This is a genomic window from Micromonospora sp. NPDC005203, from assembly GCF_042872705.1.
In the GTDB taxonomy this organism is placed as follows: domain Bacteria; phylum Actinomycetota; class Actinomycetes; order Mycobacteriales; family Micromonosporaceae; genus Micromonospora.
Genome location: NZ_JBIAKV010000002.1, coordinates 384173 through 440867 on the forward strand (window position 1 = coordinate 384173; position 56695 = coordinate 440867).

Genomic DNA, 56695 nt, shown 5'->3' on the forward strand with positions numbered 1-56695 from the left:
CCTCCAGCACGGTGATCCGGTCGCGCATCTCGGCCACCCCGGTCAGCATGGCCTTGGCGAAACTAGCCTGTAGCAGGGCGCATCCTCGGACCACGATCGGCAGGGTGATCAGGAAGAACACCCCGATCGCGGTGTTCAGGCCGATGCGGGCGGTGGTCGAGTCGCCGAGGCCGAGCAGTTGGGCGAGATCCTGGTCACCCTCACCGCTGGCGCGGGGCAGGGCCCAGTCGTAGACCCAGTACAGCGAGCCGGCGATCGCTCCGGCCCACCAGATGACGGCGACCATGAAGGTGCCGGCCGCCGCGATGAGCCGCAGGATGCCATGCGCCAGGTCGAGCCAGGACTGGGCGTCCCGCATCGGCACGAAGATCCGCCGCCAGGCGTTCGCGCCCGGCTCGGGCAGCCGGTAGTGCGGCCGGATCCGGGGCTGCCGGAGCACCGCGGGCAGCCGTAGCCGTTCGATGTCGGCCAGCCCGCGGGCGGCGTACAGGGTGCCGCTGAGGATCGGCAGACCGATCACCGTGACTACCAGGCCGATGCCGACCGCGGTGCCGACGATGAGGACGACGAAACTGGCCACCGCCAGAGGCAGACCGAGCAGCACGTAGCCGGAGTCGACGAAGAGTTGGCGGGGAATGCTCGGTGCCAGCGTCGGCGGGTCGCTGGTGGCGGCAACGGCGGTCATGGGAGAAGGCTAGGCATTCCGACCTCCGGTCCCCATCCCGAAGCCCTGCCTCTCCCCCGTAGTGCTGCCCCTACCAGCTGCGGAACGGCCCGGTGAGGCTCAGCGCGGGATTGGTCAGAGAAGTCGGTATTGAGCAATAATTCCCCGGGCGGCGCGGACGAAAGTCGCTAAATCGATCTTGCGGAATGGAGCTGTTGGTGGAGTCGCGGCACGCAGCGACAAGATCGCGATTTGTGCACGTCTTCACAAGCGCCTACTCTGTGACTCCGACGCGCCCTGCTAGCACAGCCGGCAACCTCGGTCGCCAGCGGGAGTCCATAAGCGGCCGACCAGCGGAGTTGGCCGAGGATCGCACCGCACGGAGTCTCATGAGTCAGCACCGTCACCCAGGCGCGCCCGGCCGCGCCGGTGCCGTACCAGCGCTCCCGGATCTGCCCGAGGCCACCGTCGCTCGGCTCCCGGAATATCTGCGCGCGCTGCACAACCTCGCCGACACCGGGCACGAGACGGTCTCCAGCGAGGAGCTGTCCGCAGCCGCCGGCGTCAACTCCGCCAAGCTTCGCAAGGACCTCTCGCACCTCGGTTCGTACGGCACCCGGGGCGTCGGCTACGACGTCACGCTGCTGATCGAGCAGATCGAGAATGTGCTCGGCCTCACCCAACGCCGGGCGGTCGCCCTGGTTGGCGTGGGTAATCTCGGTCACGCTCTGGCCGGTTACGACGGCTTCGCCGGCCGGGGCTTCCGGATCGCCGCACTTCTCGACGCCGATCCCTCCCGGGTCGGCGAGGAGATCAATGGCCTGGTGGTCCGACATGTCGACGATCTGGCGACGGTCGCCGCGGAGGAATCCCTCGCGATCGGCGTGATCGCCACCCCGGCCGCAGCCGCCCAGCAGGTCGCCGACCAGCTGGTCGCCGTCGGCGTGACGAGCATCCTCAACTTCGCGCCGTGCGTACTCTCGGTTCCGGAGGGGGTCGACGTGCGCAAGGTCGATCTCGCCATCGAGCTGCAGATTCTGTCCTTCCACGAGCACCGCAAGGCGTCGCTGACCGCGCTGCCCGCCACCGGCGGGTCCGCTCTCACGGCCCTGCCCGGCGGGTTCGCGGCCACCGACAACCAGGAGGCGATCGGCACGTGAAGCTGCTCGTCGTCGGCGCGTCCTATCGGACCGCCCCGGTCGCCACGCTGGAACAACTGGCCGTGCCTCCCGCCGACCTCACCCGCACCCTGGACCGCCTGGTCGCCCAGCCCTACGTGGCCGAGGCGGTGATCGTCTCCACCTGCAACCGGGTGGAGGTCTACGCCGCCGTGTCCGGTTTCCACGGTGGGCTCGGCGACGTGTGCGCCGTCCTGGCAGAGCAGGCCGGCACCTCGCCGGCGGCGCTCGCCAGCCACCTGTACGTGCACTACGACACCGCTGCCGTGGAGCACGTCTTCCGGGTCGCCAGTGGTCTGGACTCGATGGTGGTCGGCGAGGCGCAGATCCTCGGCCAGTTGCGTGACGCGTACCACTGGGCCACCGGCGCCGACTCGGCCGGCCGCCTGCTGCACGAGCTGATGCAGCAGGCCCTGCGGGTCGGCAAGCGCGCCCACGCCGAGACCGGCATCGACCGTGCCGGCCAGAGCGTCGTCACCGCCGCGCTCGAGCTGGCCGCCGGGCACCTCGACGGCGACCTCGCCGGCCACCCGGCCCTGGTGGTCGGTGCCGGCGCGATGGGCTCACTCGGGGTGGCCACGCTGTCCCGGCGGGGCGCCGGCCCGCTCACCGTCAGCAACCGGGGCGCCGACCGGGCCGTCCGGCTCGCCGAGTCGTACGGGGCGAGTGCCGCGCCGATGACCGAGCTGGCCGACACCCTCTCCACAGTGGACATCGTAGTGGCCGCCACCGCGTCCACCGAACCGGTCCTCACCCGGGCGGTGGTCAGCGCGGCGCTCGCCGAACGGGACCCGGTCCGGGGTCCGCTGGTCCTGCTCGACCTTGCCGTCCCGCGTGACGTCGAGGACGGTGTCGCCGAGCTGTCCGGCGTCGAGGTGATCGACATCGACCGGATGGCGGCGCTGCTCGCCGACGGTCCGGCCGCCGCGGACGCCGCCGCCGTCGAACGGATCGTGCGGGGCGAGGTGGAGAGCTTCCTCACCTGGCTGCGCGGTGCCGACGTGGCGCCCACCGTGGCCGCGCTGCGCGGCCGGGCCGACGACGTGGTCACCGCCGAGCTGCGCCGACTCGCCCAACGTCGCCCCGACCTCGGCGACGACCTGCGCGCCGAGGTCGCCCGCACCGTGCACCGGGTCGTGCAGCGGCTGCTGCACCAGCCCACCGTCAAGGTCCGCCAGTTGGCCGCGGAGCCCGGCGGCGACCAGTACGCGGCCCTGCTGCGCGAGCTGTTCGACCTCGAGGTGCCGCAGACCTCTCCGGTGGACACCGTCCCGGACGTGCTGACCCCCGACCTCGGTATGGCGCTGCCCGGTGTCGACCCGGTGTCCGGGGCCGACGCCACCGAGCCCACCCCACCCACCGGAGGTGCGCGATGACCGCCCCCCTACGCCTCGGCACGCGCGGCAGCGCCCTGGCGATGGCCCAGTCCGGCCAGGTCGCCAAGGCGGTGACCGCCGCCACCGGCCGCCCGGTCGAGCTGGTTGAGGTGGTCACCGCGGGTGATCGCTCCAACGCGCCGGTGCACCGGCTCGGCGTCGGGGTGTTCGTCTCCGCGCTGCGCGACGCGCTGACCGCCGGGACGATCGACTTCGCGGTGCACTCCTACAAGGACCTGCCCACGGCTGTCGCCCCCGGGCTGCACATCGCCGCGGTGCCGGCCCGACTGGACCCGCGCGACGCGCTGATCGCCCAGGGCGGCCGGACGCTCGCCGAACTACCGCCCGGGGCCACCGTGGGCACCGGCGCGCTGCGCCGGATCGCCCAACTGAACGCGCTCGGCCTCCAACTGGAGGTCACCCCGATCCGCGGCAACATCGACACCCGCCTGGCGCGGGTGGTCGGCCCCGAGGCCGACCTCGACGCCGTCGTCCTGGCCCGGGCCGGGTTGGCCCGGATCGGTCGGGCCGACGAGATCACCGAGACGTTGGATCCGATGCTGATGCTGCCCGCCCCCGCCCAGGGAGCGCTGGCCGTGGAGTGCCGGGTCGACGACCAGAACCTGGTCGAGTTGCTCGCGGTGCTCGACCACGCACCGTCGCGAGCCGCGGTCACCGCGGAACGCGCGTTTCTGGCAACCCTGGAGGCTGGGTGCAGCGCACCCGTCGCCGCCTACGCGGAACTCGCCGAGGGCGATACCGGCGATGAGATCTACCTGCGCGGGGCGGTGATCAGCCCGGACGGCACTCGTGACCTCCGGCTGTCCCGCACCGGAACGCCCGCCGACGCGACGGAGATCGGTAAGGCACTCGCCGCCGAACTCCTCGACCTCGGCGCCGACTCGATCCTCGGCCACGATGGACACACCGGCCCGGGGACCCAGCAATTTGGGAGCACAGAATGACCCGCACCCGTAAGCCCGTCGGCCGTATCGCGTTCGTCGGGGCTGGCCCCGGTGACCCAGGGCTGCTGACCCGTCGGGCCCACGACGCCCTGGTCGACGCTGACCAGGTGATCTACGACCGGGGAGTCCCGGAGTCGTTGCTCGCCGTCGTTCGCGCCGAGGCCTCCGACGATGCCGAGTTCACCCCCGCCGAAGGCGCGCCGGGGGACGTGGCGAAGGTGCTGATCTCCGCGGCCCGATCCGGGTTGAACGCGGTGCACCTGGTCGCCGGCGACCCGTTCGGCCACGACTCGGTGGTGAAGGAGGTGCAGGCGGTGGCCCGCACCGCCGCCCACTTCGAGGTGGTGCCCGGTGTCGGCCAGGCCGAGGGTGTGGCCACCTACGCGGGAGTTCCGCTGCCCGGTGTGCGTACCGCCGCCGACGTCGAGGACGTCACCGCACTGGACTTCGAGGCGCTGGCCGCGGCCGTCGGCCGGGGTTCGCTCGCGCTGGCCGTGGACGCCGGTGACCTCGCCGCCGTCCGGGACGGGCTGCTCTCCGCCGGGGTCGACGGCACCACCGGCGTCGGGGTGACCGGCGACGGCACCGGCGAGACCCAGTACACGACCACGTCGACCGTGGACAGCTTCGTGGCTGCCGCGCTCGGCTTCACCGGCCGGGTGGTGCTCACCGTCGGTGTCGGGGTGGGTCAGCGTGACAAGCTGAGCTGGTGGGAGAACCGCCCGCTGTACGGCTGGAAGGTGCTCGTACCCCGGACCAAGGAGCAGGCTGGCGCGATGAGCGCCCGGCTGCGCGCGTACGGGGCGATCCCGTGTGAGGTGCCGACCATCGCGGTCGAGCCGCCGCGTACTCCGGCGCAGATGGAGCGGGCGGTCAAGGGCCTGGTCGACGGCCGGTACGCCTGGGTGATCTTCACCTCGGTGAACGCGGTCCGCGCGGTCTGGGAGAAGTTCGCCGAGCACGGCCTGGACGCCCGGCACTTCGGCGGCGTCAAGATCGCCTGCATCGGTGAGGCCACGGCGGACGCGGTGCGCGCGTTCGGTATCCAGCCGGAGCTGATCCCCGGCGGGGATCAGTCCTCCGAGGGGCTGCTCGCCGAGTTCTCCCCGCACGACGAGATCCTCGACCCGGTGGGCCGGGTGCTGCTGCCGCGTGCCGACATCGCCACCGAGACGCTCGCCGCCGGGCTCACCGAGCGCGGCTGGGAGGTCGACGACGTGACCGCGTACCGGACGGTGCGGGCCGCGCCGCCGCCCGCCGAGATCCGGGACGCGATCAAGTCGGGCGGGTTCGACGCGGTCTTGTTCACGTCATCCTCCACCGTGCGGAACCTGGTCGGTATCGCCGGCAAGCCGCACGCGCGTACCGTGGTTGCGGTTATTGGGCCCAAGACGGCGGAGACCGCGACGGAGTTCGGCCTGCGGGTCGACGTTCAGCCGCCGCACGCCTCGGTGCCCGACCTGGTGGAGGCGCTTGCCGCCTACGCCGTCGAGCTGCGCGAGAAGCTGGCCGCCATGCCGGCCAAGCAGCGCCGCGGCTCGAAGGTGCAGGGCCCGACCGCTCTGCGCTTCCGGTAGTCGTTCGAGGAGGCCTGCCATGTCGTACCCCGAGATCCGGCCCCGCCGGCTGCGCCGCAACCCGGCGATCCGCCGGCTGGTGTCCGAGACCCGGGTCGACCCGGCCGAGCTGGTCGTGCCGATGTTCGTCAAGGAGGGGCTGAGCGAGCCCCGTGCCATCTCCTCGCTCCCGGGGGTGCTCCAGCACTCCCGGGACTCGCTGCGCAAGGCGGCGGCCGAGGCGGTCCAGGCCGGCGTCGGCGGGATCATGCTCTTCGGCGTGCCGGAACGGCGGGACCCGACCGGCTCCGGCGGCATCGACCCGAACGGCATCCTCAACGTCGCCATCCGCGACGTGGTGGCCGAGGTGGGCGACGCCGCGGTGGTGATGAGCGACCTGTGCCTGGACGAGTTCACCTCGCACGGGCACTGCGGGCTGCTCACCGCGGACGGTGCGGTCGACAACGACTCCACCCTGGCCGCGTACGCCGAGATGGCGGTGGCCCAGGCCGCCGCCGGGGTCGGCATGGTCGGGCCGTCCGGGATGATGGACGGCCAGGTCGGCGTGGTCCGCAAGGCGCTCGACGCCGCCGGGCACCAGGACGTGGCCGTGCTGGCGTACGCCGCGAAGTACGCCTCGGCGTTCTACGGCCCGTTCCGCGAGGCGGTGGAGTCGGCGCTGGAGGGCGACCGGCGCACCTACCAGCAGGACCCGGCCAATCTGCGGGAGTCCCTGCGCGAGGTGGCGCTCGACGTCGCCGAGGGCGCCGACCTGGTGATGATCAAGCCGGCGCTGCCCTACCTCGACGTGGTGGCGGCGGTACGGGCCGCGGTGGACGTCCCGGTCGCCGCCTACCAGGTCTCCGGCGAGTACGCGATGGTCGAGGCGGCCGCCGCGAACGGCTGGATCGACCGGGAGCGGGTGATGCTGGAGACGCTCACCTCGATCAAGCGGGCCGGTGCGCAGGTCATCCTCACCTACTGGGCTGTCGAGGCCGCCGGCCTGCTGCGCCAGCGCTACTGAGGCGGGCCGCCTACGGCGCGATCACGGGCTGCCCGCGGCGCGATCACGCTGAGGCGGGGAAATGGTGGCCTCCTCAGCAGGAGAGGCCACCATTTCCAGGATCGAGCGCGATCATCGGCGTGTTCTGCCGATCAGGGCAGTTGTCCCAGTCGATCGACGACGGCCAGCCGGGTGACGGCGGTGCTCGTGTACGGCGACTCCTTGCCATCCCGCACCGTGAGTTGGCGAGTGCCGAGGTAGACGTGGGTCTCCCGGTCGAAGATCAGGTCGACGTGGGCGGCGAACACGCCGGGAGTCCGCAGCGCCACGCCCCGTCGGCCGGCGGCGTCGCGCACCTCGCCGGGCAACACCCTCGCCCCCGGCACTCGGGCCATCGCCTGGAACAGCGCGCCGAGCGACTGCGGCGGCACGTAGCCCTCCAGCAGCCACATCCCGTCGCCGAAGATCGTGGTCGGGTCGTTCCGGATGGCCTCCAGGTCCGCGCCGGCGGGTAGATCCAGGGGGATCGGGTGATCCCGCAGGTGCTGTGCCATCTGCTCCGGCTCGGTGGGCAGGCCCCGGAAATAGCCGGGCGGCGGCGGCAGGTGCGAGATGTTGTCGGTTCGCCACTCGTCCGGGCGGCTCTCCAACCGCCGCCGCTGCTGCCAGGTCGGATCGTCGCCGACCGGCACCCAGCGTTGGAGCCGCTCATCGACGTACGGGCCGGCCGCTGGCTTCTCCCGGGAGGTCAGCCGCAGTTCGATGAAAAGGAACTGGCCGGGACGCGCCACCAGGTCGGGCTGCTGCCGGGCCGTGTCCGCGGCCTCGGTCAGGATCTCGGCCGCGCTCGCCGTCGGTGGGGCGTCGCCGACCGTCTGGGTAACCAGTCCGACGGCGGTCAGCAGGACGACAAGCCCACCGACCCCGGCCAGCCGCCAGCCCGGCGTAGGCCACCGTGCGCCCCGTGTCGCACGGACGGTCGTCGGGGCCGCGTCGGCGGCGGGGGCGCTTTCGGTGGTTCGGGCGCCGAGGTGTTCCTTCAGTTCGGCGAGAAGCCGTGCCTCGAAGTTGCCCAGTTGCGGGGTTCTGCTCATGGTGACCTTCCCTCCGGTCAGACGAGCGCGGATTCGGACTGTGCGAGAGCGAGGCGTACTGCCCGGCGGGCCCGATGCACGCGGACCCGCGCGGCGACCGGGGAGATCCCGAGCGCGCCGGCCGCGTCCGTCAGGGACAGGCCGTCGACGGCGACGAGTTCGAGCAGGGCGCGCGTGTGCTCCGGCAGACCGCCGAGAGCGCGATAGGTACGGCGTGCCAGCGACTCCGCGTCGATGCGCTCCTCGATCCGGGCGATGTCGTCGGCGTCCAACAGCCGTCGTCCCGCCACGAGACCGCTGGCCCGCAGATGACGGGTAGCCCGGCGGTGTTCGGCCGCGATGACGTTGCGGGCCACCCCGAAGAGCCAGGCCAGCTCGTTTCCGCGCTCCGGCTGAAAACCGGCCGCGGAGTCGATCACCGCCAGGAACACCTCGGCCGTGAGGTCGGCGGCGGTGTGCGGGTCATCGACGCGGCGGGCGACGAACCGCCCGATCGTCTCGACGTGTCGGCGGTAGAACCGCTCGAACGCCGCGGGGTCCGTACCGATGGCGGCTAGGTCGTCCCCGCCTGGGCTCGGGCTACTCACAGGCCGTCCTCTCGTTGGCCGTCCTTACACCCCTTCCTTGGTTCGGCGGTGATACGGCGTTACATCCGCGAGCGCCGCCAGCATTGTTGGGAGCCGCGGGTGAGCCGGGCCGCGAGGTAGTCGCGGAGGTCTGATACCCCGTGCGGAGTAGGCCCCCGCCTCTGGCCCTACGTCCGCCACCGGCCCCGCCGGAACCCGCCGACCCTCGGGGTCATCCACAGGTTTACCCACAGGGATTGGTGGGGGGACCGCTACGGGCTGGCCCGGCCTCCGGAGACCTACCATCGCAGCTCCGCCGATCGGGAGGCGCGACGGCGGCGCAGCCAGTGGGAGGTGCGAGTGGCGCAGCGCCGCAACGTCCCGTCCCCGCCAATAGTCCAGAAGTACTACTGACCTCCCGCGTTGATTTGACGGGCGGACGAGGAGCGGCCCGCCGCCCGGGGGAAACCCGGACGGCGGGCCGCTGACGGCACCTGGCGGATCAGTCGTCGTCGGTGATCGTACCGACCGCGAGCGGGTCGGCCAGCCGCAGGCCGGGCACGCCGGCCACCAGCAGTGTCAGCTTCTCGTCCGACTCCCGCCTCCGGTCGCCGCGCACGGTCACCGGGAACGCCACCGACGTCTGCCCGGCGGCCAACACCTTGCACCCGGCGTACGGGTCGAAGTCCGAACCCGACTGCGCGGTCAGGCCGACGGTGGTGGCACAGAGCAGCACCGGCTGGGACAACGGCCGGGACACGGTCGCGGTGAAGGTGAGCTGCCGGGTGCCCTGGTTGCCCTCGACCACCGTCGTGTCGGCGACGGTCAGCGAGGCACGGGACCGGAATCGGGCCACCTGCGGGTCGTGGTCACTGGAACCCCGCGACCCGTCGCCGGCGAACTCCGCCGGCCAGTCGGCGTTGACGTGCGCCGCCCGCACCTGCACCAGGTCGCCGTAGAACGCGTCGTTGACGAACAGGTGGTCGAGGGTCTGCGCGTGTCCCTCGAAGCTGTACGAGTACGCCGACGCCGGCACCTCCGCGACCAGGTTGTCCCACAGGTTGTGCAGACCCGCCTCGTACAGCGGCGCGAGCTGGTCAGACGGCGTGGGCTGCTCGCCGGTGGGGGGCCCGAAGGGCAACGGATCGTCCGGGCGGGGGAAGACGTTCAGGTCCCCGCCGTAGACCACCCGGGCGCTCTGGTCGGCCGCCTCGATCGCGGTGACGATCGCCGCGCCGTAGCGAGCCTGCTCCCGCCGCTGCCCCACCCGGCTGTCCGGGCCGGAGGAGTAGTGGTTGCTGAGCGCGTACAGGGTGAACCGCTCGGTCGAACCGGGCGACGTCGCCACGCTGAACCTGCCGAGCTGAGGGGCGCGGGTGAAGACGTTGGTGCCGTCCCGACCGGTCGAGGTGTCCACATCCGCCGGCAGCACCGCGTTGAGGGCCTTCGGGTTCTGCACGTCGGCGTTGGCCGGCAGGCCGGCAGCGCGGTACTGGACGGACGGTGCCGAGCCCAGCAGCGGGTCGTGGGCCGTCGCAGCCGTCAGCGACAACCGGTCGGTGCGGTACAGGAACGCTGCGGTGATCCCACGGGCGTCCGCGCCGGTCCGGTCATAGGCCGCGGCGTACGCCGGTCCGCCGGCCGCCGCCACCACGAGCGCCAACTCCTGGATGCTGTCCGGAGCGCCGTCCGCGTTGTTGGTGTCGCCGCAGTTCAGCACCGCACCGGAGACCGTGCAGATGTCCTGGTCCTCGGCCTCCTGCACCAGGATCAGGTCCGGTGCGTGCAGGTCGTTGACGATCTGGTCGGCGAGCGCGGCCAGTTGCTGGCGGTACTCTGCCTCGCTGCCCGGCACGTAGTCGAACGGCGGGTCGACACCTGGGCAGCCGGCGTTACCGGTGAAGTCACAGCCGTCGAACGGGTCGTCGCGGTAGTCGTACAGGTTTTCCACGTTGTAGGTGGCGACGGCCACCTCCTGCGACCGGTCGGCCGGCTTCGGCGGGTTGTTCTTCGACGGGTCGGCCCCGGCGGCGAACTCCGCCCGCTCGACCTGGACGCCGTACTTCTCGAACGAGTAGTAGACCCCGCCCACCGCGTCCGCCCGCAGCGTGTCGAAGGTGTGCGCCGGCGAGAGCAGCGCGGCGCTGTCCCCGGCGGTGGCCTTCACGCCCATGCTGCCGAGCAGCGTCCGCTGACCGTTTCCGTCGTCGAAGCGGCGGGTCGGGTCGTTGTCCAGCGGGTGCGAGTCCCGGAAGACCCGCCGGGAGTACGGGTCGGCACGGTCCAGCAGCGGGTCGTCGCGGTCGACCACCCACAGCTCCGCGTCGGCCGTGGAGGAGAAGACGTCCCGGCCGCTCACCGCGCCGCTGCCCGCGCGAACCCGCATCCGGGAGCCCTCGTGCCGCTCCCAGAAGCGCTGCGCGTCGGTCAGCACGACCGGCGGCACCGCGTCGGCCACCTCGACCGCCGTGTCCACGACCAGCCCGCCGCCGATCCGGCGGACCAGCGACGCGCCGGAGAGCTGGGTGAAGGTGTAGTACTCCGACACCCGGGCCCGCAGCACGACCTCGTCGCCGACCGTCGGCACGTAACCGCCGATCAGCGAGGTGAACGCGCCCATGAACACGAAGATGCCGTCGGAGCTGGTCGGGTCGCCGTCGGTGTCGCCGGTACGGCTCTGCAGGAAGAAGCCGTGCTGCTCCGCGCCGGCCGACGTGCGGGCCAGGGTCAACTGGGTGATGACGCCGCGTACGTCGTACAGCGTGCTGCTCGTGCCGTTGCCGCTCGCCGGTGCGAGCGGCGACCGGTCGGCGGGGCCGGACTCGGTGTCGGTGGTCGGGCCCTGCACCTCACCGACGGTCAGCTCCCGGGTCACCTGCACGGCCAACGCGCAGCTCGCGGTGCCACCGTCCGCGTCGGTCGCGGTGAGGGTGACGGTGTACGCCCCGGCGGTCAGGTCGGCGCTCACGTCGATCGTGGCACGGGCGGTGCCGCCGACGCCCCCGGCGGGAGTGAACGCGGTGCGGGTGATCGAGCCGGCGGACGGGGTCGGGCTGACCGAGGTCACCGCCAGGTCGACGATCGTGTCATCGGGGTCGGTGGCGGTGACCTCCCGGCTCGCCGCGGTGCCCGCGCTGGTGACCAGCGGGCCGCCGCAGGTCAGTGTGGCCGGGACGTCGACCGGGCCGCCGCCGTCCACGGTGTGCGCGCCGACGCCGTCGAAGGTGTCCACCGGGAAGCCGGCCCACTGGGTCGCGGGGTCGAACGCGTCGGTCGGGTCGGTGTCGCCGCTGGTCACGGTCGGCAGCCGGCGCAGGGTGTCGTCCGCGGTGCTGGTGGCGCCCGCACCCCACTCGGTGCCCGGGTCGACGCCCACCTGCCCGATCGAGTCGAGTACGGTGGCGCCCCGGAGCAGCACGACCGCGTCGTCACCGTTGAACAGACTGGCCCCGGTGGTCTGGTCGGCCTGGGCGAGGATGGCGGCCCCGGCCGCCGCGCTGGCGAACACGAACACGTCACCGGCAGCCACGTTCCCGGTCAACGCGATCGTGGTGGCCGTGGTGGAGCCGTTGAAGTAGAGCTGGAGTCGATAGCCGCCGGCGGCGAGGTCGACAGGGGCGCCGGTGCCGTTGAACAGCTCGATCGCCTTGTTGTTCGACGAACCCTCGACGTACTCCGAGATGAACAGATCGGTGGGCGCGGCGCTGGCCGCGGTGGGTGCGACGCCGAGCGCCGTGATGGTCACGGCGGCGGTGGCGGTCGCGAGCGCGGCGATTGAGCGGCGCGGGCGCATAGGGCCTCCACGATGGGTGGATGGGGGTCAACGCACGTTAAGGTGCGCGGTGGTCCACCGTCCATCCCCCAGTGGACAGTTGCGTGAATTCCCTCAGCGTGGCGGGTCGAGCCGGTGCACCAGCTCGGCGACGTCGACGCTGTATTCGCACCAGTCGCGGTCCGGTTGGTAGCCCAGCTCGGCGTTGACCTTCAGCATCGCCTCGTTGGCCTGCGCGTTCCAGGTCTGCACCTCGATCAGCTCCGGCTCGGCGGAGCGCAGCTCCAACAGCATCCGGGCCTTGATCGCCCGGTCGATGCCGTAGCCCCGGTGGTCCTGCGCGACGATCGTGTCGTACTGGTCGGCGCGGGTGGGATGCTGGGCGGGCACCACCACCTCGGTCAGGCCGGCCACCTCGCCGCTCTGCTCGTGTCGGGCGAGCACGATGTACGGTTTCATGCCCCGCCGGTGCAGGGTGTCGAGGCTGTCGCGCAGCCGCTCCGGCTCGTAGGAGCTGGGGCGCAGCTCACCGTCGTCGACGTCGCGCACCTCGGCCTTCGCCCGCGCGTACGCCTCGATCAGGTCGTCCGGTGGCCCACCGGGGAAGAACTCCAGGTGGTAGCCCGCCGCAATGCCGGTGGCCATCTGCGTCAGCCCGGCCCAGTCGACCGCGGTGAGGTCGAGCACGCTGCGCGTCTCCACGTACTCCCGGGTGAAGCCGAGCGACTCGTAGAACCCGACCGCGGGCGTGTCGCCCACCACCTCGACCCCGATCGAACGGAAGCCCTCCTGGTAGACCCGGCGGGCAGCACGCAACACCAGGTCACGACCGAGACCGCTGCGCCGCACCGACGGGTGCACCAGCACCTCGAGCACGCCGATGTCACCGAGGAGCAGCACGTGCACCTGGCCGAGCACCGCGCCCGGGTCGCCGGGGTCGGTCGCCTCGGCCTGGGCGATCCAGGAGATCCGCCGCTCGCCGGGCATCACCTCGGCGAGGTATTCGCGCAACGAGGTCTCCCGCCACGGCGGATCCTGCGGCAGGTCGGCCGCCAGCACCGCGTTCAGCGTGACCAGCAGCGACGCGATCTCGGCGGACGACGCGGTCCTCGGGTCCCACTCGCGCACCATCACCCGTCTAGCTTGCCGCTAACAGAGGCCGGGGGGAAGTGTCCAGTTCTCCAACGTATCGAGACGATCACGTCACGGGCGGCTGGCCCGTCCGTACCTGTTGGCGGTGTCGTAGACGTCCTGGGCGTACCGCCGTACATCGTTGTAGGACAGGATCGCGTTCCACCAGTCGCCCGGGATGCTCAGGTTCCGACCACCCTTGCAGAGGTAGTTACCCGCCGCCAGGGCCGCGTCGTCCAGGTCGTGCGGGTCCTTGACCCCGTCATTGTCGGCGTCCGCGCCGATCTCCTGCCAGGTGGTCGGGATGAACTGCATCGGCCCGATCGCCCGGTCGAGGGTCAGGTCCCCGTCGAGCACCCCACGGTCGGTGTCGATGATCCGCATCCGGCCGCCGTTGCCGTCCAACGGCAGTCCGATGATCTTCGGTAGCGCCTTGCCGTCCTGCCCCAACCGCGCGCCGTTGGCCGACCCGTGCCCCGATTCGACCTGCCCGATCGCGGCCAGCGTGGTCCAGCTCAGCGCGCAACTGCGGTTCGTCTGCGCGATCATCAGCTCGGCGTAGCCGTACGCCTGCATGGCGACGGCCGGGATATTCACCTTGGCGCCGACCTGTTGAGCCCAGCCAGCCAGGGCGTCCGACGGCCGCCCGCCGATGCCGGGTCCGCCGGTCGGCAGTCCGCCGGTGGGCAGTCCGCCGGTGGGCAGTCCGCCGGTGGGCAGTCCGCCGGTGGGCAGTCCGCCGGTCGGCAGTCCGCCGGTGGGTAGTCCACCGCTCGGCAGTCCACCGCTCGGCAGTCCGCCACCCGGTGGGCCACCCCCGGGCACCGGGCCGGTGGGCAGGCGGGCGGGCACCCCCGGCGGGACGGTGGGCGTGCCGGAGGCGTCGGCCGCGACCGGGCGGGGTGCGCGGATCGTGGCCGGCACGAGCAGGGCGCCCGCCGCCGCGGTCGCGGCCACCAGCGCCAGCAGGAAGAGGCCGGGCAGGGTGAGCCGGCCACTCGGTCGGCGAGCCCAGGCCCGGGTCGCACGGGCGGCCGAGGCTGCCACCTGGCGCGGCGGCAGCCGTACCGCGTGCGCGAACGGCACCCGCCGTCGCCGGGCGGCGCCGGACGCCGGCACGGCGGGAATTTCGTCCACACTGGTCTTCGCCAGATCCGCGGTGACCTTGGTGACGGGCTTCGTCCCGCCAGCGGACACACCGGTCTTCGTGTCGTCGGCCGGCGCACCGGTCTTCGTGTCGTCTGTCGACTTGTCGGCACTCGGCCCGGTGGCGGACTGCGGCGCGCCCGGAGCAGTGGCGCTGCCGGTCGCCTTCGCGTCTCCGGTCGCCTGGTCTCCGACCTTCGGGCTCTCGGTCTTCGGGCCGTCGGTCTTCGGGTCTTCGGTCTTCGGGCTTTCGGTCTTCGGGCTCTCGATCCGGGGGGCCGCTGCCCGCGTGTCAGCGCTGTCGTCGGCGACCGGATCGGGTTCGACCGTCTCTTTCGCGCCGGCGCCGGCCGCGCCCGGCCCGGACCTGAGGACGTCGGTCGGGCTGGACGACGTGGCGTCGGTCGGCCTGGCCGAGGGGGGATCGGTAGGTCCGGAGGTGGTGGCAGGTGTGGCCGGCGTACTCGCGGTCCGGCCGCTCAGCCAGGGCCGGCGGGGACGGGGCACCGTGCGTACCGGGTCGGGCGCGGCCCCCGAGCCTTCGAGTGGCCCGTCCAACGGCGCGGCCGGTCGTAACGGTTGCACACGCGTGTCGTCCTCGCCGTCCACCACCCGTCGAGTATCACCCATCCCCCGCCGGACGTCAGTTCCCGTACCCTGGGCGCATGCCCCGGTACGAGTTCCGTTGCCGCGCCTGCGGCGACACTTTCGAGGTCAACCGTCCGATGGTGGCTGCCGCTGACCCGGCCGCCTGCCCGCAGGGACACACCGACACGGTGAAGCTGCTCTCCGCGGTCGCGGTCACCGGTCGGGGTGGGGCTGTCGGTGGCGCCCCGGCGTCCGCCGGTGGTGGGTGCTGCGGAGGCGCCTGCGGCTGCTGATCGGACCAATTCCCCGCCACCTGGTGGGCTGGGCTTGCCGTGACCGGGTCCGAGTGGCACTTTGAGGCGGCATCTGCCCGACCGTTCTCACGATGCGTTACCGCTCGGACTCAGGCAGCATGAACCCGACGTCACGGGCGGAGGTTCCACGCATGTCGCCACGGATCCAGCTCCCGAGCGGTTGGGTGACCTTCGTGTTCACCGATATCGAGGGCTCGACCCGGCTGGCCCAGTTGCTCGGCCCCGACTACCGCCCGGTGCTCGCCGAGCACCGACGGCTGTTGCGCCGGACGCTGGCCAGCACGGGCGGCGCGGAGTTGTTGACCGAGGGCGACTCGTTCTTCCTGGCCTTCGAGGACGCGGCAGCGGCGCTGACCGCCTGCCTGACCGCCCAGCGGGCGCTGTCCAACCACGACTGGCCGACCGCCGAAGCCGCACCCCGGGTGCGGATGGGCCTGCACACCGGTTACGCCGAGCCGCGCGACGGCGACTACGCCAGCCCCGAGGTGCACCGGGCCGCCCGGGTGGCCGCCGCGGCGCACGGCGGGCAGGTGCTCTGTTCGGCGCCCACCGCCCGTCGGGCCGAGCCGTTGCCGCCCGGTGCGACCCTGCTCGACCTCGGCCTGCACCGGCTGCGCGGCTTCGACGACCGGGAGCGGCTCTTCCAACTGGTCGCGCCGGGCCTGGAGCGGCAGTTCCCGCGTCCCCGCACCGCCGACGCGGTGGCGCACAATCTGCCTACCCAGGTGACGTCGTTCGTCGGTCGGCAGACCGAGCGCGTCGAGTTGGGCCTGCTGGTGAAGCAGTACCGCCTGATCACGGTGCTCGGCGCGGGCGGGGCGGGCAAGACCCGACTCGCGGTGGAGCTGGCCAGTGGGGTCGTCGAGGCGTACCCGGACGGGGTGTGGTTCGTCGACATCGCCGCGGTGACCGACCCGGGGTTGGTGGCGTTCGCGATCGCCGCGGTGCTCGGCCTGCGACCCGAGCCGGGCCGGCCGATGCTGGACACCCTTGTCGAGTACGCGGCCGGCCGCCGCATGCTTGTCGTCCTGGACACCTGTGACACCCAGCCGGCCGCCTGTGCGGAGGTGATCGCGCGTTTGTTGTCCGGCGGTGGTGGCGTACGGGTGCTGGCGACCAGCCGGGAGTCGTTCAGCCTGCCGGGTGAGGTGGTGTGGCGGATCCCGCCGCTCTCGGTCGACCCGCGCGCGGACGGTGCGGAGAGCGATGCGGTGGCGCTCCTGCTGGACCGTACGGCGGCGGCGCGCGGCGGCCGGCGGCCGGACCCGGCCGAGTCGGCCGATCTCCGTCGGGTGGTGCAGCGGCTGGACGGGTTACCGCTCGCCATCGAGCTGGCCGCCGCTCGGCTGCGGGTGCTCTCGGTGGGCCAGCTCGCGGAACGCCTCGACGACGTTCTCGGCACTCTGGACGCCGGTCGGGAGGACCCGGATCCGCCACCGGTGGAGCGCGGCTGGTCCGGCAACCAGCAGGACACGGTGGACCTGGTCGCCGCGGCGTCCGGGGCGTCCCCACCCACCGCGGCGAGCAGGGCGGTGCAGCGGTCGGCCACGGAACGGCACCTGACGATGCAGGCCACCGTCACCTGGTCGTACCGGACGCTCGGGCCTCGGGCCGCCCGCCTGCTGCGGTGGCTGTCGGTCTTCGCCGGGCCGGTGGACCTGGCGACGGTGGAGTGGCTGCTGGGCGACGACCCGCTGGATCCACTGTCGGTGCTGGTGGACAAATCGATGGTGTTGGCCGAGCCGCGGGCCACCGGCAGCACCTACCGGATGCTCGACCCGATCCGGGCGTACGCGGCGCGGCGGCTGGCCGAGGCGGGTGAGGAGCGGGCCGCCCGGAATCGGCATGTGGCCTGGTCGGCCCATGCGGTGGACCGGGCACACCTGGGTCAGGACGGCCGCCCGGTGACGCTGTCGCTGTACGCCCTCGACCCGTTGGCCGGGGAGGTACGCGCAGCGTTGCGGTGGTGCGCCACGGGCGGTAGCGCCCGGGCCGGGCTCGGTCTGGCCGGTGGGCTGGACCAGTGGTGGCTTGAGCGGGGCCTGGCCCGGGAGGGGCGGCTGTGGCTGTTCCGGTTGTACGGGCGGATCGCCGAGACGGGTGAGCGGATCCCGGAGGCGGAGCTGGCGGCGGTTTACCACATGCATTCGTTGCACGCCGGCGCGGACGGTGAGTTCGCCGAGGAGTTGCGCTACTCCCAGCGGGCGGAGGCGGCCGCCCGACAGGCCGCTGATGCCGGGCTGTTGGCCCGGGTGCTCGCCGGCCGGGCCGCGCCGTTGGTGGACATGGGGCAGTTCGTCGAGGCCGAGCGGGTATGCCGGGAGGTCATCGACTGGGCGCACGGGCAGGACGTGGTCGGCGAGGCGCTGTTGGCGGTGTTCAGCCTGGCTGAGCTGCTCTGGCGGCGGGGCGCCCTGGGGGAGGCGGCGGATCTGCTGGGGGCGGTGCGTCCGGTGGAGGCGGCCCGCCCGGTGGAACGGGGTCGGCGGTCGGTGGACATGCTGCTCGGGATGGTCGCGTTGGCCCGGGGCGATGTGATCGCCGCGCACGAGCACCTGCTGGTGGCACTGCGTTCGCGGATGGGCCACGGCTACCACGGTCGGGCGTGTGACACGTTGAACGCGGTCGCGGTGCGCTGCGCGATCGGCGGGGACCGGTTGACCGCGGCTCGTCTGTTCGGGGCGGCGCAGGCGACTCGGGCGAGCATGCGCGCGACTCCGGGCATCTACGGCGGCTACTGGGCCGAACAGCAGGCCGAACTACGCGCGCAGCTGGGTGACGCGGTGTTCGACGACGCGTACGGCGAGGGTGCCGAGTTGGGGCTGGACGAGGCCGCTGCGCTGGCACTGGACGTGGAACACCCGGACCTGGCGGCCGATTCGACCCGCTTCAGCACTGGCCTGTCCCAGCCCACCCCCCGCCGCCCCGCCGACCCCGACCGCCACCCAGCGACCCGCACCGAACGCGCCTAACCCAGACCCACCCCCACCCCGCCCTGCTCCCGCCCCGCCGTGGTCGATCATGAGGTTATTGCTGCGACCCCGATCGGACGGACAAATAACTCCATGATCAACGGACGGGAACGGGAACGGGGACGGAGGGCGTAGGGCGCAGGGCGGAGGGAGCGGACGAGGGCGGGGCGGGGCCGGGGGTGTGGGGGTGTGGGTTAGGCGCGGGCGGCGGCTTCGGCTTCGGCCTTCATTTGGGCGGCGCGGTCGATGTCGGCCTGCTGGACGGCTGCTACCGAGCCGAAGGTCTTGACCGCCTGGTAGTAGGTCCAGGCCAGGCTGTAGCAGGCCGGTCGGACGACCGTGTTGTACGTGGTGCAGACGCGCTTCAGGTCCGCGTAGAAGGCGCTGTCCAGTCGGGGCTTGTTGGCGGGGAACTGGCTGACCGCCTTGTAGTTGCGGTAGCCGAAGTCGTGCCGGTAGCAGCTCAGGCTGAAGGTGAACCCGAGCGGGTTGTCTGGGCTGGACGAGCAGTAGTCGGTGGACCAGGTGAAGTTGTACTCGGCCCAGGGTGCCCGGTTGACCCGGGCGCTGTTCCAGGAGTTGTAGCTGGAGGCGCTGGTCTGCGTCCAACTGGACAGCACGGACAGCTTCTGGGCGGGGGTGACGGCGGCGGCGGGGGAGGCGATGGCGAGGGTGGCGAGCAGCGCGAGCGCGCCCGAGGCGAACAGGGTGGCGAGACGTCGGGGCACTTGTTACCTCCGCGGGGGTGGGCGGGTGGGACGGCAAGTTACCGGTGGGTCACCGGATGTCGACAAGTTTCGATCAACTGATCAACTGCTCGGTATGTGCCTCGCCAACAATTGGTGACAGGGGTTCAAACAGACGAATGCCCCGGCCGCTCGGGGGCGACCGGGGCATTCCGGGGAATGGGTCAGCGCCGGACGAATGCCGGCGGGCTGGCCGGGCTCTCGTTGGCCGACCGGTCCAGCGCGGTCAGCTGGTAGGTGTAGTGCTCACCGGGCACGGCTGAGGTGTCCAACCAGGACTGGGTGCCGCCGGGTGTGGCGCGGACGGTGTCGACCAGGTGCGCGGCGTCCGCCGTGCCGCACCGACCGGGCAGGGTGGTGCCGTCGAACCGGTAGATCGCGTACGAGGTGGCGGTGCCGAGTGGCCGGACACCGTCGGCCGGCTGACGCCAGGTCAGCCGTACCCCGTCGGCCTGTCGGACCGCCTTGGTGACCACCGGGAAGAGCAGCGGCCTGGCCGGCAGGTGCGGCATGGCCGGCACCAGCGCGGGCCGGGAGTAGTGCTCGGCGGCGTAGAGGTCGGTGGCGCCGAGCCGGTTGGCCCGCACCTGGACGGCCGAGAAGTGCACGTTGCCCTGCACCTCCGGATGCGACCGGTTGAGCGTCAGGTGGTCGGACAACTCACGCGGGTTCTGCCAGTACGGTCCGTACGCGGGGTCGCCGCTCTTGTAGTCGGCCTGACCGATGTAGAGCTGCACGCGGGTGCCGCGCACCGTCTCGGCCCACCACGGGACGAGTCGCGCGTAGTCGGCGGCCGGGTACTGGCCGATGTACCAGTAGAGCTGCGGCACCACGTAGTCGATCCACTCCTGCTTGATCCAGGTGCGGGTGTCGGCGGAGATGATGTCGTACGACTGGCTGCCGGTGGTGTCCGAGCCGAGCGGGTCGGCGGCCTTGTTGCGCCAGATGCCGAACGGGCTGACGCCGAACCTCACCCACGGCTTCGCCGTCTTGATCTTGCCGTGCATCTCCTGGATCAGCAGGTTGATGTTGTCCCGCCGCCAGTCCGCCCGGTCGGTGAAGCCCCGGTTGTGCGCGGCGAAGGTGGCGTCGTCGGGCACCTGGTAGGTGCCACTGGGGTAGGGGTAGAAGTAGTCGTCGAAGTGGACGCCGTCGATGTCGTACCGCTCGACCGCGTCCATCATCGCGGTCTGCACGAATTCGCGTACCTCGGGAATGCCGGGGTTGTAGTAGAGCCGGCTGCCGGCCGCGCCGGCCGGCGGGTAGGCGAAGGTCCAGTCCGGGTGCTGCCGCGCCGGGTGGCCGGGCGCGAGTTGGGTGAGGTCGGCGCCGGCGCCGCCGGGGGCCGGCATGGAGACGCGGTACGGGTTGAACCAGGCGTGGAACTCCAGGTTGCGCTTGTGTGACTCGTCGACGAGGAAGGCCAGCGGGTCCCAGCCCGGGTCCTGCCCGCGGGTGCCGGTCAGGTACTCCGACCACGGCTCGTACGGCGAGGGCCAGAGCGCGTCGGCGGTGGGCCGGACCTGCACCACGACGGCGTTGTGGTGCAGCCGCTGGGCGAGGTCGAGCAGTTCCCGATATTCGGCCTGTTGGGTGGCGACCCGGTCGGGGCTGGTCTGGGACGCCTTGCTGGGCCAGTCGATGTTGACGACCGACGAGATCCACATGGCCCGGAACTGGCGCTTCGGCGTGGCCGGGTCGGTGACGCAGGTGGTGGTGAGAGTGGCGGCATCGGTCGCGGCGCTCGCGGGGGTGGCGATGACGGTCGTCCCGAGCAGGGCTGCGACCAGCCCGGCGACTCCGAGTCGGGTGGCTCTCATGCGGTGTGTCCCTTCGTTGGGGCTCCCGGATGGTTCGCGGCGCGCGGCAAGATTCGCCGTGGATGTCCGCGTTGCTGGTAGAAAATTTTCACAATTTGGCAAGCGCCGCAAGGGTTCGTGGTTGACCAATCGCGCCGCTGGGTAGCAACGGCGGTCACCGGCCGCCACGGAGGTGGTCGCACGGTGGGAGGGGTGACCGCGTGTCCGTGCTGCGCACCAAACCAATCAAGGACGTGATAGCCCAAGGGGAGGCCGACGGCAGTGACGGCACGCTCGGCCTGAAGAGACGGCTCGGCGCGCTCGACCTCACCGGCTTCGGCATCGGCATCGTGATCGGCACCGGCATCTTCACCCTGACCGGCATCGAAGCCCGGGACAGTGCCGGACCGGGCGTGGTGATCTCCTTCGCCATCGCCGGCGTGGTCGCCCTGCTCGCCGCCCTCTGCTACGCCGAGTTGGCCTCCAGCGTGCCGACCGCGGGCAGCGCCTACACCTACGCGTACGCCACGATGGGCGAGATCGTCGCCTGGATCATCGGCTGGGACCTGCTGCTGGAGTTCGCGCTCGGCGCGGCCGTGGTGGCCCGAGGTTGGTCCGGCTACCTCGCGGAGCTGCTCGACCTGCCGACCCGATGGTTCGGCGAGGAGGGCAGCACGGTGAACGTCGGCGCCATCGCCGTCGTGCTGATCCTCGGCATCGTGGCGATCGTCGGCATCCGGGAATCGTCCCGGATCACCAACCTGCTGGTGCTGGTCAAGGTCGCCATCTGCGTCTTCGTGGTGGTGGCCGGCCTCTTCTTCGTCAAGGCCGCGAACCTCAGCCCGTTCATCCCACCGGCCGAGCCCGCCGGGAGCGGCGACGACGGCATCAAGCAACCGGTCACGCAGGCGCTCTTCGGGCTGGAGCCGTCCGTCTTCGGCTTTGTCGGGGTGCTCAGCGCCGCCGCCGTGGTCTTCTTCGCGTACACCGGCTTCGAGGCCGTCGCCAACCTGGGCGAGGAGACGAAGAAGCCCAAGCGGGACCTCACCCTGGGTCTGCTCGGCACGCTGCTGATCTCCACGGTGCTCTACATCGGTGTCTCGCTGGTGCTGGTCGGGATGGTGCCGTACTCCGAGATCGACCGGGGCGCCCCGATCGCGTCGGCGTTCGAGTCGGTCGGCGCGGGCTGGGCGGCCGTGCTGGTCTCCATCGCCGCGGTCGCCGGCCTGACCAGCGTCATCCTGGTCGACCTGGTCGCGATGGGCCGGATCGGCTTCGCGATCGCGCGGGACGGGCTGATCCCGCCGTCGATCGCGAAGGTGCACCCGCGCTGGGGCACCCCGTACCGGATCTCCGCGATCATGACGGTGGCGGTCGCGCTGCTGGCCGGCTTCCTGCCGCTGTCCGCGCTGGCCGACCTGGTCAGCATCGGCGCGCTCTGCGCGTTCGTACTGGTGTCGATCGCGGTGCCGATCCTGCGTCGCAAGCGCCCGGACCTGGAGCGGCCGTTCCGGGTGCCGTTCTCCCCGGTGCTGCCGATCGTCTCCGCGCTGGCCTGCTTCTACCTGATGCTCAACCTGTCGGTGGAGACCTGGCTTCGGTTCCTGGCCTGGATGCTGCTCGGCGCGCTGATCTACTTCGGTTACGGCTACCGCCGCAACCGGCTGGCCCAGCACGAACCGGCGGTCGCCCCGGCGCCGCGCGAGCCGAGCGCCTGACCGAGGTGCGGAGGGGCCGGGCGGCCCCTCCGCACAATCAGCTCAGGGACGGGCTTGCGGCGTGGCGGTCGGACCCTTGACCACGGGCCTGCCGTCGACCCAGGTCACCTCGTCGAGCCAGACCTGCCGACCGGGGTCGGTGCTGCCCTCCTGGCCGGGCGGCCAGGCGTGGTACAGCAGCCAGGTCCGGCCGTCCTTGACGACCATCGAGGCGTGACCGGGACCCGAGGCGGCCTCGGCGCTCTTCAGGATCGGGTTCTCGGCGGCCTTCACACACGGGCCGGTCGGGCTCTCGCAGACCGCGTAGCCCTCCGCGTACTCGGCCCGGTCGTAGGCGTTGGCGGCGAAGAAGAGCAGCAGCCGACCGTCCTGGCGGTGGAAGAACGGCCCCTCGATCAGGGTGCCCTCCCACGCCTCGGTCTGCTTCAGCAGCTTCGTCGGCTCACCGACGAGGGTCAGACCGTCGTCGGCGAGGCGCTGCGACCAGAGCCAGGTGTCCACCCCCACCGCGTTGCCGTCGTTCTTCCACAGCAACCACAGGCTGCCGTCGGTGTCCCGGAACGGGCTGGCGTCGATCGCCCCGCCCAGGTCGGCCTGGCAGATCAGCGGGCCGGCCGCGTCGTCGGAGTACGGCCCCTGCGGCGCGCTGGCCACCGCCCGTCCGACGCACTGCCGGCCCGACTCCCGGCCGGCGACGGTGTAGTAGAGCGCGAACACCTCCGGCGCCAACTGGATGACCTCCGGCGCCCAGGTCTTGCCGGCGTCCGCCCAGTCCGGCAGCGTCGGCAGCGCGTCCCCGGCCCCGGCCCAGTCGACCAGGTCCGTCGAGGTGAGCACCGGGACGTTGCGGCCGCCGGAGTTGGTGTGGAACAGGTACCAGGTGTCGCCCACCTGGATCGCCTGCGGATCCGGGGCGTCGGTCTTCACGACCGGGTTGGTGAACATGCCGGGGTCGCTCCCGCTGCTCGTGGTGGGGGTGGGTTCGGTGCCGTGGGCGCAGCCCGTAACGAGCAGCGCGGCGGCGAGAACGATCGCCGCCGCGCCACATCGCCGGTTGGTCGTGCGCGTCATCCCTTCAGACCGCTGCGGGAGACGCCCTGGATGATGTGCCGCTGAGCGAGCACGAAGAGGATCAGCACCGGCAGGCTGGCCAGCACCGCACCCGCCATGATCACCGGGTAGTCGGTGACGTACGAGCCCTGGAGCAGGCCCAGGCCCGGCGGCAGAGTGAGCTTCTCCGGGCTGAACAGCACGAAGATCGGCCAGAGGAAATCGTTCCAGTTGGTGAGGAACGACAGCACGGCCAGGGTGGCCAGGGCCGGCTTGGACAGCGGCAGCACCACCTTGTAGAAGATCTGCCACTGGTTGGCGCCGTCCAGCGTGGCGGCCTCCTCCAGCTCGTTCGGCAGGGAGAGGAAGAACTGCCGCAGGAAGAAGACCCCGAACGCGCTGGCCGCGCCGGGCACGACCACCACGGCGAGGGTGTCGATCCAGTTGAGCTGGTCGACGATCAGGAAGTTCGGAATGATCAACGAGGTCGGCGGGATGAACAGCGTCCCGACGATCAGGGCGAAGGTCACCCCACGCCCCCGGAACTTCAGCCGGGCCAGGGCGTACGCGGCCATCGAGGCGGTCACCAGCACCAGCAGCGAGTGCAGCGTGGCGGCCACCATGCTGTTGAGGAACCACCGCAGCACCGGGTTCGCCGAGTTTTTGAGGATCTGCTCGTAGCCGTAACCCGCGAGCGGATTCGGCAGCCAACTCGGCGGGATCTCCTGGGCGGCCGTGTAGGTCTTCAGCGAGGTGATGACCATCCACACCAGCGGAACCAGGAAGACCAGGGTCAGCGCGACCAGGATGGCGTAGAGCCCGACCCGGCGCGGCCCCGATCCGGAGCCGTTGGTGGTCGGCGTGGGCGTCGTCATGGCGATCCCCTCAGTCTTCCTTGTAGCGGAAGAGGCGGAAGTTGGCGATGCTCACGACCGCCAGCAGCAGGGCGAACACGATGCTCATCGCGGCGGCGCGACCAGCGTTGTTGTTGCGCAGGCCCTCCTCGACGATGAACCACACCACCGTGCGGGTCTCCGTGCCGGGCGTCCCCTGGGTGATCAGGAACGACTGGCCGAACATGTTCGCCGAGGCCAGCACGGTCGTCGTGATCACGAAGAGCAGCACCGGACGCAACCCGGGCAGGGTGACGTTGCGGAACCGCTGCCACGCGCTGGCCCCGTCCATCCGGGCCGCCTCGTACAACTCCGGGGAGATGTCCTGCAACCCGGCCAGGTAGATCACCGCGTTGAAGCCGGAGGTCCACCACACGGTCACGCCGACCAGCGAGATCCACGCCCACGGCATGTTCGTCACCCAGGGCGTGTCCGACGGCAACCCGACCACGCCGAGGAGCCGGTTGACCAGGCCCAGGTTGGCGTCGAGCAGGAACCGCCAGAGCAGGCCGATCACCGCGACACCCAGCACGTACGGCGCGAAGTAGACCGCCCGGAAGAACGTCCGGCCCGGGAAGGAGCGGTTGAGCAGCAGGGCCAACCCCAGCGGTACGACCACCAGCAGCGGCACCGACAGCACCGTGAAGATCGCGGTGGCGCGGATGCTCTGCCACCAGTCGCCGTACACGGCGGAGTCGCTGGAGAAGAGCTGCCTGTAGTTGTCCAACCCGACGAACGGCCGGTTGGGCAGCTGGAAGTCCCACTGGTGCACGCTCAGCCAGAGGCCGAGGATGATCGGCAACAGGCCGAAGACCCCGAACAGGACCAGGTAGGGGGCAAGGAACAGGTATGGCGTCGCCCGTCTGGTCCGACCCGCCGAAGCGGTCCGGCGGGCTTCGTTGGCCGCCGGGGGCGGCGCGTCACCGCGCGCCGCCCCGACCTCGATCACGTCCGCCACTGGTTATCAGCTCCCGTACTTCTTGCGGTTTTCCTCGAGCTGCTTGTTGGCCTTGGCCACACCCTCGTCGAGCGCCTGCTTGGGCGACTTCTTGCCGAGCGCGGCCACGTTGAACGAGTCGTAGAAGGTCTTGATGACCTCGCCGAGGCCCGGGGTCGCCGGCGGGAACGCCGCGTACTCCAGCTCGGGGGCGAGTGCCGAGATCTCCGGCAGCGCCTTGAAGTCGGCGCTCTCCCGGACGTCCTTACGGGCCGGGATCTGGCCGCCCTTGGCCCAGTCCAGCGAGTGCTGGCTCAGCCAGTTGATGAAGACCTTCGCGCCGGAGACCTTGTTGGCGTTGTTCGCCCGCTGCTTCACGATCGTGAAGTTGTGCGAGTTGGCCCAGGCTGCCGGCTTGCTGCCGAGCTGGGGGAGCGGGGCGACGCCCCACTGCACCTCGGGGCTCTTCAACAGATCGTTGATCTGCCAGATGCCGTTGAAGGTGAAGGCGTTCTTGCCGCTCTTGAACGCCAGGTACTCGGCGTCCTGCCCGACGTTGGCCGGCGAGTGGCCCTGCTTGACCATGTCGACCAGCCAGGTGCACGCCTCGACCGCCGGGTCGGAGTTGAACGTGGCCTTGGTCACCTCGGCGTCGAAGAGGCTGCCACCCCACTGGTTGAGCAGGGAGTAGAACGTCATGCCGCCGGTGAACTGGAACGGGCTGAGCCAGAAGCCCTGCACGCCCGACTTCTTGAACTCGGCGAGCGCCGCCGTGAAGTCGTCCTTGGTGGTGGGCGGCTTGTTCGGGTCCAGACCGGCCTTCTGCATGACGGCCTTGTTGTAGTAGAAGCCCAGCGGGTGCATGTCCAGTGGGATGCCGTACCGCTTGTTGTTGTAGAGCCCGCCCTGCCACACGGTGGGCGCGAAGTCCGCCTCGGAGAGCTCCAGGTTCTTGGCCACGTCGTCCAACTCGCTGATCACGCCGCGGGCGGCGAAGGTGGCGAGCTGGTCCATGTGCATGACCGCGATGTCCGGGCCGTTGCCGCTGGAGGCCGCACCGGGGAGCTTGTTGTAGTAGTCCTCCCACTGGTACGTGGCCACCGACACCGCGATGTTCTGGTGCTCGGTGTTGAACTGGTTGACGAGCGCCTTGAAGATGTCCCCGTCGCCGCCGGTGAAGCCGTTCCACAGCTTCAGGTCCACCTTGGGGCCGGTGTATTCCTTGCCGCCGTTGCCGGCGGCCGGCCCGGAGGCGTTGTCATCGCCGCCGCCGCAACCCGCGAGGGTCAGCGAGGCCGCGGTGCCGAGTCCGAGACCGAGGCCGAGCAGGCGCCGCCGGCTCATGTCGTTCTGGATCATGCTTTATCTCTCCTTGAGGGGGGACGGTATGAATTGTGCCCGCTCAGCCAGGTGCGACAGCTAGGCGCCGGCCGGGCCGAAGCGGAGCACGCTCCAGGACACGGCGGGCAGGAGCACGGTGCACCGGCCGCCGTCGGGGGTGGGGATCGGTAGGTTCCGAGGCGTCACCCGGTCGGGCTCGGCCTCGGTGTTCGTCGCTGACGGGTCAGAGCCGGCAGCGATGCACTCGAACGACAGACCAGACATACCCGGCATGCCGCGCAGGTCGATCTCCAGCGGGAGATCGGTGGAGTCCCGGTTGACCGCGAACACGGTCAGCTCACCGGTCTCCTCGTCGTGCACGGCGACGGTGTCGAGCACCGGCACGTCCCCGTACTTCTTCGTGTCGTAGCGCGGCGACACCGGCTCGGTACGCAGCACGGTGCCCCGCGCATAGCGGGCGGTCAGCGCGAACGGGTGGAAGATGCTCTGCCGCCACGCCGGGCCCCCGGTGCGGGTTCGGATCGGCGCGATCACGTTCGCCAGCTGGGCCTGCGCGGCGACCCCGACCCGGTCGGCGTGCCGGAGCAGAGTGATCAGCAGGTCGCCGACGACCACGGCGTCGACGGCGGTGAAGGTGTCCTCGATCAGCGCCGGGGCCTCGACCCAGCCGCGCCGGTCCAGGTCGGCCTGGAGGCGGGACTCGTACCAGACGTTCCACTCGTCGAAGGAGATCTTCAGCTTGCGCCTGTGCCGCTGCCTGGCGGCCACGTGGTCGGCGGTTGCGACGACCTCGGTGATGAAGTTGTCCATGTCGACGGCCGAGGCCAGGATGCTTGCCTGGTCGCCGTCGGACGGGTCGTAGTAGGTGTGCGCCGAGATGTAGTCGACGTGTTCGTAGGTGTGCTCCAGCACCGTCGCCTCCCACGAGGCGAAGGTGGGCATCCGCCGGTTGGAGCTGCCGCAGGCGATCAGGCTGATCGACGGGTCGATCATCTTCATCGCGCGGGCGGCCTCGGCGGCGACGCGTCCGTATTCGTCGGCGGTCTTGTGGCCGACCTGCCACGGGCCGTCCATCTCGTTGCCGAGGCACCACAACCGCACCCCGTACGGATCCTCGGCGCCGTGCTTGCGCCGCAGGTCGGAGAGCTCCGTGCCACCCGGGTGGTTGGTGTACTCCAGCAGGTCCAGGGCCTCCTGCACCCCGCGGGTGCCAAGGTTGACCGCCATCATCGGCTCGACACCGGCCTCGGCGGCCCAGGTCATGAACTCGTCCAACCCGAACGCGTTGGTCTCGATCGTCTTCCAGGCCAGGTCGAGCCGGCGCGGCCGGTTGCCGACCGGGCCGACCCCGTCCTCCCAGCGGTAGCCGGAGACGAAGTTGCCGCCCGGGTAGCGGACCACCGAGACGCCCAACTCGCGGGTCAGGTCCAGCACGTCGCGGCGCAGGCCACGGTTGTCGGCGCTGGGGTGGCCGGGCTCGTAGATGCCGCCGTAGACGCACCGCCCCATGTGCTCGACGAAGGAGCCGAAGAGGCGTCGGTCGGCCGGGCCGATGGAGAAGGCCGGATCGACCGTCAGCTGCGCGGTCCGCAAGGGGGTGCCACCTTTCCTCGTGCCGTTGCCCGGGTGAGCGCAGTCACCGTTCACCCGGTGTCCACCGTTTCTACAACGTTGTAGGCAACGTTGTAAAGAGCAGGTGACAAGGTAGGGTGCGCTGGGTTACCTCGGGGAGGTTGCGGAGTGCGACACAGACTCAAGGACGTGGCCGAACGGGCCGGGGTGTCGGTGAAGACCGTCTCCAACGTCGTCAACGGCTACCTGCACGTTCGGCCGGACACCCGTGCCCGCGTCGAGGAGGCCATCGCCGAACTCAACTACCGGCCCAACCTCTCGGCCCGCCACCTGCGCAAGGGCCGCACCGGCGTGATCGCGCTGGCGGTCCCGGAACTGGACATCCCGTACTTCGCCGAGTTGGCCCGCTACGTGGTCACCGCCGCCGCCGCGTACGGCTGGACGGTGCTCATCGACCAGACCGGCGGTCGACGCGAACAGGAACGGGTGGTCGCCTCCGGCATCACCGACCACCTGATCGACGGGCTCATCTTCAGCCCGTTGGCACTCACCGCCGAGGATCTGGCCGGCCTGGACGGCACCCCCATGGTGCTGCTCGGTGAGCGGGTCGAGCACGGCCCCGCGGATCGCGTGGTGATCGACAACGTGACCGCCGCCCGGCAGATCACCGAGCACCTGATCCAACTCGGCCACCGCCGGATCGCGGCCATCGGCTCCCAGCGCACGGACGAGGGCGCGAGCGCCCGGCTGCGCCTGGCCGGCTACGCCGACGCGCTGCGCGCCGCCGGGTTCGACTACGACGAAACCCTGGTGGCGCCCGCGTCGGCCTGGCATCGCGCCGACGGCGCGGCCGCCATGCGGGGCCTGCTCACCTCCGGCGTACGCCCCGACGCCGTCTTCTGCTTCAACGACACGCTCGCCCTGGGTGCCCTGCGCGCTCTGCACGAGGCCGGCCTGCGGGTGCCCGAGGACGTGGCGGTGGTCGGCTTCGACGACATCGAGGACGGCAGGTTCTCCATCCCCACGCTCAGCACCGTCGCCCCCGACAAGGAGCGGATCGCCGAACTGGCAGTCGAACTGCTGGCCAACCGGCTGGACGGCGACCGCGCCGCCCCGACGAGAGAGGTCTCCGCCCCCTACCGCCTGGAACTCCGCGAATCCACCCGAACCCCCTAAAGGCCCTCTCCTACTGCCACTCCCTCCCTCCCTCCTCCTCCCTCCTCCTTCCCTCCTCCTCCTCCCTTTCCGCGTTGATCATGGAGTTTTTGTCATCTATGTCGGCGTGTCGCCGCGATAACCTCATGATCAACCAGGGGGCTGGTGGGGTGGGTTGGGCGCGGGTGGGCTGGTGGGTTAGTCGAAGAAGCGGGCCAGGTGGGACTTTGCTGCGGTTTCGGCCTTCGGGGGTAGGGGGGTCAGGTCGGCGAAGATCGAGGCGCCGTCGCAGCCGGCGTGCAGGGGATACCAGCGGGGGGTGCCGGGTGGCCGGCCCTGGCAGATCCCCTTGAACGTCTGGACGTCCATCAGCCGGACGTGAGTCGGGTCGGCCACCGCGTTCACGTGCCCCCACCAGGGGCTCATCACGTGCAGCACGCCGCCTGGACGGAGTACCCGGTGGCACTCGTCCACCAGCGGCAGGAAGTCGATCAGGTGCTCCAGGATGTGCACCGCGAAGAGGACATCCACCGAATCGTCGGCAAGCGGTAGCGAGCCGGACAGGTCCGCGACCGCGTTCACCCCCGGCGCCGGGTAGATGTCCAGACCCAGGTTGGTTGACCACTGCTTGGTCGGACCGCACCCGAGGTCCACCACGACCGGTGCCCGCCCGCCGACGCCGACCCGGCACCAGACGCCGTAGACGCCGGCCAGCCGCCCCACCAGGTCCCGCACCAGCCGCAGCTCGGCGGGCTCGGCCACGTCCCCGGTGAGGTGGGCCACCCCCCGGTCGAATCGCACCTCGACCGCCAGGCCACGCAGCCGTTCGTCGTGCCGAGCCTGGTCCGCCCATGCCTGGGCGAGGGAATCATCGATCGCCCGCAGCCGGTCGGCCGAGGGTGGAGTCTGTGCCAAAGCGACCATGCGGGCCACCTCCCGCCGCGCGATACCCGCAATCGCGCCCGCTATGCCCGGCTCGTCCGCGTCGTCGCCCCCTCCGGCGCGGCTGGCCATGGGCGTGTCGCAGGTTGCGGGGCAGAACGGCAATCATCTTGATGCCACACAGGCATCAAGATGACTCAGAGGCATCAGGCGCAAAGGAGGCACGTCGTCACGTGCCGAACCGCGACCGGTCAGATCGGCTCCTGCGAACACGCGGCAGGCCAGGTCGCCTCGCCGCAGGCCGGCGGTCGGCCTGCGAGAGCCTTTTGCCCCACGCCGACGGGCCGTGCCGGGCACTGGGCCGTGCCGGGCACTGGGCCGCGCCGGGCACTGGGCCGCGCCGGGCCGGTCGGGTCAGCCCGATAGGGTCCGACGGCCCCCGCGCACCCGCTGGCGGGGTTGCGGGGCGGCGGGTTTCGGCCGCTTCAGGTGGTAGCGGTGCAACTCGTGGTGGCCGGGCAGGGACGGGTCCTCGCTCATCGCAACCAACTCCCAGCCCTGGTCACCGGCCCGGTTCAGGTGGGCCAGCGAGGTGTCGCCGTAGGGCGTCACGTCGACCATGGAGCCGTCCGGGCCGTACCAGACGAAGACGACCTCCCAACCGAGGTCGTTGCTCGCCGCCTGGCGGCGGCGGACCAGCAGGGCGTACTCCCACTTGAGCATGGCGTCATTCTCACCCCGCGCGGCCGCGCGGGCACGGATCAATCCTCGGCGATCCGCCCGCCGTCCACCCGGAGCCGACGGTTGGTCTCGATGGCGGCCAACATTCGCCGGTCGTGCGTGACGAGCAGCAACGTTCCGGGATAGGTGGCCAGCGCCGACTCAAGCTGCTCGATGGCGGGCAGGTCCAGGTGGTTGGTGGGCTCGTCGAGCACCAGCAGGTTGACCCCGCGGCCCTGGAGCAGCGCCAGCGCCGCCCGGGTCCGCTCACCGGGGGACAGGGTGGCCGCCGGTCGTGGCACGTGCGCCGACCGGAGCCCGAACTTGGCCAGCAGGGTCCGCGCGTCCGCCGGCGACATGTGCGGTACGGCCGCGTGGAACGCGTCGATCAACGGCGCGTCACCGAGGAACAGCCCTCGTGCCTGGTCGACCTCACCCACCACCACCCCGGGTCCGAGCGAGGCGGTGCCCGCGTCCAACGGCAGCCGCCCGAGCAGCGCGGCCAGCAGGGTGGACTTGCCCGAGCCATTCGCCCCGGTCACCGCCACCCGGTCCGCCCAGTCGATCTGGAGGTCGATCGGGCCGAGGGTGAACCCTCCCCGGCGTACCACCGCAGAGCGCAGCGTGGCCACGACGGCGCCGGCGCGGGGCGCGGCGGCGATCTCCATCCGCAGCTCCCACTCCTTGCGGGGCTCCTCGACCACGTCAAGCCGTTCGATCAACCGATCGGTCTGCTTGGCCTTGGCGGCCTGCTTCTCGCTCGCCTCGGCGCGGAACTTGCGGCCGATCTTGTCGTTGTCGGTGGCCTTGCGCCGGGCGTTCTTCACGCCCTTCTCCATCCACCCGCGCTGGGTGCGAGCCCGAGCCTCCAACCCGGCCTTGGTGTCGGCGTACTCCTCGAAGTCCGCCCGGGCGTGCCGGCGGGCCACCTCGCGCTCCTCCAGGTAGGCCGCGTAGCCGCCGCCGTAGTGGTTGACCTGCTGCTGCGCCAGGTCCAGCTCCAGCACCCGGGTCACCGTGCGGAGGAGGAACTCCCGGTCGTGGCTGACCAGCACCGTGCCCGCCCGCAGCCCGGTGACGAACTCCTCCAACCGCTCCAGACCGGCCAGGTCCAGGTCGTTCGTCGGCTCGTCGAGCAGGAACACGTCGTACCGGCTGAGCAGCAACGACGCGAGCCCGGCGCGGGCCGCCTGGCCGCCGGAGAGCCCGGTCGTCGGGTGGTCCAGGTCGACCGCGAGCCCCAGGTCCGCGCTCACCTGCTCGGCGCGTTCGTCCAGATCCGCACCGCCGAGGGCGAGCCAGCGCTCCAGCGCGTCGCCGTACGCGTCGTCGGCGCCCACCGCCCCGGCTGTCAGCGCCTCGGTCGCCGCGTCCAACGCCGCCTGCGCGGCGGTCACCCCGGTCCGCCGGGCCAGGAAGTCCCGTACGGTCTCGCCCGGCCGCCGTTCCGGCTCCTGCGGCAGGTGCCCGACGCTCGCCGTGGGCGGGCTGAGTCGCACGCTGCCGGCCTCGACCGGCAACAACCCGGCGAGGGTACGCAGCAGCGTCGACTTGCCGGCCCCGTTCGGCCCCACCAGGCCGACCACGTCACCGGGGGCCACCACCAGGTCCAACCCGGCGAAGAGGGGGCGGTCGCCGTGCCCGGCGGCCAGGTCCTTCACGATCATCGTGGCGCTCATCAGTTCGGGAGCCTATCCGGCTGCCGGCATAGGATCCGACGGGAGCGGGCAGACTCAACGGCGTGGTGACCACACTGGCGATCGACTGCGGCGGCGGAGGCATCAAGGCGTCCGTGCTCGACGAGGCCGGGACGATGCGGGCCCGACCGCTGCGGGTGCCGACCCCGTACCCGTTGCCGCCCGCGCTCTTCGTCCGGACCCTGCTGGATCTGGGCGGGCGCCTGCCAGCGGCGGACCGGCTCACGGTCGGCGTACCGGGGATGATCCGGCACGGGGTGGTGGTGACCACACCGCACTACGTGACCCGCAGCGGCCCGCGCAGCCGGGTCGACCCGGATCTGCTCGCCGAGTGGTCCGGTTGGGACGCGCGCGGCGCGCTGGCCGACGCGTTCGGGGTGCCGGCGCTGGTGCTCAACGACGCCGAGGTGCACGGCGCCGGGGTGGTCGCCGGCACCGGCTGCGAGCTGGTGCTGACCCTGGGGACGGGGCTGGGCAGCGCGCTCTACGACGGCGGGGTGCTCGCACCGCACCTGGAGTTGTCGCACGCGCCGGTGCGGTGGGGCACCACCTACGACACGTACGTGGGTGAGCCGGAACGGCGGCGGCTCGGCGACGCCTTCTGGTCCCGGCGGATCCGGCAGGTGGTGGACGGTCTCCGCCCGGTGTTCCGCTGGGACCGGCTCTACCTCGGCGGGGGCAACTCCCGGCTGATCCGGCCCGAGCAACTGGCCCGGATGGGCGACGACGTGGTGGTGGTGCCGAACACGGCCGGGATTGTCGGAGGTGTCCGCGCTTGGGAGCTTTTCGCCGGACGCCGGGACGCCCGCACCTGACCTGTTCTCGCCGGATCTCGCCCCCGGGAACAGTCGCCAAACGTCAGGTGTTGTGCCAGCGTCGGAACAGGTGACGGTGCGACCCGAGGAGGTGGGCAGATGGATCTTCTGGCGGACTACCGGCGGGCGACCATGTTCTTCGAAACCGGTGACCCGGGCGGGGCGGCCCGACTGCTGGAGCCGATCGTCGACGCCGAACCCGGCAACGCGGCGGTTCGGCAGTTGCTGGCTCGGGCGTACTTCCAGTCGGCCCAGCTCAACCGGGCCGAGGAGCACCTGCGCGAGCTTGTCGCCCGGGATCCGAGCGACCACTACGCGCACCACGTGCTCGGTCGGACGCTGGAACGGCTGAACCGACACACCGACGCGCTGCGGCACCTGCGGATCGCCGCCGCCATGTATGCGACGAACGACGACTACCGGACCGCGCTGGAGCGGGTGGAGACCCGGGTGGGCGGCACGCGCTGAGGCGTGGACCGGTGACGGTGCGAGGGGCGGTCCTGCGGGGCCGCCCCTTCGTCGTCCGGCAGGCGGGCTCATCCTCGTCCGGCGGCTCTTCGTCGTCCGGCGGGCGGCTCTTCCGTCCGGCGGGCGGGCCGCCGGGCGTGCCTAGGATGACGGGTATGGGACCTGACCGGGCGGGGGCCGTGGCATGAAGCTCAAGCTGGACCTGCACGAGATCTTCAACAAGGGGCAGGACATCGACCGCGCGTTGCGCGGGATCATGGACGAGGCGGTGGCGAAGAAGGCCACCCTCGTCGAGATCATCCCCGGCAAGGGGTCGGGTCAGCTCAAGAAGCGCGTGCTGCGGTTCCTCGACCAGAAGGACGTCAAGCAGCTCTACCACCGGGTGGAAAAGGACTCCAAGAACTTCGGCCGACTCTTCGTCCACTTCCGCTGGAAGTAGCGACGGCACGGCCTCTGACCTGCGTCTCAAGGCTCTGCCAAGGCCGGCGAACCATGATCATGCCGTGTCCAGGCCGTCAAGGGCTCGCGGAGCGTCTGCGCCGGCCTGCTCTCCACCGAGTGCCTCATCGATGGCCCGACGGGTGCGATCCTCACTGGCCGGCAGTAGGTGGGTGTAGGTCCGGAGGGTGAAGCCCGGGTCCGCGTGGCCCAGGTAGGCCGACAGAGCCTTGATGCTCTCCCCGGCGTCCAGGAGGACTGAGGCGTAGGTGTGCCGCAGGACGTGCATCCCGTTGTGGCGGTTATCGGGGATGCCGGTCGCCCGGATCGCGGGCTTCCAGACGCCGGAGTTGAACATCGAGCGGGACAGCGCCAGACCGTTGGGCGTTGTCAGGTACAGCTCTACGGTTCGCGGCTAGCCGGTCAGCGTCTCCCACGGCAGGGTCACCGCGACCGGTGGGCAGTCTCGCGCCTGTTGTTTCAACCGGCCGGCTACCGAGTCCGGCAACGGGACCTCACGGGACTTGCCGCCCTTCGGCGGGGCGAAGATCAGCGAGCGACGAACCAACTTGATCTGGCGAGTGATATGCAGGATTGGGCGGGTCGGGTCGATATCCCCAGGGCTGACCGCGAAGATCTCACCTTGCCGTAGGCCGCATCCCGCGCCCAGGTCCACTGCGATTCGGTACCGAGGCCGCATGTTTTCCCTGAATGCTGTCAACCGGGCGACCGGCCACGGCACCACCTTGGTCGGAGCGGGCTTCGGCCGGCGGATGCTCTTGACCGCGAACGGGTTGCTGACGATCTTCTTGTCGTCCACCGCCGCGTTGAAAATCATCGACACATCGGTGAAGAGGACCCGGCGGTAACCCACCGACAGCCCCTTCTCCTGAATCTTCCGCGCCCAGTCCCGGACCGTCGTTGGCTGAATGGACGCGATCGGCTTGTGCCCGATGACCGGATGCACGTGCAGCCGGAGTTCGTATTCGATGCGGTCACGGGTGAGGACGTCGGTGGTCGCGGCGGCGAGCCATTCGTCGGCGTACTGCTTGAAGGTGGTGCGGCCGGCGTCGGGGTCGACGTAGGTGCCCTTGAGGATGTCGGCCTGGACGTTGGCGAGGAACGCCTGTGCGTCGCGCTTCTTCTTGTCGGGGAACGACTGCGATTTCTCTTTGCCGTCCGGGGCGAGGTACCGGACGCGGTAGCGCATTCCCTGCCCGCACTCTGGCTTGGGTTCCTGCCGGGACTTCCCGTCCGGGCCGACAACCGTCTTGTACCAGCGGTCAGCGATGTGGGCCATGTCAGGCCGCCTTGGACTGGTCGGTGAACCAGGCGCGTACCGAGGCCGGGTCGTAACGGAGGTGCCGGCCGACCCGGGCGGCGGGTGGGCCGTACTTGCGTTTGCGCCACTGGTACAGCGTCTGGACTGGCACCCGCAGGTAGGCCGATACGTCTTCGACTTCCCAGAGCGGTTCGGGCGTAGGTGGTGCGGTCATCGTGGCTCCTTCCGGGTGATGGTGATGTAGGTGCGGCTTTCGCCGCTGTAGCCGGCGTGGCGGGTGCTGGTGCGGCAGGTGACCCGTTCGCGGCCGTAGTAGGCGGTGAGTTGGGCCGCGATGGTCGTGGCGTGGGTGGTGACGGTGGCGGTCGGGCCGATGAGCCGGACCGCGACCAGGGGGCGGGGTCGTGTGGGCATGGCTCTCCTTCCGGGGGGCGTTTGGTCGGGGTGTGCTTGCGCTGTGGAGTTGTCAAGGAACGGCTTCACAGGCGTTGACACGTACGTGTCAAGCGGCCAGGGGTTGGGCCGCGCGAGCGGCGGCGAGTTCGTCGGCCAGGGCGTCGATGCCGGCCAGGTGTTGTGCGCGGGCCATGGCGGCGGCGGTGTTGGCCAGTAGGGCGTCTCCGGTGGTGATCCAGCCGGTGGCTTGATAGCCGAGTTCGTAGATGACCCGCTCGGTCTGCTCGTCGTCCCAGGTGTGCGGGTGGCCCTCGGTGCGTCGCCAGATGGTGCGCTGCAACCGGAGGAAGCCGAGGGTGACGGAGAAAGCGCGGCTCTTGGTGGCGATGTGCCCGCCGTAGCCGAACTGGTGCGCCCAGCGGCGAAGCCTCGCGTAGTCGGGGTGCTCGCCGATGTCCCAGCAGGCCCGGATGAGCCGCCCGAGGTGGGTTGCCGGGTCGCCGTGGATTTCGACGGAGAGGTCGTCCACGCGGCGCAGGCTCAGGCCGGTTACCTCGGTGCTTTTGGTGACGTACTTGGCGATGTAGCCGGTGATCTGGGCGAGGTTGACCTCGTGGCCGGGGGCGTTGACGTGCTTGAGGTCCAGGCCCTTGTCACCCCAGGCGATGTGCCATCCCTGCCCGCCGTTGGCCGGGTGCGACACGGAGGTGTAGGCCGTCTTGACGAACGCTGTCCGGACCGCCTCTTCGAACATGTCCCGCGTGACGACACGTGAAGGCGGGACGATGGCTTCGGGGCAGTCGGGGTTGTAGCCGTCGAGGCGGATGAGTGCGTGGTAATGGATGACGCCGCGTACGTGGAGAACTCTTCGACAGCTACCTCGCGAGCTTCAACCAGGTACTCGGCGTGAAGCGGGCTGTCTGGCCCGAGCACTAAGGGATGTCTCGTAACCCTGGCGTCTGTCCGTTGAGGATGGTCGAGCAGGATGCCGGGGTGCAGGTGATCACGGCAGCTCGCTCGGAGTGGATCTTTCCGTTTACTGGGTTGCAGCCCGCCCAGTTCCGCAGCCTGGTCCGGCTGGTCGCTGAGCGTGGCGGTGACGGCGTCGCTGATGGCCGGCCGGGCCGGCAGTGGGCTCTTGACCTCGCCGATCGGGTGTTGCTGGTGGCCGCGTACTGGCGTACGAACTTGACGATGCGCCAGATCGGTCCGCTGTTCGGGGTGTCGCACTCCGCGGCGCATCGGGTCATCGACGCCCTCGCGCCGCTGTTGGCCCTGGCGCCGGTGCGTAAACGGCCGGTCGAGCAGATCGCGATCGTCGACGGGACGCTGGTCCCGACCCGCGATCACCGCCTGGCCGCGCGGAGCAAGAACTACCGGTACTCGACGAACGTGCAGGTCGCCATTGATGCCTCCACCCGCCTGGTCATCGCCGTCGGCGATCCGCAGCCAGGCAACCGCAACGACACGATCGTCTACCGCACCAGCGGTATCGCCGAGACGTTGGACGGACGGCCGGTGATGGCCGACGGCGGCTACCGGGGCAACCCCGAGGTGATCATGCCGTACCGCAAACCCTCCGACGGCAATTCCCTGCCGGACTGGAAGGAAGCCCTCAACGTCGAACATCGCACCGTCCGAGCAGGGGTAGAACACGCCCTGGCCAGGATGAAGAACTTCAAGATCCTGCGCGACTACCGCCGCGCCGGCCACACATTGGCCGATGCCGCTTCCGGCATCGCCAACCTGCACAACATCATCCTCGCCGGCTGACCACCGGCCCGGTCCTGCGCAACGCCCTCAACCAGTTACGAGACATCCTTTAGGAGTCGTCGCCCGCGTCTCTCCAACCGTCCCGGTCGGGCAACTCGGCGAGAAGCCGTTGGTACTCGTCCTGGCTGCCGATCGCAACCCGGTGTTCCGGGTGGCAGACGTAGTGCCGGATTGCTGCGGCGAGAAACCCGGCGTCGACGTTGTCGGTGCGCAGGGACTTCCGGCTCCACGGACTACCGCGTCGCTGCACCAGCTGGGGTTCCGCGATCGCCATCCGAAGCCGCGAGGGGCGGTCGACACCTGGGGGGATCTGAGCGGCCGGTAGGGCCTCCCACGGCACAGTGAGTGAGCCGAGAGCCCAACGCTGCCGTATCCCGTAAGGATGGAGCTGTACCCCGTAACCCCGCCACGCTTCGACCAGCAACAGCGCGATCAGCACAAACCAGGGGATATTGGCAAGCATGTCGAACGTGGACGCAATGCCCGCCCTGGTCGAACGCACCACTGCGCCAATGCTGGTCGATGCAGGCGCGAGGAAGCCCAGAGCAATGAACACCTTCCACGCTGGCGCGGGTGTGGCAAAGGCCGGAATCTGCGGCTGCACCACGAAGTAGGCGGGACGGATCCCCATGGTGATGAGCGCCAGGACCAGGACCGCCAAGGTAAGGAACAGCAGCGGGAGGAACAGGCGCTGCCCCAAGGTAGGCACGAACCCGACGGCCGCGACGTTTACGCCCGCCACCAGTAGACCAAGCATCAAAACGACGTGCCGGTGCTGCACCATGGCAGCCGAAACCTTGCCGATCATGCCCGTGACCATACGAGCCGGCGGTTGCAGGACTGGTTAGCCGATCGGTCGACGCTGAACAACGAAGCGTCGATCATGTCAAGCATCAGGTGGGACGCGAGTGTCAAGCATCAGCCGTGACGGGACACACACCAGGCTGGACGGTTGTCAGGTCTCAGGACCTCCGCGACAGATCAGTCTCGGGACCTGAGTGACAACCGTGGCTAGAAGTTGGCTGGCCCTAACATCTCAGAGGTGCCCGGTCGCTGGAGCCTCCCTCGTGTCGTGAACCGCCTTTATCGCGATGCCCTGGCGCCGCTTGGCTTCGAGTGCCGCGGCAACAGCTGCACGCGGGTGGACAACGGGCTCCTACGAGAGATGCGGTTCTACACACCTCGGTGGGGCGAGCCCGCCACGAAGGGGATCCAGGTGTTCCTCAGCGTTCGGATTGCGGGCCTACCGGAACCACTGGTGGAGTTCCGCCGCGACGCGCTATGGACTCACCTTGAGCCGACCCGCCAACTCAACGAGTACCCGCGCCCCGAATCTGAGGAGCCGTTGCCGGCAGAGCTGATAGATGACGTCGCCGGACCCGGCGTCGCCTTCCTGTGCCACGCCGCAGACCTTCACGCCTTCGGCCAGTGGGCGACCGAAGTCCATGCCCAACAAGGGTCGTGGGGGGTGTTCCGGCATGTGTATCCCGGGGGCACCGCGCCCTTGCAAGCAGCAGCGTTCGCAGCGGCGGTGGCGGGAGAAAAGGCTCTGGCTGACCGCACGGCAAGGGCTGTGGTTGTTGAGGAAGGGAACCCGCGCGAGGTACGCGACTTCCGGTCAGAGCTGGGAAGAGTCGTCCCGGAACAAACAAGCTCATAGCTGGTCGGCACGAAGCCTCCTCGAACTATCAGGCAGGTCTTGAAACCGATGTGTCAGCAGGTCCCGAGACCGGACAACCAGGATGGACGGTGGGTGTGAGAACTTTCTGTACGAGATCAAGGCGGCCCGCGTCGCGGGCCGCTCGCGCCGCCGAACCTGGGCCGGGCCGATGGCCCGCCGCCGCGCCTCTGGCCTTCGGCCGCCAGCGCGTCGGTGTTAGCCCGCCGGCGGCGCGACATACGACGAAGCCCCGGGCCGCCATGGTTGTTGGCAGATCCGGGACTTCGATGTTGGTCGGTACAAGTTCAGTGCCTCCGGCGGGGTCCTCGGGCACTCCTGGATGGTGGCGCCATCCCGACAACCTGCGACCGGGCAGAGCCGAGTGGGTAGGGCCTGCCCGGTCAAGGTCGTTCAGACGGTGGTGTGCTCCACCTTGACCGGGCAGGCCCTACCCACTCCACCGTGTGTGCGGACGAAGGCCGACGGGATGGCTAAGTCGCAGCGGCCAAGCGATCGGTTGGGCCCTTGGGATCCCGTGGCTATACCGAGGGCTGCGCCGGTACGACCGGCTGGCGACGTGCCTTGAACTGAGCGAACCTTGCCGAAAGGACGTAGATGTAGTCAAGCATCGCCTCTGCCAGTTCCAGCGCGTCTTTTGCGTCTTCTCGGGTTACTGGCTTCCCCGTGAAATGTGCGCCCTCGTTCCCGAGGACCCGTAGCTCATCGCTCCACTCCAGGAACCGCGCATCCAGATGCCCTAGATCGAACATCTTCTTGAGCGCCTTGGCGAGTGGTCGGTCCTTGACTTCGTGCTGCTGGCAGACGCCTTCCAAGGTGCGGCGAACCATGACAACACTTGCCGTATAAGCTTTCGCTTGGTAGCAGGAGCGCGCCTCCTCTGCTTCACGGCGTAGGTCTTCAGGAATCGCCATGCTTAGAACCCGGTCGTTTTTGGGCCACGTCCGTACCGGGTCTTCCCAACCTCTGCCGTAGTCCTCCTGCCACAGAACGGCGGGCTTGTGGCATTTGCTGCACTTGACCAAGCTGATCAGAGTCGGGGGTCCCCAGCTGTCATCGCGTACCGTGACTTCTCCGGCTGACACAGCGAGCGTTGCCGTCTCGCACTCGGGGCACTGGAGTACGTGCTCTGCATCCCACCCGTCTGCCACCTGTTTCCCCCTCTCAGGACTGTCCATCCTAGTTCTCCCCCGCTCGGCCCGCGTCCTGCGCCCAATGAGGGAACCGCAAGATCAGGCCGTATTCAGGCCGTCAGGCGCGGACCAAGGGCAGCAAACGTTCACCACCGATGACAGACAAGCGGCCAGCTCGGGCGGCGTCTTGTACGTGTTGGCCTGCTACGTCCCTGCCCTTGATCAATACCGCTGCAAGTAGTGACGACGCGGCCCGCTTCGCAGGACGCGTGGGAGAGTCCTACCTGAGCGCGTTCAACGCTTCCCGGAAGTCTTGGGCGGCGTGTTCCCGTGGATACCGGCGGTGCAACTCGGCGTCGACCTCACCAGCAACCAGCAGCAGGGACGGCAGAGATCGTCGAGCCGCGGTGAATGCGGCCAGCCCCGAGTCGACCGCGCGTTCCAGGTCGCCGGAGCGCACGGCGGTGGCGGCGAGGGTGAGGCGGGCCTCGGCTACCCGCATCGGTGACCGCTCGACGCCGTTGGGGCCGGTGCCGGTGCGGATGACTTCGGTGGCGTAGTGCTCTGCCAGGGCGTCGTCGCCGGCGAGCCGGTAGGCGTCCATGGCGTAGAACAGCCACTTGTCGGGATCGACTTCGAAGTGGTTGTCGGGCCGGTCCGGTGCCGGCAGGGCGTCGAGCAACTGGAGGCCACGGTCTAGCGCCTCGCGTACTGCGGGAGCATCGCCGATCCGAGCCAGCGCTTTAGCTTCCTGGGCGATCAGTTGCACCGTCACCCCTTGTCGTCCGGCGGCCCGTTGTCCGGCACGAGAGGCGGCCAGCACCGCGCCGTGGCGTGACTGGGTGAGGGCAAACCATGCGGCCATCTCCCACGACCAGCCGGTGATGCCGGTGTGGCCGGCTTCGTCGCCGAGTTGACGGGCGGCCGTGCGAGTGGCTTCCGCGCCGGCCCGCATCCCGAGGTCGTACTCGACGCAGCCGACCAGCAGCGCCAGCCACCCGGCGCAGACCAGTAGCTCTTGGTGCTGCCGTAGCCCGGTCGGGCGGTGCAGCAGCCGGACAACCTCGCGGATCCAGCCCTGGCCTTCGGCGCGGAGTTCCCGGGCATCTCGCCACCCGTACTGGCAGGACAGTTCTGTGACGGTCGCCTGCAAGGTCTCAATGGTGGCGGGAGCGGCGTCGTTGGCGTGCATTCTGTGCAGCAGCTCAGCGGTTTCCCAAGGTCGGGCATCCACGGCGGCGGACACGTCCAGGGCGGCACACGTGATCAGCTCGCCGCGGGTGTCGAGGACTTCGTCGACCCGACGGGCCACGTCTTCACCGGGCCGACGGTGGCCATTCTCGATCCGGGACAGGTGACCCTTGTCGGCGGGAAGCAGCTCGGCGAGGCCGGCCAGGCTGAGTCCTCGGGCTTCCCGTGCTGCCCGCATCTGGGCACCGAACGCTGGCATCTCTCGGCCTCCCGCCGGGGGTTGCCGGGTTGCTGATGCTCCCCGGCAACCCGCAACCCATCGACTGCACTGAGCGTACCGCCGCAGGGTAGATCGCACGGATACGAGCAGTAACGAAGATTCCGCGTGGAGGTTGTCGTGATGATCCGACCGTTCCGCTGGCGCCGCCGGCCAGTGCAACTCGACCAGGGCGAGTCCCGTGGCACCCAGCCCGAACCCGAGTGGGCCGACCCGCCCACGCTGCCGCGGGGCCGATCCCTCGCACCTGCGGGGACATGCGGTGAGCCAGAGTCAGGCCATCTACGCCCGCTACGTCGGAACAGCCCAGTGATGGGCGAGCAACCCACGACGGTCCGGGCGGCCCGCGCCGACCTGGCGCAGCGGTCGGCCAGAGCGCTCGGCGAGCGCCTGGCGGGTGAGCACCTGCCCGGCCGGCCGACGTGGGACTGCGGGACCTGCGAGACCCCGTGGCCCTGCGATCCGGCGCGCGTTCGTCTCGCCGAGACGTACGGCGAGAACCGGGTCAGCCTGTCCATGTACCTGGCGTCGCTGCTGGACGCCGCCCTCGTCGAGATGCCGGACACACCGGCCGCGGAGCTGCACGAGAGGTTCGTGTCCTGGACCCGGTGACCGCCCCCCACGGCCAGGAGCAGAGGGCCGCCCATTGCCGCGGCTAGACTGACCCGGCCCGTGAGCTGCCCAGATCCCGCCATCAGATCGGAGAGCACCGTGCAGGTATCCCAGGCCCTGGACGTGGTGGAGGCCCTACTGCGGGCATCCGAACACCCGGACATCACCGCGATCGAGCGGTACGGCCGGGATGCCCAGGTGGGGGGCCAGTCCCCTCCCGGAATCTCGGTGCTGCACCGGTCATCGGACACGCGTGCGTTGCTCACGGCCCTCCCCGCACCGCGTGACGTCACGCCGGTGCAACTGCCCACGGAGCCGCTGTCGATGCAGCATCGGGCAGCTCGAATGCTCGTGTTCGCGCACCAACTGCTGGACGCCACTCGCCCCGAGGTTTTCGCCTCGTGGGAACTCTGCTCTGAGCCTGGCACGAAGGGGCCGGTCGCTGCGGCGATCCGGATCGCCGCCCGTGACGGCTCGGTGATCTACCTGCGTGGCCTTGCGGCGTCGGGCTCCATGCGCGAACCCGAGACCGACCGTCACCCGGACTACCAGATCCCCCAGGGAGTCCAGTCATGGCACCTCAGTCCCAGTGCGGCACGTGCGGAGCCCGTGTCGGCGTAGCCCCCGGCAAGCCCGCCCCCGCCCACCAGGCGATAGGCAGCCGGGGCACGTGCCCCGGCACCGGTCGACCCACGATGTGACAGCAAGCGGCCCCGCTCTCTGAGAGCGGGGCCGCTACGCGTCTCGATGCTGGGGGCCGTCAGCGGCCAGCCCCACGCCGCGAGTTCGCCAGGGATGGCGCGGGAGAAGCGGGGCTCAACCTGGTCGGCGGTCGACACACCCAGCTCGGCGGCCTCCGCCAACCGGCCCTGCCGCATCGGCGGCCAGCACAGCCCTTGAATGCCGGTGGTCGCGACCTACCTGGTCCCCGGACCGGCGTGCGGCTTGAACCGCTGAACGACCATGTCGTAGCTCACCGCGGGACGTGCGCCTCGGGCGACACCGAATCTAGGTAGACTGCTTCGAAGTAAGATTCAATCTAGCTTCGGGAGCGCCGATGTTCGTCGGGCGTCGTGCGGAACTCGACCTGCTCGGCCGGCAGCTTGATCACGTGAAGCGCACCGGCGAGGGTCGCTCTGTCGCTATCCGTGGACGACGGCAGGTGGGCAAGTCGCGGCTGGTGCAGGAGCTGTGCGACGGGGTCGACCTGCCGTACTGCTTCTACACCGCGGTCAAGGGCGCGTCGAGCATCGAAGCGGTCGGCTACTTTCTTGGCGCCCTGCGCGACTCGTCGCTGCTCACCTCTGCCGGCCGTGATCTTCTGCCGTCCCAGCCGCCGGCCGGTGGCTGGGGAGACATGCTGCGGGTCCTGGCGGGTGTCCTGCCCGACACGCCGAGTGTGGTCGTCCTCGACGAACTGCCCTGGATCTCCGAGCAGGACGCGACGTTCGACGGGCACCTCCAGGTCGCCTGGGACCGGCTCATCTCCAGCAAACCAGTGCTCCTACTGCTACTCGGCAGTGATCTGCACATGATGCAGCGGTTCACCGAGTACGACAGGCCGTTCTACGGCAGGGCCACGAACATGGTCCTCGGCCCGTTCAATCCTGCCGAAACCGCCACCGTGACCGGGTTAAGTGGCGCGGACGCGATCGATGCGCACCTGATCAGCGGTGGGCTGCCCGGTATCGCCCTGGAGTGGTTGCCGGGAACGCCACCCGCCGATTTCCTGAGTCACGAGATCTCCAACAAGACGTCAGCGTTGTTCACCGTCCCTGAACAATCCCTGGCGTCGGAGTTTCCCGCCCCGGACACTGCCCGGCGCATCTTGGAAGCGGTCGGCGGGACAGGTAGCCGCACGTTCAGCAACATCGCCGCCGCCGCCGGTGACCGCGGTGGCCCGGTCAGTTCCGGCACTCTGTCCCCGTTGCTGCACCGGCTCGTCGAGGAGAAACAGATCCTCGCTGTCGACAAGCCGCTGTCCACCAAGCCCAGCAAACTGGCCCAGTACCGGATCGCCGACAGCAACCTGCGCCTGTACCTGGCCATTCTGCGCGACGTGCATCAACTGGTTCTGCGTGATCGGACCTCGGCCGCCCGCGCCATCCTCTACAGCCGGTGGTCCACCTGGCGGGGAAACGCCGTCGAGCCGATCATCCGCGACGCGCTCGCCATCTCCGCCGGTGCTGGGGGGTTGCCGTGGACCGACACGTGGGAGGTCGGCGGCTGGTGGAACCGGCAGTCCAACCCGGAGATCGACCTTGTCGGAGCCGACCGCGCCCCGATCGCCTCCCACATCGCGTTCGCCGGCTCCATCAAGTGGCAGGACGGCCCATTCGACAGGCACCACCTCGACGAGCTGCGGCGCGACGCCACGCTGATTCCGGGTTTTCAGCCCGGGACCAGTGGCTTGGTCGTCGTCAGCCGTTCTGGAGTCGACCTTCCGGCTGGAGCCGTGGACCTTGTCTGGGGACCTGACGACATCGTGCGGGCGTGGTCGGTCTGATGCCGCCCCAAGCGAACGGGATCGGCCGCCGCGACGTCACTGCGGTGCCCGGGTGGCCGGAACCTCGGGTGGGCACTCCTGGTGGTGTCGGGTGTGGTGGCGGCGACCTAGGTGAGGAGTTGGATGCGAGGCGCGTCGTGGCTGTGCGCGATGGGCGCTGCGCAGTGCTCGCAGGTGTGGGTCTCTGGGCGGACCAGGTTGGTCTGCGTGGAGAAGGTGCCCGACTGGACCGGGTCCGGGCAGGAATAGTCCAGGTGCAGCCGGACCCAGGGGTCGCCGGTCAGCGCGAGCGAGGGTCGGTCCCGTTTGGCGTCGTGGAATGGTGCCCACCAATAATCCACCACTGCACGCAGGACCGTCCGTTCCCGTTCGGAGGTGTGGTCGAACGCGGAGATCCGTGCGGCCGCCGGGTGCCGGCCGGTTTTGCTGTCACCGGAGCAGGTGCCGTGTTCTGCGCCGTGCTTCAAGCCGGTGGTGCGGCCGGTCCTCTGGCAGATGAAGCAGTCCAGGCTGAGTTCCACGTCGCTCTTCCAGTGCAGGTTGTGGAAGGGGGCGCCAGCGAGGGTCAGGACCGCTGTTACTTCGACAGAGCGCAGCATGGGCTTGATCGTGGCAGGCGTGACGCGTGGCAGCGGACGGTGAGCCTCCGTTGACGAGATGGCCGCACGGATCCCGCCGGCCTGGGGGCAAAGCCGTTCGGTGATCCTCCTGACGACGGTATCGGTAAGTCGTAGCTTACGTTCGTGGCCACTTACGGAGCGCACTCGGGCTGGGAGGCGCTGGGTGATCCCAGCCGGCTCGCGATCGTTCAGCGGCTGGCTGAGCGTCCGCGCGCCGTCGGGGAGCTGGCAGACGAGCTGCCGATCAGTCGCCCGGCCGTGTCGCAGCACCTCAAGGTGCTCAAGGGTGCGGGCCTGGTCGTCGACCAGTCGGTGGGGACCCGCCGGGTCTACCGGTGCAGTCCGGTCGGGCTGGCGGCCCTACGGGACCAGCTCGACACCTTGCGTGTTCACCGAGCGGTTCGGCGACTTCAAGCCGCGCGAGCACAACCTGCTCCAAGCCCCGATCGCCGAGACCGTGTTCGAGCCCAGGGTTGGCGGGCACATCTACGACCGGGGTGCCGACGGCAGCGAATGCGGTGGGCGCGCATCCTCGCGTACGAGCCACCGACCCGTCTCCTCTTCGGTTGGGACATCGGACCGACCTGGCAGGTCGAGACCGATCAGGACCTCACCATCGAGGTCGAAGTCGTCTTCGCCGCCGAAACTCCAGACCAGACCCGGATCGAGCTGGAACACCGGCACCTCGACCGGCACGGCCCCGGCTGGGAGTCGGTCCGAGACGGGGTGGACAGCGATACCGGATGGCCCCTCTACCTCAACCGCTACCACTCCCTCTTGGGTGGCGAAAGCAAACGGTGCGACCCAGCCGCCGCAGGAGTGCGGCATGACTCACCCTTCGCGTGATCGTGCTCGATCCTGGTTGTAGTCCCCTCGCTCGTGGTCGAGGGCCCTCTTTCCTGGATCGAGCACGATCTTGCGTGGCCCGGCCGGCCGAGCGCAGCCGGGGCCGCCGGCCGTTCCGTCAGAAGGGGTACGTGCGGGCGACCGCCAGCATCTCGGAGCTGTGCGACCCGACGACGCCGACGCCCGGCGGCCGGGGGCGGAAACCGGGCAACCCGTCCAGCCCGTCACTGGCGTCCATCGCCCGCAGCGACACCTGAGGGGCCCGCGGCACCACTGTCAGCGTCACCTCGATCCCCTCGGGTGGCGGGGCGTGGAAGACCACCCCGAACCCCCACCGGTCCAGCCCCGCCTCGTCTACCGTCGGTTGCCGCTCCACAGGAACGGCCCGACCGGCGACCTCCGCCCGCGTCACCTCGGCGGTCTTCGCGTCCACGTGCAGCGAGACGAGGCGCACCTGTCGCTGCGGCACGACCCTGACCCGCAGCGTGCGCTCACCGCCGGCGGTGCTGTCCGACAGCAGTTGCACTGTCGGCGCCGGCAGGTTGGCGTTCGGAGCCGTGCCGACCCGCAGTGACTCCTTCCCCAGGGCGGGGAACCACCAGCGCAGCGACGCCCGCTCGACCGGGCTGATGTGCTCGGCCGTCCACGGTTGCAGTTGCTCCTCGTGGGTGACCCACTGCGCGTCGCCCGTGTCGGCGTCCAGGGCGTACATCAGGTGGGTCGGCGCGGGATGCGCGGCGTCGAACCGGTCGACGCCCAGCCCGACCCCGGCGAGCACCACCGTCGCCACGGCGGCGGCCGTGGCCGGCAGCACACCGAGCCGGCGGGCCCGCAACGCCCGCGGGCCGCGCTGACCGCCGGCCTGCGGGTGCAGCAGGTCGACCACCGGCAGGGCGGCCAGGCCGAGCAGCACCGCGACCAGCGCGGCCACCCCGCCCATGCCCATCCCCAGCGCGGGGAAGAGCAGCACCACGGTGGGCAGCAGGATGACCACACCGACGGCCGCGGCGGCGGTCACCGCCACCACCGGCCACGGCCCGGTCTGCCGGGTCCGCAGCGCGACCAGTCCACCGAGGGCGCCGGCCAGCGCCGGCAGGGTGGTGAGGTACGCCCCGCCGGGCACCGCCACGGCGAGCAGCACCCCGAGCAGGGCCAGCCAGGCCAGCCCGCCCACGGCAAGCGCGGCCGGGCCGATCCGGCGGCGCAGCAGCGCGTACCAGGCGAACACGACGGTGGCGGCGAGCGCCACGACGGCCAACCGGTACCAGACCGGGCGGTACGGGTCGAGCAGTTCCGCGTAACCCGGTCGGATCCTGGTGATCGCCAGCCAGAGCAGTTGTGCGGCGACCGGCGCGACCACGATCGGCACCAGGGCCAGTCCGAAGCCGGCGGCCAGCCGGCCGGTGCTGGCTCGGCCCCGCCGACGGACCAGCCAGCCCAGCGCGGCCACGGCGGCCACCGCGAGCAGGGCCAGCGGCAGGGTGAACGTGCCCGGGTAGTGGACCAGCCCGCCGGGGACCGGGAAGTAGGTCGCGTCGTGCCCGGAGCGCAGCTCGGTCAGGTCGGTGCGGCCGAACTCCCGGGCCAGGCCCAGCGCGTTGTCCCCGTGCTGCTGGAGGCTGCCCCGGTCCATGGCCGCCGGCGTGTCCAGCGGGGTGTGGTAGATCGCGCCGCCGTCGATGTACGCCGAGTTCAGCCCGACGAACTTCTGGTCCAGGAACGCGGTGAAGTCGGTGTCGTTGGGCAGCGCCCGGTAGATCTCCACCGCGAACGAGGTGCCGACCGGGTGCGGGGCGGCCCGGCCGAAGACGTCCACCAGTTTCGCGTTGTTCCGGGACGTCTCGAACATGATCACCGGACCGGTGGAGCCCCGCGCCTCCAGGTTGAGCACCACTCCGCCGTCGGCGGCCAGCGTGTGGCCGGCGGCGAACGCGGACGCGCCGCAGAGGCACGCCTCCTCCGCGTCGGTGAACACGAACACGATGTCGTTGCGGGGCCGCGGACCGGTGCTCAGCGCGCGGGCCACCTCCAGGATGGTCGAGGTGCCGGCCGCGTCGTCGTTGCCGCCCGGCCCGGTCTGCACCGAGTCGTAGTGGGCGACCAGGAAGACCCGGCCGGTCGAGGCGGTGCCGGGCAGCCGGGCCACCACGTTGCGGACGCGGGCCAGGGTCGCCCCGCCCGCCGCGCCGCTGAGCTGCCCGGCCTCCGGGGCCACGGTGTCCTGCACCTCGGTCTCCAGGCCCAACCCGCGCAACTGCTGCTCAAGGTGCGCTCGGACCTGGTCGTTGGCCGGGCTGCCGGCGACGTGCGACCGGGCGGCGATCACCTGGACGTCCTCGTACGCCCGGCCGGCGCTGAACTCGCCCACCGGCGCGTCCGCCGGCTTCGGCGTCGGCGTGCGCAGGTCGAGCAGGCTGCCGGCGCCCACGGCGGCCAGCGCCACGAGCGCCGCGGCGGCGGCCACGAGCCGCCGGTGCGGCCTGGTCAACGCACGATCCGCAGGGGGTACGCCCGGATTCGGACGGGCTGGTGTGCCCGTCGTGGCCGGGGTGGAGGGTGCGCCCACGGAAACTCCTCGGGGGGTGGTGGGGCCTGGGGTGGCACCATCCTGCCCTCCGGCGGTCCGGGACGGCATGGCCGGTTGGCCGGGCACCGATCACCCGCGTGGTTTGTCCGTCGGCGGGCAGTGATGCGGCCCATCCCCGCCCGTGCCACGGGCATCGTGTTGTGTGCGACCGTTGTCTAATACAGGATCAGCAGGGCACTCGGAAGGAGCCCGACATCACCAGCGAACTCCCGCGTCTCGCGGCGGTGACCCGGCCGCACCGGGGGTCCGGCTCGGCCGGGTCCCCAGTCGTGCCGTACCCGCATGGTGGCCTGGCGCGGCACGCCAACCTGCCGCCCGGCGAACGGCTGCGGGTGCTGCTGGTGGAGGACGACGAGGGCGACGCCTTCCTGGTCGGTGAGCTGCTCGCCGAGACCAACTCGATGATCGACCTGCTGGTCGCCACCAGCCTGCGGGAGGCGCGGCAGCGGATCAACGACGTCGACTGCGTCCTGCTCGACCTGGGCCTGCCCGACGCGCAGGGGCTGGACGGGCTGCGTCAGGTGCTGGAGATGTCCAGCGGCGCCGCGGTCTGCGTGCTGACCGGCCGCTCGGACGAGTACCTGGGCGTCGTGGCGGTCGCCGAGGGCGCACAGGACTACCTGGTCAAGGGCCAGGTCGACGGGGTGCTGCTGACCCGGGCGCTGCGCTACGCCGTGGAACGCAAGCGCGCCGACGAGAACGCCCGCCGGCTGCGGGAGGTCGAGCTGCGGCAGGCCGAGTCGGCCCGCCTCGAACGCGGTCTGCTGCCCCAACCGCTGATGACGACCGACCAGGTGGCGGTGCACACCTTCTACCGGCCCGGCCGGCACGCCGCCCTGATCGGCGGGGACTTCTACGACGTGGTGCAGACCCGTCCGAACCGTATCGACCTGATCGTCGGTGACGTCTGTGGGCACGGGGTGGACGAGGCCGCGCTCGGCGTCGAGCTGCGGGTGGCCTGGCGGGCACTTGTGCTCGCCGGAGTGCCGGACGACGAGGTGCTGCCCGCGCTGGAGCAGGTGCTGATGAGTGAGCGCCGCCTTCAGGAGATCTTCGCGACGGTGGCCACCACCAGGCTGGACCTGGACGCCAACCGCGCAACAGTCCGACTCGCCGGGCACCCGCCGCCGCTGCTGCTCTCCGGTGGCCGGGTCGCCCCGGTGCCCGCGCCCGGCGGCCGACTGCTGGGCGTACGACCCCGCCGGCCGATCGCCTACGACCTGGAGTTCGACACCGATGACTGGTCCCTGCTGATGTACACCGACGGGCTCATCGAGGGGCGGGTGGGAGCGGGCAACGATCGCCTCGACGTGCTGGGGCTGAGTGGGCTGCTCGACGAGCCGGCCAACCGTTCGGTGTCGCTGCCCGAACTGCCCGCCTGGCTGGTCGGCCGGGCCGAGCGGCTCAACGGCGGCGCGCTCGCCGACGACGTGGCCATGTTGCTGGTGAGCCGGGGTGGTGGCCGGTGAAGCCGGTGGTCGGCGGCTGGAGTCTGCGCCGCCGGGTCATCACGCTGCTTACCGTCGTGGGGGTGCTGCTGATCGCCCTGGCCGGCGCGGAGGCGGCGATGGCCGCCCGCAACCGCACCCAGATCGACGCCGTCCTGAACGAGACCGGCCCGCTGCGGGTCCAGTCCCAGGAGCTGCTCAACGCGCTGCTCGACCAGGAGACGGCGATCCGGGGGTACGCGGTCAGCGGTGACCCGGACGACCTGAACCCCTACCGGGAGGGGCTCGCCCAGGAGAAGAGTGTCACCGTCTCGATGCGGGCGCTGCTCGACAACTACCCGCAGATCAGCCAGGAGCTGCGCACCGTCGAGGAGCGCATCACGCAGTGGCGGCAGTCGGTGGCCGAGCCGGTGATCACCACCACCGAGCGGAGCGGCACCAGCGCGGGCCAGGCACTTGTCACCGAGCAGGCCCGGCAGCAGTTCGACGAGGTGCGCACGGCGGTCAACGACCTCCAGAGGGAGGTCCTGGCCGCCCGGGAGCAGACCGCCGACAACGTGCGGAGCAGCAGCAACGTGCTTGTCGTACTGCTGATCGTCGCCGCCCTGGTGGTGGTTGTGGCCGGCGCGGTGCTGCTGCTCTCGCTGGACCGGATGGTGATCCGGCCCCTCACCGGCCTGGCCACCCAGGTCCGCGAGGTCGCCGAGGGCGACTACCAGCACCGCATCGCCACCACCGGCCCGCCGGAGTTCATCCAGCTCGGCGACGACGTGGACGCCATGCGTCAGAAGATCGCCGCCGACCTGGCCGAGGTGCGGGCTGCCCGCGAGCGGATCGAGTGGGTCAACAGCCAGCTCCAGAAGCAGGCCGAGGAGTTGACCAGGTCCAACCGTGACCTGGAGCAGTTCGCGTACGTGGCCTCACACGACCTCCAGGAGCCGCTGCGCAAGGTGGCCAGTTTCTGCCAGTTGCTCCAGCGCCGCTACGCCGGGCAGCTCGACGAACGGGCCGACCAGTACATCGCCTTCGCGGTGGACGGCGCACAGCGGATGCAGCGACTGATCAACGACCTGCTGGCGTTCTCCCGGATCGGCCGGCTCACCACCGGCTTCGTCGAGGTCGACCTCAACAAGGTGATGGGCGACGTGGCCGGCCAGACCGAGGCCGCGCGGCAGTACGCCGACGCGGAGTTGACCTGGACCGACCTGCCGGTGATCTCCGGTGAGGAACCGCTGCTGACCAACCTGCTGGCCAACCTGGTCAGCAACTCGATCAAGTTCCGACGGGCGGAGGTGCCGCCCAGGGTGCACGTCTCGGCGCGGCTGGTGGACGCCGAGTGGGAGATCACCTGTCAGGACAACGGCATCGGGATCGAGCCGGAGTTCGCCGACAAGATCTTCGTGATCTTCCAGCGGCTGCACTCGAAGGACGCGTACCCGGGCACCGGCATCGGGTTGGCCATCGTCAAGAAGATCGTCGAATATCACGGGGGTCGGGTCTGGGTGGACACCGACGTGCCGGAGGGCACGGCGATCCGGTTCACCCTGCCGGCGCTCCCGGCGGACCTGGAGGCGGCTGCCGCCGCCGACTCGTCGGAGCAGCCGCAGGCCCTGCCGGCGGGCGACGCCACGCCCTCGAACGAGACAGCGGCAGCGCCAATCGAGCAGTCCGACTCCTCGGACCGGCCGGACCGGGCCGACGAGTCGCCGGAAAGCGGTAGAACGGGTGACATGAGGGAGACGGTGGGATGACCGCGCCGGCGGATGGCAAGAGCCCGATCGAGGTCCTGCTGGTCGAGGACGATCCGGGTGACGTGCTGATGACCCAGGAGGCGTTCGAGGAGCACAAGCTGCGCAACCGGCTGACCGTCGTCTCCGACGGCGCCGAGGCGCTGGCCTACCTGCGGCAGGAGGGCCAGTACGCGGACGCGCTGGCGCCCGACCTGATCCTGCTCGACCTCAACCTGCCCCGGCGTGACGGCCGGGAGGTGCTGGAAGAGATCAAGAACGACCCGGAACTGCGCCGGATCCCGGTGGTGGTGCTCACCACCTCGCAGGCCGAGGAGGACATCCTGCGCAGCTACCAGCTGCACGCCAACGCCTACGTGGCCAAGCCGGTGGACTTCGAGCGCTTCATCTCGGTGATCCGCCAGATCGACGAGTTCTTCGTCAGCGTGGTCAGGTTGCCGCCGCGTGGCTGACACCCTGCTCGACGACGTCGGCGACCTCCTGCGGGAGGCCGCCGACCAGGTCGTGCTGCCGTTGTTCCGCAAGCTCGACGACTCCGACGTGTCGGAGAAGGCGCCCGGCGAGGTGGTCACCGTCGCCGACCGTCGGGCCGAGGAGCTGCTCTCGGCGGGCTTGCGCCGGCTGCGGCCCGGCTCGACGGTGGTCGGTGAGGAGGGGGTCGCCGACGACCCGGGGTTGCTGCGGCACCTGCGTGACGCCGGTGACGTCTGGCTGGTCGACCCGGTCGACGGCACCGCCAACTTCGCCGCCGGTCGCCGGCCGTTCGCCCTGATGGTGTCCTTGCTGACCGACGGGCAGCCGGTCGCCGGCTGGATCCTCGACCCGCTCGCCGACACCCTCGCCGTCGGCAGGGCGGACGACGGCACCCTGCTCAACGGCCGGCCGCTGGACGGCACCATCGCGGTGCCGCCGCTCGGCGAGCTACGCGGCGCGGCGATGACCCAGTTCCTGCCGGCGGAGACCCGCGACCGGGTCCGCGCCGGCGGTCGGCGGCTCGGCGAGCTGCTGCCCGGTCAGCACTGCGCCGGGCGGGAATATCTGGACATCCTCACCGGTGAGCAGCAGTTCGTCCTCTTCTGGCGCACCCTGCCCTGGGACCATGCCCCGGGCACCGTGCTGGTCCGCGCGGCGGGTGGCGTCGCCCGCCGGTTCGACGGCGTCGACTACCACCCCGCCGACGACGGCCGCGGGCTGCTCGTCGCGGCCAACGAGCAGGTCTGGACCGAGGTGCGCGACGCCCTTCTCGCCCCCTGATCCGGGCACTGCGCGACGGTGCCGGAACGCTCCGTCGACATCGGGGCCTTCTCGGCGTCGGGGGGCTGGTCAGCGGCTCACCGTCCGGTATCGTGACGGCGGTCTCCGCCAGCAGGCCGCCGACCGGCGCCGGTGGGGACGCCGCCGCGCAGTTGTTCACCGGGGCCGGCGGTCGACGGAAGGACGCTTTCGTGCCCAGGACCAGGCTCGACCCGCGGCTCGGTCGCCGCACCCTGCTCACCCTGCTCGCCGCCGTCGCCCTGGTGCTCGGCGGTGCCGCCGTGCCGGCGTACGCCGAGCCCGGTGAGGGCGGCAGCAAAAAGCTGCAGGACGCGTTGGAGTTGACCGCCAAGGGGCACATCGAGGCCAAGGCCAAACTCGACAACTCCAAGCGGCGCCAGACGGCGTTGACCGGCGAGTTGACGGCGATCGAGGGTCGCATGGGTGGGCTCACCGCACAGGTGGGTGAGGTCGCCGCTCAGTCCTACCGGATCGGTCGGCTCGGGCCGGCGTCGATGCTGCTCAACACCGCCACGCCGCAGGCGTTCCTGGAGCGCGCGAGCGATCTCGACCTGATGGCCCAGCGGGACAGCAAGCGGCTGCGTGATCTCGTCGCAGCCCGGCAGCAGGCGCAAGAGGCCAAGGTCGCCATCGACGCCGAGGTCCGCGAGCAGCAGAAGCAGCTCGCCGTGATGGCGAAGAAGAAGAAGGAGGCCGAGGCGGCGCTCGCCGAGGTCAGCTCGGGCAGCAGCAACGGTTTCAGCGGGGGCAGTTCCGCCTCCGCGAAGCCCGCCCCGCGTAACTCCGACGGATCCTGGCCGTCGGAGTCCTGCTCCGTGAAGGATCCGACCACCTCCGGCTGCATCACCCCGCGTACCCTCAACGCGCTCAAGCAGACCCAGGCGGCCGGCTACAAGCGGCACGTCTCCTGTAAGCGCAGCGGTGGCGGCGGTGAGCACCCGAAGGGGCGGGCCTGCGACTTCGCCGCGGCCACCAACGGCTTCGAGGACCGCAACGCGACAGGTGGGGACAAGGCGTACGGCGACAGCCTGGCCGCCTGGCACGTGCGCAACGCCGACCGACTGGGCGTGCTCTACGTGATCTGGTACCGGCAGATCTGGCATCCCGGCACCGGGTGGCGTTCGTACAGCGGCAGCGGCAGTCCCGCCGCGTCCCACACGAACCACGTTCATCTATCGCTGTACTGACCCGGGGCCCCAGCTTCACTGCGTACCATCGCGACGATGAGTTCCCCACCGCCCGACGTCGCGGCCCCGCCGGCCGCCGCCGCCCCGTCCGTGCCGATCACCGGCCGGGCGCTGCCCAACGGCCTGGCCGCCTTCCTGGTCTTCTTCTCCAGCGGCGCCGTGCTGGTGCTGGAGACCGTCGCGCTGCGCCTGGTCGGCCCGTACGTCGGGGTGACCCTGCAGGTCACCAGCTCGGTGATCGGCATCGCGCTGGCCGCCATCGCCTACGGGGCGTGGACCGGCGGCTGGCTCGCCGACCGACGCAACCCGCGCGGCCTGCTGGCCCCGGCGTTGGTGCTGGCCGGCATCGCCACCGCCATCACCCTGCCCGTCGTCCGGTACGCCGGTGAGGTGCTGCGCGGTGGCGCGGCCAGCGGGATCCTGCTGTTGGTGGCGCTCGCCGTGTTCGTACCGGCCGCGCTGCTCGCCGCGGTCACCCCGTTGGTCGTGAAACTCCAGTTGGCCGACCTGCGCCGCACCGGCCAGGTGGTCGGTCGACTCTCCGGGATCGGCACCCTGGGCGGCATCACCGCCACCCTGCTCACCGGCTTCGTGCTGGTCGCCGCCCTGCGCAGCACTGTCATCCTGGTGACCCTGGCGGTCGCGCTCGGGTTGGTCGGCATCGGCCTCGGCTGGTATCTGCGCCGGCAGGAGCCCACCGAACTGCCCGGTCCGGCCCGGACCCGGGCCGCGCTGGCCGTGCTCGGCCTGGTCGGGGCGGGCCTCAGCACCGTGGCGCCCAACCCGTGCGACATCGAGACGGCGTACCACTGCGCCCGGGTCACCACCGACCCGGCCCGGCCCACCGGTCGGACGTTGCTGCTCAACTCGGCCCACCACTCGTACGTGGACCTCGCTGACCCGAAACACCTGGAGTACGCGTACACGAAGTGGATCGGAGCGGTCGCCGACGTCGCCGCGCCGGCCGGTCAGCGGCTGGACGCGTTGCACCTGGGCGGCGGTGGATTCACCGTGCCGCGCTACCTGACCGCGACGCGGCCGGGCACCGGGAACGTGGTGTTCGAGATCGACGGTGGGCTGGTCGAGTTGGGTGAGCAGGAGCTGGGCGTACGGACCGGGCCGGAGCTGCGGGCGGTGGTGGGCGACGCCCGGATGCTCGTCGGCGACGAGCCGACGGACAGCCGTGACCTGGTGGTCGGTGACGCGTTCGGTCACCTGGTGGTGCCCTGGCACCTGGCCACCCGGGAGATGGCGGCCGAGGTCCGGCGGGTCACCCGCCCCGGCGGCGTGTACGTGCAGAACGTCATCGACTACCCGCCACTGCGGTTCATCCGCGCCGAGCTGGCCACGGTGGCCGCCGAGTTCCGGCACGTCGCGTTGATCGCGCCGCCGGAGGCGCTCGCCGAGGAGCAGGGTTCCAACTTCCTCATCGTCGGCTCCGATGCGCCGCTGCCGCTGGCGGCCGTGCGGACCCGGCTGGACGAGGTGGACCCGAAGGTCAGCCTGCTGTCCGGCCCGGCGCTCACGGAGTTCGTCGGCAAGGCCCTGGTGTTGACCGACGACTACGCCCCGGTGGACCA

The 56695-nt window shown here is 70.7% G+C and carries 50 protein-coding genes and 2 pseudogenes (2 of these 52 cut by a window edge); 24 read left to right on the forward strand and 28 right to left on the reverse strand.

Annotated elements, in window-relative coordinates; genetic code table 11:
* A protein-coding gene (locus ACFYPM_RS07055) for a sensor histidine kinase (RefSeq protein WP_387192074.1) crosses the window boundary here: on the reverse strand, window positions 1-685 show its 5' portion. It extends 620 nt beyond the left edge of the window; only the first 685 of its 1305 coding nucleotides appear in the window; the start codon lies at window positions 683-685; its stop codon lies beyond the left edge, outside the window.
* 368 nt (window positions 686-1053) lie between these two features.
* On the opposite strand from ACFYPM_RS07055, the gene ACFYPM_RS07060 reads away from it, so the two are divergent.
* The 5 genes from ACFYPM_RS07060 to hemB are packed head-to-tail and all read left to right on the forward strand — an operon-like array spanning window position 1054 to window position 6763.
* Window positions 1054-1824, forward strand: coding sequence for a redox-sensing transcriptional repressor Rex (locus ACFYPM_RS07060; RefSeq protein WP_387192076.1), 771 nt, complete (start codon window positions 1054-1056; stop codon window positions 1822-1824).
* The gene (locus ACFYPM_RS07065) at window positions 1821-3218 is read left to right on the forward strand and encodes a glutamyl-tRNA reductase (RefSeq protein WP_387192078.1); all 1398 of its coding nucleotides are present in this window, start codon (window positions 1821-1823) and stop codon (window positions 3216-3218) included. Before ACFYPM_RS07060 ends, ACFYPM_RS07065 begins: the two co-directional genes overlap by 4 nt.
* Entirely contained in the window at window positions 3215-4183 is a 969-nt protein-coding gene (hemC, locus tag ACFYPM_RS07070; RefSeq protein ID WP_387192080.1) for a hydroxymethylbilane synthase, read from the forward strand. Before ACFYPM_RS07065 ends, hemC begins: the two co-directional genes overlap by 4 nt.
* Window positions 4180-5760 (forward strand): uroporphyrinogen-III synthase, encoded by a 1581-nt coding sequence (locus ACFYPM_RS07075; RefSeq protein ID WP_387192082.1) that lies wholly within the window; start codon window positions 4180-4182, stop codon window positions 5758-5760. Before hemC ends, ACFYPM_RS07075 begins: the two co-directional genes overlap by 4 nt.
* 19 nt (window positions 5761-5779) lie before the next feature.
* Complete coding sequence (hemB, locus tag ACFYPM_RS07080; RefSeq protein WP_387192084.1) at window positions 5780-6763, forward strand: porphobilinogen synthase; 984 nt, start codon at window positions 5780-5782, stop codon at window positions 6761-6763.
* Window positions 6764-6894: 131 nt separating this feature from the next.
* Here hemB and ACFYPM_RS07085 read toward each other — a convergent pair whose 3' ends face one another.
* The 5 genes from ACFYPM_RS07085 to ACFYPM_RS07105 form a co-directional block, all read right to left on the reverse strand.
* On the reverse strand, window positions 6895-7836 hold the full coding sequence (locus tag ACFYPM_RS07085) for a CU044_5270 family protein (protein ID WP_387192086.1): 942 nt from the start codon (window positions 7834-7836) through the stop codon (window positions 6895-6897).
* Between the two features lie 17 nt (window positions 7837-7853).
* Window positions 7854-8423 (reverse strand): RNA polymerase sigma factor, encoded by a 570-nt coding sequence (locus ACFYPM_RS07090; RefSeq protein ID WP_387192088.1) that lies wholly within the window; start codon window positions 8421-8423, stop codon window positions 7854-7856.
* A 481-nt stretch (window positions 8424-8904) separates the two neighbouring features.
* Window positions 8905-12195 carry a lamin tail domain-containing protein gene (locus ACFYPM_RS07095; protein ID WP_387192090.1) on the reverse strand — a complete coding sequence of 1097 codons (3291 nt, stop codon included), beginning with the start codon at window positions 12193-12195 and terminating at the stop codon, window positions 8905-8907.
* A 93-nt stretch (window positions 12196-12288) separates the two neighbouring features.
* Window positions 12289-13305, reverse strand: coding sequence for a GNAT family N-acetyltransferase (locus tag ACFYPM_RS07100; RefSeq protein WP_387193376.1), 1017 nt, complete (start codon window positions 13303-13305; stop codon window positions 12289-12291).
* Between the two features lie 72 nt (window positions 13306-13377).
* Window positions 13378-15063: a lytic murein transglycosylase gene (locus ACFYPM_RS07105; protein ID WP_387192092.1), complete on the reverse strand. Its 1686-nt coding sequence runs from the start codon at window positions 15061-15063 to the stop codon at window positions 13378-13380.
* A gap of 53 nt (window positions 15064-15116) precedes the next feature.
* On the opposite strand from ACFYPM_RS07105, the gene ACFYPM_RS07110 reads away from it, so the two are divergent.
* On the forward strand, window positions 15117-15332 hold the full coding sequence (locus ACFYPM_RS07110) for a zinc ribbon domain-containing protein (protein ID WP_387192094.1): 216 nt from the start codon (window positions 15117-15119) through the stop codon (window positions 15330-15332).
* Window positions 15333-15484: 152 nt separating this feature from the next.
* Window positions 15485-18325, forward strand: a complete 2841-nt coding sequence (locus tag ACFYPM_RS07115; RefSeq protein WP_387192096.1) for an ATP-binding protein — start codon at window positions 15485-15487, stop codon at window positions 18323-18325.
* Between the two features lie 194 nt (window positions 18326-18519).
* On the opposite strand, the gene ACFYPM_RS07120 is transcribed toward ACFYPM_RS07115, so the two are convergent.
* Entirely contained in the window at window positions 18520-19053 is a 534-nt protein-coding gene (locus ACFYPM_RS07120) for a phospholipase (RefSeq protein WP_387192098.1), read from the reverse strand.
* 182 nt (window positions 19054-19235) lie between these two features.
* Window positions 19236-20891 carry a glycoside hydrolase family 10 protein gene (locus ACFYPM_RS07125; protein ID WP_387192100.1) on the reverse strand — a complete coding sequence of 552 codons (1656 nt, stop codon included), beginning with the start codon at window positions 20889-20891 and terminating at the stop codon, window positions 19236-19238.
* 200 nt (window positions 20892-21091) lie between these two features.
* On the opposite strand from ACFYPM_RS07125, the gene ACFYPM_RS07130 reads away from it, so the two are divergent.
* Complete coding sequence (locus ACFYPM_RS07130; protein WP_387192102.1) at window positions 21092-22588, forward strand: amino acid permease; 1497 nt, start codon at window positions 21092-21094, stop codon at window positions 22586-22588.
* 42 nt (window positions 22589-22630) lie between these two features.
* Here the strand turns inward: ACFYPM_RS07130 and ACFYPM_RS07135 are convergent, their stop codons facing one another.
* From ACFYPM_RS07135 to ACFYPM_RS07155, 5 genes are read right to left on the reverse strand one after another with little or no spacing between them, the layout of a single operon-like run.
* On the reverse strand, window positions 22631-23659 hold the full coding sequence (locus tag ACFYPM_RS07135) for a glycoside hydrolase family 43 protein (protein ID WP_387192104.1): 1029 nt from the start codon (window positions 23657-23659) through the stop codon (window positions 22631-22633).
* On the reverse strand, window positions 23656-24513 hold the full coding sequence (locus ACFYPM_RS07140; RefSeq protein WP_387192106.1) for a carbohydrate ABC transporter permease: 858 nt from the start codon (window positions 24511-24513) through the stop codon (window positions 23656-23658). Before ACFYPM_RS07140 ends, ACFYPM_RS07135 begins: the two co-directional genes overlap by 4 nt.
* 10 nt (window positions 24514-24523) lie before the next feature.
* Window positions 24524-25489: a carbohydrate ABC transporter permease gene (locus ACFYPM_RS07145; protein WP_387192108.1), complete on the reverse strand. Its 966-nt coding sequence runs from the start codon at window positions 25487-25489 to the stop codon at window positions 24524-24526.
* A gap of 6 nt (window positions 25490-25495) precedes the next feature.
* On the reverse strand, window positions 25496-26827 hold the full coding sequence (locus ACFYPM_RS07150) for an ABC transporter substrate-binding protein (RefSeq protein WP_387192110.1): 1332 nt from the start codon (window positions 26825-26827) through the stop codon (window positions 25496-25498).
* Window positions 26828-26887: 60 nt separating this feature from the next.
* Entirely contained in the window at window positions 26888-28402 is a 1515-nt protein-coding gene (locus ACFYPM_RS07155; protein ID WP_387192112.1) for an alpha-N-arabinofuranosidase, read from the reverse strand.
* Window positions 28403-28549: 147 nt separating this feature from the next.
* On the opposite strand from ACFYPM_RS07155, the gene ACFYPM_RS07160 reads away from it, so the two are divergent.
* Window positions 28550-29557 carry a LacI family DNA-binding transcriptional regulator gene (locus tag ACFYPM_RS07160; RefSeq protein WP_387192114.1) on the forward strand — a complete coding sequence of 336 codons (1008 nt, stop codon included), beginning with the start codon at window positions 28550-28552 and terminating at the stop codon, window positions 29555-29557.
* Between the two features lie 177 nt (window positions 29558-29734).
* Here the strand turns inward: ACFYPM_RS07160 and ACFYPM_RS07165 are convergent, their stop codons facing one another.
* From ACFYPM_RS07165 to ACFYPM_RS07175, 3 genes are all read right to left on the reverse strand, one after another.
* Window positions 29735-30460, reverse strand: coding sequence for a methyltransferase domain-containing protein (locus ACFYPM_RS07165; protein WP_387192116.1), 726 nt, complete (start codon window positions 30458-30460; stop codon window positions 29735-29737).
* A gap of 372 nt (window positions 30461-30832) precedes the next feature.
* Complete coding sequence (locus ACFYPM_RS07170) at window positions 30833-31141, reverse strand: hypothetical protein (protein ID WP_357253917.1); 309 nt, start codon at window positions 31139-31141, stop codon at window positions 30833-30835.
* Window positions 31142-31179: 38 nt separating this feature from the next.
* Entirely contained in the window at window positions 31180-32817 is a 1638-nt protein-coding gene (locus tag ACFYPM_RS07175) for an ABC-F family ATP-binding cassette domain-containing protein (RefSeq protein WP_387192118.1), read from the reverse strand.
* Between the two features lie 62 nt (window positions 32818-32879).
* On the opposite strand from ACFYPM_RS07175, the gene ACFYPM_RS07180 reads away from it, so the two are divergent.
* The 3 genes from ACFYPM_RS07180 (at window position 32880) to ACFYPM_RS07190 (ending at window position 34557) form a co-directional block, all read left to right on the forward strand.
* Entirely contained in the window at window positions 32880-33650 is a 771-nt protein-coding gene (locus ACFYPM_RS07180; protein WP_387192120.1) for an ROK family protein, read from the forward strand.
* A gap of 99 nt (window positions 33651-33749) precedes the next feature.
* Entirely contained in the window at window positions 33750-34118 is a 369-nt protein-coding gene (locus ACFYPM_RS07185) for a tetratricopeptide repeat protein (RefSeq protein ID WP_387192122.1), read from the forward strand.
* Window positions 34119-34302: 184 nt separating this feature from the next.
* Entirely contained in the window at window positions 34303-34557 is a 255-nt protein-coding gene (locus tag ACFYPM_RS07190; RefSeq protein WP_007465523.1) for a Smr/MutS family protein, read from the forward strand.
* 57 nt (window positions 34558-34614) lie between these two features.
* Here ACFYPM_RS07190 and ACFYPM_RS07195 read toward each other — a convergent pair whose 3' ends face one another.
* The 5 genes from ACFYPM_RS07195 to ACFYPM_RS07215 form a co-directional block, all read right to left on the reverse strand.
* Window positions 34615-34914, reverse strand: a complete 300-nt coding sequence (locus tag ACFYPM_RS07195) for a tyrosine-type recombinase/integrase (RefSeq protein ID WP_387192124.1) — start codon at window positions 34912-34914, stop codon at window positions 34615-34617.
* Between the two features lie 57 nt (window positions 34915-34971).
* A complete protein-coding gene (locus tag ACFYPM_RS07200; protein WP_387192126.1) occupies window positions 34972-35856 on the reverse strand; it encodes a tyrosine-type recombinase/integrase in 885 nt (294 codons plus the stop codon).
* Window position 35857: 1 nt separating this feature from the next.
* A complete protein-coding gene (locus tag ACFYPM_RS07205) occupies window positions 35858-36052 on the reverse strand; it encodes a helix-turn-helix domain-containing protein (protein ID WP_387192128.1) in 195 nt (64 codons plus the stop codon).
* Complete coding sequence (locus tag ACFYPM_RS07210; protein ID WP_387192130.1) at window positions 36049-36252, reverse strand: hypothetical protein; 204 nt, start codon at window positions 36250-36252, stop codon at window positions 36049-36051. The genes ACFYPM_RS07205 and ACFYPM_RS07210 overlap by 4 nt, the downstream gene beginning before the upstream one ends.
* 88 nt (window positions 36253-36340) lie before the next feature.
* A complete protein-coding gene (locus tag ACFYPM_RS07215) occupies window positions 36341-37078 on the reverse strand; it encodes a replication initiator (protein WP_387193379.1) in 738 nt (245 codons plus the stop codon).
* 149 nt (window positions 37079-37227) lie between these two features.
* Here ACFYPM_RS07215 and ACFYPM_RS07220 point away from each other — a divergent pair, with 149 nt between their 5' ends.
* The gene (locus ACFYPM_RS07220; RefSeq protein ID WP_387193382.1) at window positions 37228-38007 is read left to right on the forward strand and encodes a transposase family protein; all 780 of its coding nucleotides are present in this window, start codon (window positions 37228-37230) and stop codon (window positions 38005-38007) included.
* A 49-nt stretch (window positions 38008-38056) separates the two neighbouring features.
* On the opposite strand, the gene ACFYPM_RS07225 is transcribed toward ACFYPM_RS07220, so the two are convergent.
* From ACFYPM_RS07225 to ACFYPM_RS07240, 4 genes are all read right to left on the reverse strand, one after another.
* Window positions 38057-38815 carry a hypothetical protein gene (locus ACFYPM_RS07225; protein ID WP_387192132.1) on the reverse strand — a complete coding sequence of 253 codons (759 nt, stop codon included), beginning with the start codon at window positions 38813-38815 and terminating at the stop codon, window positions 38057-38059.
* Window positions 38816-39286: 471 nt separating this feature from the next.
* On the reverse strand, window positions 39287-39454 hold the full coding sequence (locus ACFYPM_RS07230) for a hypothetical protein (protein WP_387192134.1): 168 nt from the start codon (window positions 39452-39454) through the stop codon (window positions 39287-39289).
* Window positions 39455-40206: 752 nt separating this feature from the next.
* The gene (locus tag ACFYPM_RS07235) at window positions 40207-40863 is read right to left on the reverse strand and encodes a DUF4145 domain-containing protein (protein ID WP_387192136.1); all 657 of its coding nucleotides are present in this window, start codon (window positions 40861-40863) and stop codon (window positions 40207-40209) included.
* 235 nt (window positions 40864-41098) lie between these two features.
* Complete coding sequence (locus tag ACFYPM_RS07240; protein ID WP_387192138.1) at window positions 41099-42268, reverse strand: multiprotein-bridging factor 1 family protein; 1170 nt, start codon at window positions 42266-42268, stop codon at window positions 41099-41101.
* A 330-nt stretch (window positions 42269-42598) separates the two neighbouring features.
* Here ACFYPM_RS07240 and ACFYPM_RS07245 point away from each other — a divergent pair, with 330 nt between their 5' ends.
* Together ACFYPM_RS07245 and ACFYPM_RS07250 are read left to right on the forward strand one after the other, a co-directional pair.
* Window positions 42599-42898 (forward strand): hypothetical protein, encoded by a 300-nt coding sequence (locus ACFYPM_RS07245; RefSeq protein WP_387192140.1) that lies wholly within the window; start codon window positions 42599-42601, stop codon window positions 42896-42898.
* A 99-nt stretch (window positions 42899-42997) separates the two neighbouring features.
* Window positions 42998-43519: a hypothetical protein gene (locus ACFYPM_RS07250; RefSeq protein WP_387192142.1), complete on the forward strand. Its 522-nt coding sequence runs from the start codon at window positions 42998-43000 to the stop codon at window positions 43517-43519.
* A 140-nt stretch (window positions 43520-43659) separates the two neighbouring features.
* On the opposite strand, the pseudogene ACFYPM_RS07255 reads toward ACFYPM_RS07250, so the two are convergent.
* Window positions 43660-43852, reverse strand: a pseudogene (locus ACFYPM_RS07255) (hypothetical protein); the annotation flags it as partial.
* A 103-nt stretch (window positions 43853-43955) separates the two neighbouring features.
* On the opposite strand from ACFYPM_RS07255, the gene ACFYPM_RS07260 reads away from it, so the two are divergent.
* Entirely contained in the window at window positions 43956-45404 is a 1449-nt protein-coding gene (locus tag ACFYPM_RS07260) for an ATP-binding protein (protein WP_387192144.1), read from the forward strand.
* A gap of 107 nt (window positions 45405-45511) precedes the next feature.
* On the opposite strand, the gene ACFYPM_RS07265 is transcribed toward ACFYPM_RS07260, so the two are convergent.
* Window positions 45512-46003, reverse strand: a complete 492-nt coding sequence (locus ACFYPM_RS07265; protein WP_387192146.1) for a hypothetical protein — start codon at window positions 46001-46003, stop codon at window positions 45512-45514.
* A 144-nt stretch (window positions 46004-46147) separates the two neighbouring features.
* Between ACFYPM_RS07265 and ACFYPM_RS07270 the strand changes: the two are divergent.
* Window positions 46148-46372: pseudogene (locus ACFYPM_RS07270) on the forward strand (ArsR/SmtB family transcription factor); the annotation flags it as partial.
* Between the two features lie 165 nt (window positions 46373-46537).
* A complete protein-coding gene (locus tag ACFYPM_RS07275; RefSeq protein ID WP_387193460.1) occupies window positions 46538-46870 on the forward strand; it encodes a hypothetical protein in 333 nt (110 codons plus the stop codon).
* Between the two features lie 118 nt (window positions 46871-46988).
* On the opposite strand, the gene ACFYPM_RS07280 is transcribed toward ACFYPM_RS07275, so the two are convergent.
* Window positions 46989-49358, reverse strand: coding sequence for a M28 family peptidase (locus ACFYPM_RS07280; RefSeq protein WP_387192148.1), 2370 nt, complete (start codon window positions 49356-49358; stop codon window positions 46989-46991).
* 368 nt (window positions 49359-49726) lie between these two features.
* Between ACFYPM_RS07280 and ACFYPM_RS07285 the strand changes: the two genes are divergently transcribed.
* The 6 genes from ACFYPM_RS07285 to ACFYPM_RS07310 form a co-directional block, all read left to right on the forward strand.
* Complete coding sequence (locus ACFYPM_RS07285; RefSeq protein WP_387192150.1) at window positions 49727-50926, forward strand: PP2C family protein-serine/threonine phosphatase; 1200 nt, start codon at window positions 49727-49729, stop codon at window positions 50924-50926.
* A complete protein-coding gene (locus ACFYPM_RS07290; RefSeq protein WP_387192152.1) occupies window positions 50923-52656 on the forward strand; it encodes an ATP-binding protein in 1734 nt (577 codons plus the stop codon). The genes ACFYPM_RS07285 and ACFYPM_RS07290 overlap by 4 nt, the downstream gene beginning before the upstream one ends.
* The gene (locus ACFYPM_RS07295) at window positions 52653-53105 is read left to right on the forward strand and encodes a response regulator (protein WP_387192154.1); all 453 of its coding nucleotides are present in this window, start codon (window positions 52653-52655) and stop codon (window positions 53103-53105) included. Before ACFYPM_RS07290 ends, ACFYPM_RS07295 begins: the two co-directional genes overlap by 4 nt.
* Complete coding sequence (locus ACFYPM_RS07300; RefSeq protein WP_387192156.1) at window positions 53098-53907, forward strand: inositol monophosphatase family protein; 810 nt, start codon at window positions 53098-53100, stop codon at window positions 53905-53907. Before ACFYPM_RS07295 ends, ACFYPM_RS07300 begins: the two co-directional genes overlap by 8 nt.
* Window positions 53908-54098: 191 nt before the next feature.
* The gene (locus ACFYPM_RS07305; protein ID WP_387193385.1) at window positions 54099-55115 is read left to right on the forward strand and encodes a coiled-coil domain-containing protein; all 1017 of its coding nucleotides are present in this window, start codon (window positions 54099-54101) and stop codon (window positions 55113-55115) included.
* A gap of 36 nt (window positions 55116-55151) precedes the next feature.
* Window positions 55152-56695: the 5' portion of a fused MFS/spermidine synthase gene (locus ACFYPM_RS07310; RefSeq protein ID WP_387192158.1), read on the forward strand. Its footprint extends 19 nt past the window's final position; only the first 1544 of its 1563 coding nucleotides appear in the window; its start codon is at window positions 55152-55154; its stop codon lies off the right edge, out of view.

Coding starts and splice junctions, on each gene's coding strand:
- ACFYPM_RS07060 (WP_387192076.1), top strand. CDS start 1,054: ATGAGTCAGCACCGTCACCCAGGCGCGCCCGGCCGCGCCGGTGCCGTA.
- hemC (WP_387192080.1), top strand. CDS start 3,215: ATGACCGCCCCCCTACGCCTCGGCACGCGCGGCAGCGCCCTGGCGATG.
- ACFYPM_RS07075 (WP_387192082.1), top strand. CDS start 4,180: ATGACCCGCACCCGTAAGCCCGTCGGCCGTATCGCGTTCGTCGGGGCT.
- hemB (WP_387192084.1), top strand. CDS start 5,780: ATGTCGTACCCCGAGATCCGGCCCCGCCGGCTGCGCCGCAACCCGGCG.
- ACFYPM_RS07085 (WP_387192086.1), bottom strand. CDS start 7,836: ATGAGCAGAACCCCGCAACTGGGCAACTTCGAGGCACGGCTTCTCGCC.
- ACFYPM_RS07095 (WP_387192090.1), bottom strand. CDS start 12,195: ATGCGCCCGCGCCGCTCAATCGCCGCGCTCGCGACCGCCACCGCCGCC.
- ACFYPM_RS07100 (WP_387193376.1), bottom strand. CDS start 13,305: ATGGTGCGCGAGTGGGACCCGAGGACCGCGTCGTCCGCCGAGATCGCG.
- ACFYPM_RS07110 (WP_387192094.1), top strand. CDS start 15,117: ATGCCCCGGTACGAGTTCCGTTGCCGCGCCTGCGGCGACACTTTCGAG.
- ACFYPM_RS07115 (WP_387192096.1), top strand. CDS start 15,485: ATGTCGCCACGGATCCAGCTCCCGAGCGGTTGGGTGACCTTCGTGTTC.
- ACFYPM_RS07125 (WP_387192100.1), bottom strand. CDS start 20,891: ATGAGAGCCACCCGACTCGGAGTCGCCGGGCTGGTCGCAGCCCTGCTC.
- ACFYPM_RS07135 (WP_387192104.1), bottom strand. CDS start 23,659: ATGACGCGCACGACCAACCGGCGATGTGGCGCGGCGGCGATCGTTCTC.
- ACFYPM_RS07140 (WP_387192106.1), bottom strand. CDS start 24,513: ATGACGACGCCCACGCCGACCACCAACGGCTCCGGATCGGGGCCGCGC.
- ACFYPM_RS07150 (WP_387192110.1), bottom strand. CDS start 26,827: ATGATCCAGAACGACATGAGCCGGCGGCGCCTGCTCGGCCTCGGTCTC.
- ACFYPM_RS07165 (WP_387192116.1), bottom strand. CDS start 30,460: ATGGTCGCTTTGGCACAGACTCCACCCTCGGCCGACCGGCTGCGGGCG.
- ACFYPM_RS07170 (WP_357253917.1), bottom strand. CDS start 31,141: ATGCTCAAGTGGGAGTACGCCCTGCTGGTCCGCCGCCGCCAGGCGGCG.
- ACFYPM_RS07175 (WP_387192118.1), bottom strand. CDS start 32,817: ATGAGCGCCACGATGATCGTGAAGGACCTGGCCGCCGGGCACGGCGAC.
- ACFYPM_RS07185 (WP_387192122.1), top strand. CDS start 33,750: ATGGATCTTCTGGCGGACTACCGGCGGGCGACCATGTTCTTCGAAACC.
- ACFYPM_RS07190 (WP_007465523.1), top strand. CDS start 34,303: ATGAAGCTCAAGCTGGACCTGCACGAGATCTTCAACAAGGGGCAGGAC.
- ACFYPM_RS07195 (WP_387192124.1), bottom strand. CDS start 34,914: ATGTTCAACTCCGGCGTCTGGAAGCCCGCGATCCGGGCGACCGGCATC.
- ACFYPM_RS07200 (WP_387192126.1), bottom strand. CDS start 35,856: ATGGCCCACATCGCTGACCGCTGGTACAAGACGGTTGTCGGCCCGGAC.
- ACFYPM_RS07205 (WP_387192128.1), bottom strand. CDS start 36,052: ATGACCGCACCACCTACGCCCGAACCGCTCTGGGAAGTCGAAGACGTA.
- ACFYPM_RS07210 (WP_387192130.1), bottom strand. CDS start 36,252: ATGCCCACACGACCCCGCCCCCTGGTCGCGGTCCGGCTCATCGGCCCG.
- ACFYPM_RS07225 (WP_387192132.1), bottom strand. CDS start 38,815: ATGATCGGCAAGGTTTCGGCTGCCATGGTGCAGCACCGGCACGTCGTT.
- ACFYPM_RS07230 (WP_387192134.1), bottom strand. CDS start 39,454: ATGGACTTCGGTCGCCCACTGGCCGAAGGCGTGAAGGTCTGCGGCGTG.
- ACFYPM_RS07235 (WP_387192136.1), bottom strand. CDS start 40,863: ATGGACAGTCCTGAGAGGGGGAAACAGGTGGCAGACGGGTGGGATGCA.
- ACFYPM_RS07240 (WP_387192138.1), bottom strand. CDS start 42,268: ATGCCAGCGTTCGGTGCCCAGATGCGGGCAGCACGGGAAGCCCGAGGA.
- ACFYPM_RS07245 (WP_387192140.1), top strand. CDS start 42,599: ATGGGCGAGCAACCCACGACGGTCCGGGCGGCCCGCGCCGACCTGGCG.
- ACFYPM_RS07260 (WP_387192144.1), top strand. CDS start 43,956: ATGTTCGTCGGGCGTCGTGCGGAACTCGACCTGCTCGGCCGGCAGCTT.
- ACFYPM_RS07265 (WP_387192146.1), bottom strand. CDS start 46,003: ATGCTGCGCTCTGTCGAAGTAACAGCGGTCCTGACCCTCGCTGGCGCC.
- ACFYPM_RS07275 (WP_387193460.1), top strand. CDS start 46,538: ATGCGGTGGGCGCGCATCCTCGCGTACGAGCCACCGACCCGTCTCCTC.
- ACFYPM_RS07295 (WP_387192154.1), top strand. CDS start 52,653: ATGACCGCGCCGGCGGATGGCAAGAGCCCGATCGAGGTCCTGCTGGTC.